The 57671-nt window shown below is 43.9% G+C and carries 59 protein-coding genes, 1 pseudogene and 1 other annotated feature (1 of these 61 running past the window's edge); of the genes and pseudogenes, 5 read left to right on the forward strand and 55 right to left on the reverse strand.

Annotated features, from left to right (window positions below):
• From ACI35L_RS16890 to ACI35L_RS17095, 42 genes and pseudogenes are all read right to left on the reverse strand, one after another.
• Positions 1-486: SdpI family protein (locus ACI35L_RS16890; protein ID WP_439803404.1), on the reverse strand; the 486-nt coding region annotated here is incomplete at its 3' end.
• A 15-nt stretch (positions 487-501) separates the two neighbouring features.
• The gene (locus ACI35L_RS16895) at positions 502-771 is read right to left on the reverse strand and encodes an autorepressor SdpR family transcription factor (protein WP_439803405.1); all 270 of its coding nucleotides are present in this window, start codon (positions 769-771) and stop codon (positions 502-504) included.
• A 145-nt stretch (positions 772-916) separates the two neighbouring features.
• Entirely contained in the window at positions 917-1543 is a 627-nt protein-coding gene (gene pyrE, locus ACI35L_RS16900; RefSeq protein ID WP_049671485.1) for an orotate phosphoribosyltransferase, read from the reverse strand.
• Positions 1540-2253, reverse strand: a complete 714-nt coding sequence (gene pyrF, locus ACI35L_RS16905) for an orotidine-5'-phosphate decarboxylase (protein ID WP_439803423.1) — start codon at positions 2251-2253, stop codon at positions 1540-1542. The genes pyrE and pyrF overlap by 4 nt, the downstream gene beginning before the upstream one ends.
• On the reverse strand, positions 2225-3169 hold the full coding sequence (locus ACI35L_RS16910) for a dihydroorotate dehydrogenase (protein ID WP_049671487.1): 945 nt from the start codon (positions 3167-3169) through the stop codon (positions 2225-2227). Before ACI35L_RS16910 ends, pyrF begins: the two co-directional genes overlap by 29 nt.
• Positions 3169-3927 carry a dihydroorotate dehydrogenase electron transfer subunit gene (locus tag ACI35L_RS16915; RefSeq protein ID WP_269431804.1) on the reverse strand — a complete coding sequence of 253 codons (759 nt, stop codon included), beginning with the start codon at positions 3925-3927 and terminating at the stop codon, positions 3169-3171. The genes ACI35L_RS16910 and ACI35L_RS16915 overlap by 1 nt, the downstream gene beginning before the upstream one ends.
• Positions 3927-7139, reverse strand: a complete 3213-nt coding sequence (carB, locus tag ACI35L_RS16920) for a carbamoyl-phosphate synthase large subunit (RefSeq protein ID WP_439803406.1) — start codon at positions 7137-7139, stop codon at positions 3927-3929. The genes ACI35L_RS16915 and carB overlap by 1 nt, the downstream gene beginning before the upstream one ends.
• A complete protein-coding gene (locus ACI35L_RS16925; RefSeq protein ID WP_049671490.1) occupies positions 7136-8227 on the reverse strand; it encodes a carbamoyl phosphate synthase small subunit in 1092 nt (363 codons plus the stop codon). The genes carB and ACI35L_RS16925 overlap by 4 nt, the downstream gene beginning before the upstream one ends.
• Positions 8224-9510 (reverse strand): dihydroorotase, encoded by a 1287-nt coding sequence (locus ACI35L_RS16930; protein WP_439803407.1) that lies wholly within the window; start codon positions 9508-9510, stop codon positions 8224-8226. Before ACI35L_RS16930 ends, ACI35L_RS16925 begins: the two co-directional genes overlap by 4 nt.
• Positions 9473-10411, reverse strand: coding sequence for an aspartate carbamoyltransferase catalytic subunit (locus tag ACI35L_RS16935; RefSeq protein ID WP_049671492.1), 939 nt, complete (start codon positions 10409-10411; stop codon positions 9473-9475). Before ACI35L_RS16935 ends, ACI35L_RS16930 begins: the two co-directional genes overlap by 38 nt.
• A 195-nt stretch (positions 10412-10606) precedes the next feature.
• On the reverse strand, positions 10607-11914 hold the full coding sequence (uraA, locus tag ACI35L_RS16940; protein WP_439803408.1) for a uracil permease: 1308 nt from the start codon (positions 11912-11914) through the stop codon (positions 10607-10609).
• Between the two features lie 123 nt (positions 11915-12037).
• Positions 12038-12577, reverse strand: coding sequence for a bifunctional pyr operon transcriptional regulator/uracil phosphoribosyltransferase PyrR (pyrR, locus tag ACI35L_RS16945; RefSeq protein ID WP_049671494.1), 540 nt, complete (start codon positions 12575-12577; stop codon positions 12038-12040).
• 188 nt (positions 12578-12765) lie between these two features.
• Positions 12766-13680, reverse strand: a complete 915-nt coding sequence (locus ACI35L_RS16950) for an RluA family pseudouridine synthase (protein WP_049671495.1) — start codon at positions 13678-13680, stop codon at positions 12766-12768.
• Positions 13655-14143 carry a signal peptidase II gene (gene lspA, locus ACI35L_RS16955; protein WP_439803424.1) on the reverse strand — a complete coding sequence of 163 codons (489 nt, stop codon included), beginning with the start codon at positions 14141-14143 and terminating at the stop codon, positions 13655-13657. Before lspA ends, ACI35L_RS16950 begins: the two co-directional genes overlap by 26 nt.
• Positions 14144-14285: 142 nt before the next feature.
• Positions 14286-17060, reverse strand: a complete 2775-nt coding sequence (gene ileS / locus ACI35L_RS16960; protein ID WP_049671496.1) for an isoleucine--tRNA ligase — start codon at positions 17058-17060, stop codon at positions 14286-14288.
• Between the two features lie 72 nt (positions 17061-17132).
• Positions 17133-17377: a binding site (T-box leader), on the reverse strand.
• Positions 17378-17439: 62 nt separating this feature from the next.
• Positions 17440-17949 (reverse strand): DivIVA domain-containing protein, encoded by a 510-nt coding sequence (locus ACI35L_RS16965; protein WP_049671497.1) that lies wholly within the window; start codon positions 17947-17949, stop codon positions 17440-17442.
• 86 nt (positions 17950-18035) lie between these two features.
• A complete protein-coding gene (locus tag ACI35L_RS16970) occupies positions 18036-18809 on the reverse strand; it encodes an RNA-binding protein (protein ID WP_049671498.1) in 774 nt (257 codons plus the stop codon).
• 61 nt (positions 18810-18870) lie between these two features.
• Positions 18871-19131, reverse strand: a complete 261-nt coding sequence (locus tag ACI35L_RS16975; protein WP_049671499.1) for a YggT family protein — start codon at positions 19129-19131, stop codon at positions 18871-18873.
• Between the two features lie 8 nt (positions 19132-19139).
• Positions 19140-19595: a cell division protein SepF gene (locus ACI35L_RS16980; protein WP_049671500.1), complete on the reverse strand. Its 456-nt coding sequence runs from the start codon at positions 19593-19595 to the stop codon at positions 19140-19142.
• A 16-nt stretch (positions 19596-19611) separates the two neighbouring features.
• The gene (locus ACI35L_RS16985) at positions 19612-20286 is read right to left on the reverse strand and encodes a YggS family pyridoxal phosphate-dependent enzyme (protein ID WP_049671501.1); all 675 of its coding nucleotides are present in this window, start codon (positions 20284-20286) and stop codon (positions 19612-19614) included.
• A 5-nt stretch (positions 20287-20291) separates the two neighbouring features.
• A complete protein-coding gene (gene pgeF, locus ACI35L_RS16990) occupies positions 20292-21113 on the reverse strand; it encodes a peptidoglycan editing factor PgeF (RefSeq protein ID WP_053103762.1) in 822 nt (273 codons plus the stop codon).
• A gap of 73 nt (positions 21114-21186) precedes the next feature.
• On the reverse strand, positions 21187-21420 hold the full coding sequence (locus tag ACI35L_RS16995) for a YlmC/YmxH family sporulation protein (protein WP_049671502.1): 234 nt from the start codon (positions 21418-21420) through the stop codon (positions 21187-21189).
• A gap of 451 nt (positions 21421-21871) precedes the next feature.
• Positions 21872-22645, reverse strand: coding sequence for an RNA polymerase sporulation sigma factor SigG (gene sigG / locus ACI35L_RS17000; protein WP_049671503.1), 774 nt, complete (start codon positions 22643-22645; stop codon positions 21872-21874).
• A gap of 208 nt (positions 22646-22853) precedes the next feature.
• Positions 22854-23573, reverse strand: a complete 720-nt coding sequence (gene sigE, locus ACI35L_RS17005; RefSeq protein ID WP_049671504.1) for an RNA polymerase sporulation sigma factor SigE — start codon at positions 23571-23573, stop codon at positions 22854-22856.
• A 34-nt stretch (positions 23574-23607) separates the two neighbouring features.
• Entirely contained in the window at positions 23608-24537 is a 930-nt protein-coding gene (gene spoIIGA, locus ACI35L_RS17010; RefSeq protein WP_049671505.1) for a sigma-E processing peptidase SpoIIGA, read from the reverse strand.
• Positions 24538-24759: 222 nt separating this feature from the next.
• A complete protein-coding gene (gene ftsZ, locus ACI35L_RS17015) occupies positions 24760-25923 on the reverse strand; it encodes a cell division protein FtsZ (protein WP_049671506.1) in 1164 nt (387 codons plus the stop codon).
• 36 nt (positions 25924-25959) lie between these two features.
• On the reverse strand, positions 25960-27249 hold the full coding sequence (ftsA, locus tag ACI35L_RS17020) for a cell division protein FtsA (RefSeq protein WP_439803409.1): 1290 nt from the start codon (positions 27247-27249) through the stop codon (positions 25960-25962).
• Between the two features lie 325 nt (positions 27250-27574).
• A pseudogene (locus ACI35L_RS17025) lies at positions 27575-27658 on the reverse strand (small basic protein); the annotation flags it as partial.
• 155 nt (positions 27659-27813) lie between these two features.
• Entirely contained in the window at positions 27814-28605 is a 792-nt protein-coding gene (locus ACI35L_RS17030) for a cell division protein FtsQ/DivIB (protein WP_231589529.1), read from the reverse strand.
• Positions 28606-29170: 565 nt separating this feature from the next.
• Positions 29171-30262 carry an undecaprenyldiphospho-muramoylpentapeptide beta-N-acetylglucosaminyltransferase gene (gene murG / locus ACI35L_RS17035; RefSeq protein ID WP_049671509.1) on the reverse strand — a complete coding sequence of 364 codons (1092 nt, stop codon included), beginning with the start codon at positions 30260-30262 and terminating at the stop codon, positions 29171-29173.
• A 220-nt stretch (positions 30263-30482) separates the two neighbouring features.
• Positions 30483-31583 (reverse strand): stage V sporulation protein E, encoded by a 1101-nt coding sequence (gene spoVE / locus ACI35L_RS17040; RefSeq protein ID WP_439803410.1) that lies wholly within the window; start codon positions 31581-31583, stop codon positions 30483-30485.
• Between the two features lie 133 nt (positions 31584-31716).
• On the reverse strand, positions 31717-33069 hold the full coding sequence (murD, locus tag ACI35L_RS17045) for a UDP-N-acetylmuramoyl-L-alanine--D-glutamate ligase (RefSeq protein ID WP_439803411.1): 1353 nt from the start codon (positions 33067-33069) through the stop codon (positions 31717-31719).
• Between the two features lies 1 nt (position 33070).
• A complete protein-coding gene (gene mraY / locus ACI35L_RS17050) occupies positions 33071-34045 on the reverse strand; it encodes a phospho-N-acetylmuramoyl-pentapeptide-transferase (protein WP_049671512.1) in 975 nt (324 codons plus the stop codon).
• Between the two features lie 4 nt (positions 34046-34049).
• Positions 34050-35540, reverse strand: coding sequence for a UDP-N-acetylmuramoyl-L-alanyl-D-glutamate--2,6-diaminopimelate ligase (locus ACI35L_RS17055; protein WP_439803412.1), 1491 nt, complete (start codon positions 35538-35540; stop codon positions 34050-34052).
• Positions 35541-35702: 162 nt separating this feature from the next.
• Positions 35703-37622: a stage V sporulation protein D gene (locus tag ACI35L_RS17060; protein ID WP_049671514.1), complete on the reverse strand. Its 1920-nt coding sequence runs from the start codon at positions 37620-37622 to the stop codon at positions 35703-35705.
• Positions 37623-37820: 198 nt separating this feature from the next.
• A complete protein-coding gene (locus tag ACI35L_RS17065; protein ID WP_439803413.1) occupies positions 37821-40019 on the reverse strand; it encodes a penicillin-binding protein in 2199 nt (732 codons plus the stop codon).
• A complete protein-coding gene (gene ftsL / locus ACI35L_RS17070; RefSeq protein ID WP_049671516.1) occupies positions 40019-40369 on the reverse strand; it encodes a cell division protein FtsL in 351 nt (116 codons plus the stop codon). The genes ACI35L_RS17065 and ftsL overlap by 1 nt, the downstream gene beginning before the upstream one ends.
• Before the next feature lie 27 nt (positions 40370-40396).
• Positions 40397-41332: a 16S rRNA (cytosine(1402)-N(4))-methyltransferase RsmH gene (gene rsmH / locus ACI35L_RS17075; RefSeq protein ID WP_049671517.1), complete on the reverse strand. Its 936-nt coding sequence runs from the start codon at positions 41330-41332 to the stop codon at positions 40397-40399.
• A 35-nt stretch (positions 41333-41367) separates the two neighbouring features.
• A complete protein-coding gene (gene mraZ / locus ACI35L_RS17080; protein ID WP_049672961.1) occupies positions 41368-41799 on the reverse strand; it encodes a division/cell wall cluster transcriptional repressor MraZ in 432 nt (143 codons plus the stop codon).
• Positions 41800-42046: 247 nt separating this feature from the next.
• A complete protein-coding gene (gene bshC / locus ACI35L_RS17085; RefSeq protein WP_439803414.1) occupies positions 42047-43675 on the reverse strand; it encodes a bacillithiol biosynthesis cysteine-adding enzyme BshC in 1629 nt (542 codons plus the stop codon).
• Between the two features lie 142 nt (positions 43676-43817).
• Positions 43818-44207, reverse strand: coding sequence for a DUF3397 domain-containing protein (locus tag ACI35L_RS17090; protein WP_049671519.1), 390 nt, complete (start codon positions 44205-44207; stop codon positions 43818-43820).
• Entirely contained in the window at positions 44208-45101 is an 894-nt protein-coding gene (locus ACI35L_RS17095) for a 2-dehydropantoate 2-reductase (RefSeq protein ID WP_049671520.1), read from the reverse strand.
• Between the two features lie 175 nt (positions 45102-45276).
• On the opposite strand from ACI35L_RS17095, the gene ACI35L_RS17100 reads away from it, so the two are divergent.
• Entirely contained in the window at positions 45277-45750 is a 474-nt protein-coding gene (locus ACI35L_RS17100) for an N-acetyltransferase (RefSeq protein ID WP_049671521.1), read from the forward strand.
• Between the two features lie 66 nt (positions 45751-45816).
• Here the strand turns inward: ACI35L_RS17100 and ACI35L_RS17105 are convergent, their stop codons facing one another.
• From ACI35L_RS17105 to ACI35L_RS17120, 4 genes are all read right to left on the reverse strand, one after another.
• Positions 45817-46371 (reverse strand): RsfA family transcriptional regulator, encoded by a 555-nt coding sequence (locus ACI35L_RS17105; RefSeq protein ID WP_049672962.1) that lies wholly within the window; start codon positions 46369-46371, stop codon positions 45817-45819.
• A gap of 96 nt (positions 46372-46467) precedes the next feature.
• The gene (locus tag ACI35L_RS17110; protein ID WP_231589530.1) at positions 46468-47184 is read right to left on the reverse strand and encodes an enoyl-CoA hydratase/isomerase family protein; all 717 of its coding nucleotides are present in this window, start codon (positions 47182-47184) and stop codon (positions 46468-46470) included.
• A 125-nt stretch (positions 47185-47309) separates the two neighbouring features.
• On the reverse strand, positions 47310-47483 hold the full coding sequence (rpmF, locus tag ACI35L_RS17115; protein WP_049671523.1) for a 50S ribosomal protein L32: 174 nt from the start codon (positions 47481-47483) through the stop codon (positions 47310-47312).
• A 53-nt stretch (positions 47484-47536) separates the two neighbouring features.
• Positions 47537-48070 (reverse strand): YceD family protein, encoded by a 534-nt coding sequence (locus ACI35L_RS17120; RefSeq protein WP_049671524.1) that lies wholly within the window; start codon positions 48068-48070, stop codon positions 47537-47539.
• Positions 48071-48312: 242 nt separating this feature from the next.
• On the opposite strand from ACI35L_RS17120, the gene ACI35L_RS17125 reads away from it, so the two are divergent.
• Positions 48313-49521, forward strand: a complete 1209-nt coding sequence (locus ACI35L_RS17125; protein WP_439803415.1) for a nucleotidyltransferase — start codon at positions 48313-48315, stop codon at positions 49519-49521.
• A 46-nt stretch (positions 49522-49567) separates the two neighbouring features.
• Here the strand turns inward: ACI35L_RS17125 and ACI35L_RS17130 are convergent, their stop codons facing one another.
• Both ACI35L_RS17130 and ACI35L_RS17135 read right to left on the reverse strand, forming a co-directional pair.
• The gene (locus ACI35L_RS17130; RefSeq protein WP_439803416.1) at positions 49568-50587 is read right to left on the reverse strand and encodes a SepM family pheromone-processing serine protease; all 1020 of its coding nucleotides are present in this window, start codon (positions 50585-50587) and stop codon (positions 49568-49570) included.
• Entirely contained in the window at positions 50588-51373 is a 786-nt protein-coding gene (locus tag ACI35L_RS17135; RefSeq protein WP_049672964.1) for a patatin-like phospholipase family protein, read from the reverse strand.
• 170 nt (positions 51374-51543) lie between these two features.
• Here ACI35L_RS17135 and ylbJ point away from each other — a divergent pair, with 170 nt between their 5' ends.
• Entirely contained in the window at positions 51544-52773 is a 1230-nt protein-coding gene (ylbJ, locus tag ACI35L_RS17140; RefSeq protein WP_049672965.1) for a sporulation integral membrane protein YlbJ, read from the forward strand.
• A gap of 44 nt (positions 52774-52817) precedes the next feature.
• On the opposite strand, the gene coaD is transcribed toward ylbJ, so the two are convergent.
• A complete protein-coding gene (gene coaD, locus ACI35L_RS17145) occupies positions 52818-53300 on the reverse strand; it encodes a pantetheine-phosphate adenylyltransferase (RefSeq protein ID WP_049671526.1) in 483 nt (160 codons plus the stop codon).
• Between the two features lie 30 nt (positions 53301-53330).
• Positions 53331-53894, reverse strand: a complete 564-nt coding sequence (gene rsmD, locus ACI35L_RS17150; RefSeq protein WP_049672966.1) for a 16S rRNA (guanine(966)-N(2))-methyltransferase RsmD — start codon at positions 53892-53894, stop codon at positions 53331-53333.
• Between the two features lie 334 nt (positions 53895-54228).
• On the opposite strand from rsmD, the gene ACI35L_RS17155 reads away from it, so the two are divergent.
• Entirely contained in the window at positions 54229-54621 is a 393-nt protein-coding gene (locus tag ACI35L_RS17155) for a DUF7147 family protein (protein ID WP_049671527.1), read from the forward strand.
• A 32-nt stretch (positions 54622-54653) separates the two neighbouring features.
• On the opposite strand, the gene ACI35L_RS17160 is transcribed toward ACI35L_RS17155, so the two are convergent.
• On the reverse strand, positions 54654-54926 hold the full coding sequence (locus ACI35L_RS17160) for a YlbG family protein (RefSeq protein ID WP_049671528.1): 273 nt from the start codon (positions 54924-54926) through the stop codon (positions 54654-54656).
• Between the two features lie 88 nt (positions 54927-55014).
• On the opposite strand from ACI35L_RS17160, the gene ACI35L_RS17165 reads away from it, so the two are divergent.
• The gene (locus tag ACI35L_RS17165) at positions 55015-55353 is read left to right on the forward strand and encodes a hypothetical protein (protein ID WP_231589531.1); all 339 of its coding nucleotides are present in this window, start codon (positions 55015-55017) and stop codon (positions 55351-55353) included.
• A gap of 55 nt (positions 55354-55408) precedes the next feature.
• Here ACI35L_RS17165 and ACI35L_RS17170 read toward each other — a convergent pair whose 3' ends face one another.
• From ACI35L_RS17170 to ACI35L_RS17185, 4 genes are all read right to left on the reverse strand, one after another.
• Complete coding sequence (locus ACI35L_RS17170; protein WP_049671529.1) at positions 55409-55846, reverse strand: YlbF family regulator; 438 nt, start codon at positions 55844-55846, stop codon at positions 55409-55411.
• Between the two features lie 159 nt (positions 55847-56005).
• Complete coding sequence (locus ACI35L_RS17175) at positions 56006-56209, reverse strand: YlbE-like family protein (RefSeq protein ID WP_439803417.1); 204 nt, start codon at positions 56207-56209, stop codon at positions 56006-56008.
• A gap of 60 nt (positions 56210-56269) precedes the next feature.
• Positions 56270-56689: a YlbD family protein gene (locus ACI35L_RS17180; protein WP_049671531.1), complete on the reverse strand. Its 420-nt coding sequence runs from the start codon at positions 56687-56689 to the stop codon at positions 56270-56272.
• A 142-nt stretch (positions 56690-56831) separates the two neighbouring features.
• Positions 56832-57671, reverse strand: partial view of a CAP domain-containing protein gene (locus ACI35L_RS17185; RefSeq protein WP_231589532.1) — the 3' portion only. The gene runs 201 nt beyond the window's last position; the window shows 840 of its 1041 coding nt (coding positions 202-1041); the start codon falls outside the window, past its right edge — the gene reads right to left on this strand; its stop codon occupies positions 56832-56834.

A 57671-nucleotide genomic window follows, 5' to 3' on the forward strand; every position in this document is an offset into this window, starting at 1 on the left:
CCTCCCGCCGAGACGGTGTGTTTTTCTCCAATTGGTTTCATCCATTAATGCCCACGGTGTACGGATGCCGAAGAAGAAGTTTTGCTTTGCCTGCTGCATATAATTACCGATGACTAGAAAGAGCAGGCCAACGAGCAGCACAGCCAAGCTTTTCATTGGGATGTCATACCCAAGAGAGGTTAGAAGAATCAGCATATTAATGATAAAGAATAAAATAACGATACTGAGGTTTGTCACATAGTAAGCTTTGGAAAAATACTTGTAATTCTTTTTCTTCGGGTCAATCTTCGGAATGGCTGTCATAAAGAGGTAGATGCCGATCATAAGTGCATGCAGGGTGAAGAAGGCCATAGCTTTTGGCTGATAGCCGTCTGCTCCATCTGCTCCCCAGTGAACCGGTACCTGCTCTGGCAAGGATGGGAAACAGACCAGCCATGTCGCTGCCGAGATGGCAATCAGGATGATGGATAGTAGATGTTTTTTCATAGTATCCCCTTTCTCTTAGTCTTTCTTCTCTGAGCCGGTAATATCGTAAACCCACGAAATCAGTTCCTGCAAAACGGTTGTGTTCAGCGAGTAATAGACATATTGGCCTTTTTTAATGTCATGGACAAGGCCCGCTCCTTTTAAGATCTTCAAATGCTGGGAGATACTTGGCTTTGACATGTCAAAATGCTGGTGAATCTCTCCGGCGGTTAAGTCCTCGTCTTTCAATAGGTCCAAAATTTTTCTTCTGGTTGGGTCTGATAATGCTTTAAAGGTATCGTTCATCTTGATCCCCGCTTTTAATTTACTTATAAAAAATAAGTATTTAAGTAATTACTTAAATACTACTAAATAAATCTCCTGCTGTAAAGGGACAATTGGAAGAAAATAAAAACCGGTGCGCCCTTTTTGGCTCACCGGTTTCGGTCTCTTATTTCCCCCACTCAGCAGGGTTGGCTTTCCATTTCCTTAAGCTTTCCAGTTCATCTTCTGAGATGGACTGTTTTTCTTTGGCCGCATCAGTCAGTGTAGTGAAATCTGTTAGCGAGAAATAAGGGATATCTGCTTCCTTAAATGCAGCCGTTGCTTTTTCCAGCTCGTATGTAAAGATTGAGACGACTCCTTCAACATGGCATCCGGCATCTCGCAATGCTTGCACACATGTAATAGAGCTTCCGCCAGTGGAAATCAAATCTTCGACAACGACCACCTTATCGCCTTCTTTTACTATTCCTTCAATCTGGTTTCCTTTCCCATGGCCTTTTGCGCTGGAGCGTACATAGACCATTGGAAGGTTAAGGATTTCGCTTACCCATGCGGCATGCGGGATTCCAGCTGTTGCTGTACCTGCAACAACCTTTGCTTGCGGGAATTTTGTCTGAATCAGCTCTGCTAGGCCTTGAGCAATCTCTTTGCGCACTGCGGGATAAGATAGGGTGAGACGGTTATCGCAATAAATGGGAGATTTTAACCCGGAAGACCAAGTAAACGGATCATTCGGCTTTAAGGAAACAGCCTTGATGTTTAATAAATGTTCAGCGATTGTTTGTTTGTTCATTTGTTTCTCTCCCATTCCTTTAAGATTGTATGGTAGGCTTCAAGCGGATTTTCAGCCGCTGTGATTGATCTTCCAACAACGATGAAGTCGCTCGTTTGTCTTCTAGCCTCTGCTGGTGTTGCAATTCGCTTCTGATCACCTTTTTGATCATTTGCCAGACGAATTCCCGGGGTTACTGTCAGGAAATCCGTCCCTATATGTTTATGTATGTCCATCGCTTCATGCACGGAGCAAACAACCCCGTCCAAATTGGCTGCCTTTGCCAGCTGGCCGTAGTGCAGCACACTCTCTGTCAATGACTCCTTGATTAATTGTTCTTTTTGCATCTGAAACTCTGTCGTGCTCGTCAGTTGGGTAACCGCAATGCATAATGGACGGCATTTCCCAGCGGAAGTCCCCTTATCAAGTCCTTCCAAGGCGGCCTCCATCATCGCCTGACCTCCTGCTGCGTGGACATTGACCATATCAGCTCCGAGAACAGCAAGACGCTCCATCGCCTTTTTGACCGTATTTGGAATATCGTGCAGCTTCAGATCCAGAAATACATCATGGCCCATTTCCTTTATGGCGGTCACGATTGATGGACCCTCTGCATAATAAAGCTCCATCCCAATCTTCACCGCTAACTTCTCATCAGGGAACCTTTTTAATAATTGCAGTGCCTCTTCCTTTCCGGCAAAATCAAGCGCGATAACCGGTGTATTGTTCATGCCGCTTCCAGCTCCTTCCCGTGCATTCTGATATATGCTCATACCCGAGTTCTTCTACTAATTCAGGCAAAGCGTCAATGATTTCCGGGCAGACAAATGGGTTGACGAAGTTTGCTGTCCCAACCGCTACAGCACTTGCTCCTGCGAGGAAGAATTCCACGACATCCTCTGCGGTCGAGATTCCGCCCATTCCGATGATTGGGATGGATACATTCTGTGAAACATCATGAATCATGCGGATAGCCACAGGCTTAATGGCTGGGCCGGACAACCCACCTGTCTTATTCGCTAACACTGGTTTCGCTGTCTTTAAATCAATGCGCATGCCGACCAATGTATTAATCATTGTCAAACCATCCGCTCCCCCGTCCTCAACCGCCTTCGCAATCGATACGATGTCACTGACATTCGGTGATAATTTCACATAGACAGGTACGTCTGATACCCCTTTGACCGCTTTCGTCAATTCCTTTGCAGTCTCTGGATCTGTTCCAAATTGAATGCCGCCGCATTTCACATTCGGACAGGAAATATTGAGTTCGAGTGCATGTACGTTGGGCGCTTGGCTGATCTCCTTTGCGGTCTCCACATAATCCTCCATGGCCGTACCGGCTACATTGGCAATGATGGGGACATCAAATGATTGAAGCCATGGCAGCTCCTCATCCATTACCTTTTGCAATCCTGGATTCTGCAGCCCAATTGCGTTCAGCATGCCGGCATTGGTTTCCGCTACACGAGGAGTCGGGTTTCCAAAGCGCGGTTCGAGGGTGGTTGATTTAATCATGATGGCACCGAGCTTGCTCAAATCATAAAGATTTGCGAATTCCCGGCCAAATCCAAAGCATCCAGACGCCGGCATGATTGGGTTCTTCAACTTCAGTCCGGGCAGTTCAATCGTTAATGGGCTTGTCATTAAATCAATACCTCCTCTGAACGGAATACAGGTCCATCACTGCAAATCTTCTTATATCCACCATCAGGTGTCTTGCACACACAGGCAAAGCATGCGCCAATTCCGCAGCCCATGCGCTCCTCTAGAGAAATGAATACCTTTTTCCCTGCATACTTTTGCATAACCGCTTTTAGCATGGGAGTTGGGCCGCATGTATAAATCGCATCATATTCTTCCAACAGGTCTACACTTGTCACAAAACCCTTAATTCCTTTCGATCCATCCTCCGTCGTAATAACCGTATCACCCAGCTCCTTGAACGTTTCTTCATAAAAAACATCCACAGCCGTGCGGAGACCAAGTATATGGGTTACCTTGACTCCATTCGCACCCAGCTCTCTTGAAAGCTGGAGGAGGGGAGGAATTCCAATGCCTCCGCCGATTAATAAAGCCTTGCCTCCCGGCTCCACCTCTTCCGGTGAAAAACCATTACCAAGCGGCCCGAGTACATCCACTTTCTCACCGGCTTTCTTCTCAGCTAAGCGCTTTGTTCCTTTTCCTTCCGCCCGGTATACAACCGTGAACCGGGATGATTCTTGATCAATCTGGCAAATGCTGATAGGTCTTCTCAACAATGGGTCATATGAGTCGGATACTTTAATATGGACGAATTGTCCGGGCATTGTCATGGAGGAGACAAGTGTCCCCTCCATCGTCAATTCATAAATATTCGGAGCAAGTAAGGTCTGGCTGATGACCGTCATCTGCTGCTGCCCAATCATAGATTTACTGCCTCCCGCGTTTTTTCCATTTGGTTCATAGGCGAGCTTGAGAATGTCATGGATTCAAGCACAGTAAGAATGGCATTGGCTGTATCAAGTGAGGTCAAGCATGGGATTCCATTCTCAACAGATTCACGGCGAATTCTGAACCCGTCACGCTCCGGCTGCTTGCCTTTTGTCAATGTATTGATGACCAATTGTGCATTTCCATCCTGAATAATGTTCAATAGATTCGGTTCAGGGCCGCCTATTTTGCCGACTACGGAGCATGGGATGCCTGCATCTGCCAGCACTTGAGCAGTTCCGCTCGTTGCAAGCAAACGATATCCGATTTCATGGAATCGGCTGGCTAGTTTAACCGCTTCTTTCTTATCCTTATCAGCAACTGTGAGGAGGACTGAGCCATGCTGCTTAATATGGATGCCTGAGGCAACCAAGGCTTTATACAGTGCTTTTTGGAGTGTATCATCTTTGCCCATGACTTCGCCTGTAGACTTCATTTCAGGTCCAAGCGTTATTTCAACCTGGCGCAGCTTTGCAAATGAGAAGACCGGTGCTTTTACGTATACACCTGCTTTTTCTTCAACCATGCCGTTTTCAAAGCCATAATCAGCAAGCTTTTGTCCAAGGATGACTTTCGTCGCCAAGTTGGCCATCGGCACATTCGTGATCTTACTCAAGAAAGGCACCGTCCGGCTTGAACGCGGGTTGACTTCGATGACATACACTTCATTATTGGATACAACATATTGAATATTGAACAATCCAATGATGTTCAGCCCTTTAGCAAGCTTGATCGTGTAATCCACAATGCGGTCCTTGATAGCTTTCGTTATGCTTTGCGGCGGATAGACAGCGATGGAGTCTCCAGAGTGTACCCCTGCTCTTTCGATATGCTCCATAATGCCTGGAATGACGACTGTTTCGCCGTCTGAAATGGCATCAACTTCAATCTCTTTTCCTGTTAGGTACCGATCAATCAAGACCGGATGCTTCGGATTGACCTTAACGGCGTTCTTCATGTAATGAAGCAATTCTTCCTTATGGTCGACAATCTCCATCGCCCTTCCGCCAAGTACATAGGATGGACGCACAAGGATTGGATAGCCGATTGACTCAGCGACCGCGACGGCTTCTTCAACAGACATCGCCGTTTTCCCAAGCGGCTGCGGAATATGAAGCTCAGACAGGGCATGCTCGAACATATCCCGGTTTTCTGAGCGGTCAACATCCTCTAAAGATGTTCCAAGAATCTTGATGCCGCGTTCAACTAAGGCAGAAGCAAGATTAATCGCTGTCTGTCCGCCAAATTGGACGATGACACCCTCTGGCTTCTCTAAATCTATGACATTCATAACGTCCTCAATTGTGAGCGGCTCAAAGTATAATTTATCGGAGATACTGAAGTCAGTCGAAACCGTCTCAGGGTTGCTGTTAATGATAATGGCCTCATATCCGGCTTCTTTAATGGCCCAGACAGAATGAACGGTTGCATAGTCAAACTCTACCCCTTGGCCGATGCGAATTGGGCCGGACCCAAGCACGACCACACTCTTCTTGTCTGTCACAAGAGATTCGTTTTCTTCCTCATAGGTGGAATAGAAGTATGGTGTCTCTGACTCAAATTCTGCCGCACATGTATCAACCATTTTGTAAACCGGGCGAATTTCCTTTTCTTTTCTCCAATTGTAAACGTCCAGCTCCGTACAGCCCCAAAGATTCGCCAAGGCAAAATCGGAGAAGCCGATTTTCTTCGCCTCTCGGCAAACCTCTTGATTGAACGGAGATTCCTTCAGCCTGCTTTCCATTTGAACGATTTTTTGGAATTTGTAAAGGAAGAACAGGTCAATTTTGCACCAGTCATGAATGGTCTCAATGGATAAACCTCGCTTCAATCCTTCTGCAAGGTAGAACAAGCGTTCATCTGTCGCTACCTTGATTTGCTTCTCTATTTCCTCATCGCTTACCATACTTCCGCCCGGCAGCTCAAAGTGCAGGATTCCAACTTCGAGAGAACGGATCGCTTTAAGGAGAGATTCCTCAAGATTGCGCCCAATAGCCATGACTTCTCCCGTTGCTTTCATTTGCGTGCCAAGGATACGATTTCCTTCTTCAAATTTATCAAATGGCCATCTTGGAATTTTCGTGACCACATAATCAAGGGCTGGTTCAAAGCTGGCATAAGTTTTGCCTGTAACGGGGTTGATCATCTCATCCAGCGTTAAGCCGACAGCAATTTTAGCTGCAAGCTTAGCAATTGGGTATCCAGTTGCTTTTGATGCTAGAGCAGAAGAACGACTTACGCGCGGATTAACCTCTATGATGTAGTAGTTAAAGCTATGCGGGTCAAGCGCCAACTGAACATTACAGCCTCCTTCAATCTTTAGGGCACGAATAATTTTCAATGAGGCATTTCTAAGCAGCTGGTATTCACGGTCGCTTAAGGTTTGGCTAGGTGCGACAACAATGGAATCTCCCGTATGGATGCCAACCGGGTCGATATTTTCCATATTACATACGACAATTGCGTTATCATTGGAATCGCGCATGACCTCGTATTCAATTTCCTTGAATCCGGCAATGCTCTTCTCAAGCAAGCATTGAGTTACAGGACTGCTTTTAAGGCCATTTGCTACGATTTCACGCAGCTCTGTTTCATTTGTACAGATACCGCCTCCCGTACCGCCAAGCGTATAGGCAGGACGAACGATGACTGGGTATCCGACTATTTCAACAAATGCCAGTGCTTCCTCCAATGTATGAATAATTTCACTGTCTGGTACAGGTTCACCAAGTTCATTCATGAGACTTCTAAACAAGTCCCTGTCTTCAGCCTGTTCAATGGCAGAAAGCTTCGTGCCAAGAATCTCGACGCCGCACTCTTCAAGCACACCTGATTTCGCCAGTTCAACAGCGAGGTTTAAGCCTGTTTGGCCGCCAAGCGTCGGAACAAGAGCATCCGGTCTTTCCTTGCGGATAATCTTGCTGACAAACTCTAACGTCAAGGGTTCTATGTAGACGGCATCGGCAATTTCCGTATCAGTCATAATCGTAGCCGGATTGGAATTGACCAGGATGACTCGGTATCCTTCTTCTTTCAGTGCGAGGCAGGCCTGGGTCCCAGCATAATCAAATTCAGCTGCCTGCCCAATAACGATTGGACCGGAACCGATGACTAGGATGGATTTGATATCTGTACGTTTACTCATAGTGCTGCTGCCTCCTTCAATTTAGCCTGTTCAATCATCGTGATAAATTGGTCGAACAAGTAATTCGCATCCTCTGGTCCTGGAGATGCTTCAGGGTGATATTGAACGGTAAAAGCATCAAACTCTTTATGCTTCAGTCCCTCAACTGTTCCATCGTTTAAGGCAATATGAGTGATTTCCATTTCCGTTCCGATGACAGAATCAGGGTTAACGGTATAGCCATGATTTTGGGAGGTGAGTGCAACCTTTCCTGTACGAAGATCCTTAACAGGGTGATTGGAGCCCCTATGTCCAAATTTCATTTTTTCCGTCTCTGCCCCGCAGGCAAGAGCGAATAATTGATGCCCTAAACAAATTCCGAACAAAGGCACCTTTCCAAGGACTTCCTTAATCATTTCGATAGCCTCTGGAACATTTTCCGGGTCTCCAGGTCCATTTGTGAGCATAATGCCGTCTGGACATAAGGTCATGATTTCTTCAGCAGTTGTGTTATGCGGTACAACAATCACATCACAGCCGCGGTTATTTAATTCCCGAAGGATGCCATGCTTCATGCCAAAGTCAACAACTACGACACGATGGCCGCGACCTGGGCTTGGATAAGGCTTCTTCGTAGAAACTTTTTGTACTTGGTTTTTCGGAAGTACGGTTGCTCTTACTTGATGAAGCATCATTTCAGGGTCCTTCGTAATCGAGCAAATAACCCCTTTTACCGTTCCTCTTTCCCGAATCATTCGTGTCAATTTACGTGTATCAATCCCAGAGATTCCGGGAATATTCTTGATTTTCATATATTCATCCAATGAGAAGCCGCTTCTCCAATTGGAAGGAAAGTCAGCAACCTCTTTGACAATCAAGCCCGCCAAACTAGGCATGATGGATTCAAAATCATCGCGATTAATTCCGTAATTCCCAATCAGCGGATAGGTCATTGTAATGATTTGTCCGCAATAGGATGGATCGGATAGAATTTCTTGATAGCCAGTCATTCCCGTGTTAAAAACGACTTCGCCAATTTTATCTATTTCTCCGCCGAATGCCTCACCAATCATGATGGTGCCGTCTTCTAGGATTAATTGTCTTTTCATACTAGCATTCTTCCTTTCTGCCAAACCACTTTTCCTTCGACCATCGTCATTACCGGCCATCCTTGGCATTTCCAGCCTGCAAACGGGGTGTTTTTACCTTTAGAGAGGAATTCCTCCGGATTGATTTCATGCTCGCTTTCCAAATCCAGCAAGACAAGATCAGCCGGTGCTCCCTTTTCTAATTTTCCATATGTAAGATTAAACGCTTCTGCAGGTTTAATGGTTAAGAAATCAATTAATTGCTGCAGAGTCAGCACGCCTTTTTTCACTAGATTTGTATAGAGAAGAGGGAACGCTGTTTCAAGTCCCACAATCCCAAATGGCGAAAGCTTCATTCCTTGCGCTTTCTCCTCCTCAGTATGGGGAGCGTGATCGGTTGCAATGAAGTCAATCGTTCCATCAAGCAGTCCTTCTATTAAAGCTTGCTGGTCATCAGCCCCTCTGAGCGGCGGATTCATTTTATAATTGGTGTCCTCCCCGGCAATATCATTCTCTGAGAGCAAGAGATGATGGGGAGTTACTTCAGCTGTTACATGAATGCCCGCTCTCTTCGCATCACGTACGCTTCTGACGGATTCCTTCGTACTGATATGGCACACATGATAATGGCAGCGGGCCGCTTCTGCCAGCAGACAATCACGAGCGATTTGCACCGATTCACATATAGAAGGGATGCCCGGCAGGTTATGTTTAGCAGAATACGTTCCCTCATGGACACATCCGCCATGGATGAGCGTATTCTCCTCGCAATGAGCTACAATCGGCATGTCGATCGCCGCTGCCTTTTTCATCGCTTGAAGCATCATATCTGCAGACTGGACACCGACACCGTCATCTGTGAAAGCAAAGGCTCCAGCTTCCTTCAGCCCTTCAAAGTCAGTTAGCTCCTGCCCAAGTTCTCGAATGGTGATAGAGGCATAGGGGAGAACACGTACTGCTGCTTTATCTTTGATTCTATTAGTCAGCCAATTCATTTGTGTCGGTGTATCTGGAACAGGACGAGTATTCGGCATAGCCGCGACAGTCGTGAATCCGCCCTTGGCAGCTGCCATCGTGCCAGTCTCAATCGTCTCCTTCTTCTCTCCGCCGGGTTCACGCAAATGGACATGCAAGTCCACGAACCCTGGTGAAAGGAGACAGCCATTAGCATCCATATATTCAGCACCCTCTGCGTCCACATTACTCCCTATTTCTTGGATAATGCCGTCCTCTATAACAATATTGGTTTTGACGAGGGTTTGATCCTCAGCCAACAATTTGGCATTTCGTATACATAGTTTCATTTAGACCTGCTCCTTCCTTATGCTCGATGCTGTTTTTTAACGCTGCCATTCTTGCGTATACACCGTTCTCCATCTGTTTGAAGATTCTTGATCTTTTACATTCAACAAGGGCGCTGTCAATCTCCACTCCCCTATTCACTGGTGCAGGGTGCATAATTATGCAATTTTGTTTCATTTGGCTTTCTCTTTCAAATGTTAGTCCATAGTGGTCCAGATATTCTTCCTTTGTCAATGGCATTTCAACTGAATGGCGTTCGTGCTGGATTCTGAGCAGCATGAACACATCCGCTGTTTTTACAGCTCTGTCAATTGGTTCGTACGGAATATCGGAGCCATTAATCGTTGCCCAGTTTTCTGGACCTGAGAAGACAACTTCTGCACCGAGCCTCCTTAATGTTTCTGCATTGGAGCGCGCTACCCGGCTATGTCTGATATCACCTGTAATAGCGACCTTCAGTCCTTTGAATTGGCCAAATTCCTGTTTAATTGTCAGTAGATCCAATAAACACTGTGTGGGATGGTGACCACATCCATCACCAGCATTCATTATGGATAAATATACACCATCTTGTATTAATTTGGCAAAGTAATTATCTTCAGTATGTCGAATAACGACTGAATCAACTCCGATTGACTCTAACGTTTTGACTGTATCGTAGAGGGTCTCACCCTTTAAAACACTAGATGTATGGGCTTCAAAAGGAATGATTTCCAAGCCTAATTTTCTTTCAGCCATTTCAAAGCTTGATTTCGTTCTTGTACTCGGTTCAAAGAAAAGGTTGGATATGAAGTATGGTCTCTTTGGCTGCCATGTTTCACCTTTTGCAAATTGCTCCGCGTCTGACAGTAGCTGCATAATCTCTTCGATTGATAAATCATTCATCGTCAACAAATGTTTCATCTTTCTCATCCTTCCCACTCTTATCTATTTTCTTACTATTGTCGATAGATTTTTTGCCAATGAATCTTTTCAAAAAAAGGCCCTCATTCGAATTAATACGAATCAGGGCCTTTGATAAGGTACAAATCCTCCTGCATCATTGGATTTGTCTTACCTTAATCTTTATCCCTGCTTTTTGAAAATGCTCAATCTGCTCTATTGTTCAGTTGACGTTTTCTCTCTTCCAGGCAATATAAGATTTAGTATGACACCGACGATGGCAGCAAGAGCCATGCCGGAGATGGAAGCATTCTCCGTTAGTTTGAGGAATGCTCCACCGACACCAATGATTAAGATGACGGATGATATGACCAAATTTCTGTTGACAGACAAATCAACTTTGCTGTCAATCAACATTCTCAGCCCGCTTGAAGCGATAATTCCGAATAGCAAGATGGATACTCCGCCCATAACCGCAGAAGGAATAGAGTGGATCAGTGCTGAAATTTTGCCGATGAACCCGAAGGCGATGGCGAATACAGCCGCTCCTCCAATGACATAAACACTGAAGACGCGAGTCAGAGCCATAACCCCGATATTTTCACCATATGTGGTATTCGGCGGTCCTCCAAGACATGAGGCAATCATAATGGAGATACCGTCACCGAATAAAGAACGGTGCAAACCAGGTTTTTCAACAAAATTCTTTCCAGCAATCTTGCTAAGCACCAATTGGTCTCCGATATGCTCCGAGATTGGAACAATCGCAATCGGTACCATAATCAGAATAATCTCCCAAGTTAAATGTGGAGTGTAATCCACAAACGGGACTGTGAAATTTGGTATTTGGAACCAAGGGGCATCGATTACCTTTTGGAAATCAACGATTCCAAAGAATAAGGATGCGATGTACCCGCCGACAATCCCCAGCAATACAGGGATGAGCGACAGAAAGTTTTTAAAAGCAACTGAGCAGAAAAGGGTAATGCCCAGTGTAATTAGTGCAATCGTAAAGTGCTTTGAACTATAAACCAGCACTTTTGCTGTTGAGTCCTCATACATAGCCATATTCACGGCTGTTGAAGCAAGACCAAGTCCAATGACCATAATAACCGGTCCGACTACGATAGGCGGAAGGAATTTCAGAATCGTTCCCGGACCTACAGCCTTGACCAGTAAGGCAACAAGTGCGTAGATAATCCCAATCAAGAACCCGCCGACGAGTGCCGAGCCTACCCCGCTGTTCTCATTTAAGAGCACAATCGGAGCAATAAAGGCAAACGATGAACCAAGATAAGCGGGAATTTGTCCTTTCGTGATCAAGAGGTATGCGAGTGTACCGATACCACTTGTTAATAAGGCGATTCCCGGATCAAGTCCTGTCAAAATGGGAACAAGCACGGTTGAGCCGAACATTGCAAATAAATGTTGCAAACTCAAGGTAAGCCATTGTCTTGGTGTTGGTTTTTCCTGGACATCAAGCCGGATGTTCGCAGGTTTTTGGACTGTTTCATTCGATTCCATTTGTAATCCTCCTCTGAATTAAGAAAAAACAAGTTGTTTCGAGGAGAAGAATTCAAGCATCATTTAATTTTTACTGAACTCTCCTCTTTGCAAGCCTCTCTGGACTGCAATTAAAAAGGATGTTTATTCATAAATGGCAACCTGTTCGCCGCCATCCATTTCTTTAAGTTTTACAACGATTTTTTCATTCTTGGCAGTAGGAATATTCTTACCTACATAATCTGCACGAATAGGCAATTCCCGGTGGCCTCTGTCAACCAATACGGCCAATTGTATTTGGCTCGGCCGCCCTAGGTCAACAAGCGCATCGAGTGCGGCCCGGACCGTTCGTCCCGTGTAGAGTACGTCATCCACAAGGATGACTTTTTTATCCTCAATCGAGAAGGATACATCGCTTCCTTTTACTTCAGGTTCTCCGCTTTCCGTGTTCTTCGTTAAGTCATCACGATAAAGCGTAATATCCAGTTCCCCGACAGGAATCTTTGTTCCTTCGATTTCTGCAATTCGCTGTTCAAGCCGTTTCGCAAGGAAAATGCCGCGTGTCTTGATTCCAATAAGCACACAATCCTGCACGCCCTTGTTCCTCTCAATAATCTCGTGGGCAATCCTCGTTAACGATCTCGCAATAGCCTTGTCATCAAGCAATGTTGCTTTTTCTATCATACGAAGCATCCTTTCTGAGAAAATAAAAAATCCTTTTGCCAGAGGCAAAAGGATTCAGATCGCAATCATCATAGAAAAATACAGTATTTCTCCATGTTCAAGTATCATCACGTACCTTTTCAGCCTCTCTGGACTGTATTAAAGGACTTATTCAATTAGGTATATCATACCCTCATACGTTGTACTTGTCAACGATCTATTCGTAAAGTATCCAAAAATTCGACAAAGTATTCAGGCAGAGGGGCTTCAAATTCTAAATACTCCTCTGTCCGCGGATGGACAAATCCAAGCACACCTGCATGAAGAGCCTGTCCATTTAAATCAACTGTTTTTCTTGGTCCATACTTCGGATCGCCTGCAAGCGGGTAACCAATATATTTCATATGGACACGGATTTGGTGCGTTCTTCCCGTTTCAAGCTGACATTCCACAAACGTGAAATCACGGAACCGCTCAAGCACATGGAAATGAGTGACTGCATGACGGGAGTTTTCATCCGTTACGGTCATGCTTTGACGATCGCGTTTATCACGTCCGATAGGAGCGTCAATCGTACCGGCATCATGAGGAATGACTCCATGAACAAGCGCCTTATACTTTCTGGTCACTGTTTTCTCTTGGAGCTGTTTGACCAATTTCTCATGGGCCATATCATTCTTCGCGACCATTAATAGGCCTGATGTATCCTTGTCAATCCGGTGAACGATACCTGGGCGCATTACCCCATTAATGCCTGATAAATCCTTGCAATGGTACATCAGCGCATTCACAAGCGTACCGCCTGTGTGACCCGGCGCAGGATGCACGACCATTCCTTTCGGCTTATTCACAACGATGACATCTGCATCCTCATAGTAAATATCAAGCGGGATATCTTCAGCCACAATATCAAGCTCTTCCGGCTCCTCAATCGTTACCTCAATCTCATCGCCCTCCTGGCATTTATAATTCGCCTTAGAGGAAGCCCCATTTACCGTTACATTTCCGGACTTGATCCATTGCTGCACCTGTGAGCGGGACCATTCTTCATTGATAAGGGAAAGGATCTTATCAAGCCTTTGCCCTTTTTGTTCTTCATTAATTTTGATCTTTTGATTGTCCATTCGTTAACTCCTTAGCTCTTCTTTCTTCCATAAACATCGCGATAATCAATAAGACGACACCTACACATAAGGATGCATCTGCCACATTGAATACCGGGAAGCTGTATGAAAAAATATACACGTGGAAAAAGTCCACTACCTCTTGCCTGAACAAGCGGTCGATGAAGTTCCCGACAGCGCCTCCTAATATGAGACCAAGGGATACCCCTGTCAGCTTATCACCAGCATATTTCTTGATATAATAGATAATCCCAACGATGACAACAGCTGTCACGATATAAAAGAACCACATCTGCCCTTGCAGGATGCCCCACGCCGCTCCCCGGTTGCGATGCGATGTAATGTAGAAGATGTTCTCAATGACAGGGATGCTTTCCCCGTACTCCATATATTTCACAATCATCCATTTCGTTACTTGATCGACCAGTATGATTGCCAAGGCTATTCCGTAATATAAACGCAACACCTTACAAACGCCCCCCTGCCTGCTTATAATGTCCTGACTACGCATAAAAATTGTAGCATACCCTTCCATAAAAAACGAACCTGGACAAACAGATAGGCCCTTTCCGCATAAAGAAAAGGGCCTAAATGTTTCTACATCCTTATCCTAATTCCGGATATTCAGCATCTACCACAGTTGCGCATCTCTCACATAACGTTGGATGCTTCTCAACTTTGCCAACCAATCCACTGATATTCCAGCAGCGTTCACATGTTTCGCCTTCCGCTTTTTCAATCAGAATTGCGGCATGCTCCAATTTAAGAGCATTTTCTGGTGCCTCATATACAGAGCCGGCAAGCTCCACTTTCGAAACGATGAATAACTGCTCAAGACTTTCATGAATGTCAGCGAGCAATTCTTTCATTTCTTCGCCAAGGTAGAGCGTCACTTTCGCATTGAGTGACTTACCGATTACTTTTGCATTACGCGCTTCTTCTAATGCCTTCAGGACATCATCACGAAGATCCATGAAACGATCCCATTTCTCTTCAATAGCCTGAGCATTCTCATAGGTTTCAACAGATGGCATATCTGTCAATTGTACGCTTTTTTCTGCTGCATCATCGATGAATGCCCATACCTCATCAGCTGTATGCGGAAGAATTGGGGCAATCATTTTCACAAGCTTAATTAAGCATTCGTGCAGAACCGTTTGGATGGCTCTTCTGCCAGTGCTTGCTTCAGCATCACAATAGAGGATATCTTTCGCATAATCCAGGTAGAAGGAGCTTAAGTCCTGCGTACAGAAATTATTGATTCCGTGATAGACATCAGCAAATTGATAACGATCATAGCCGTTTTGTACTTGCTCCACTAAACGGTTTAGCTTGATCAGCATATATTGATCCACTTCACGAAGGTTTTCATAGCTTACTGCATCACTAGCAGCATTGAATCCATTCAAGTTTCCTAATAGGAAGCGGAATGTATTTCTGATTTTGCGGTACACTTCAGAAACTTGCTTCAAGATATTATCAGACACACGCACATCTGCTTGATAATCAACAGATGCTACCCATAGACGGAGGATATCTGCCCCCATTTGCTGGATAACTTTCAATGGATCGATTGTATTACCAAGTGATTTACTCATCTTACGGCCTTCTCCATCAAGTGTGAACCCGTGGGATAGAATGCCTTTGTACGGCGCCTTTCCTGTAACAGCTACAGCCGTCGTCAAGGAAGAGTTGAACCAGCCGCGGTATTGGTCAGAGCCTTCAAGGTATAAATCAGCTGGTCTGACGAGATCTTCTCTTGCCTCTAGGACTGATTGATGAGAAGAACCGGAGTCAAACCAAACATCCATGATATCCGTTTCTTTTGTAAATTTACCGTTCGGGCTGCCCTCATGAGTGAAGCCTTCAGGAAGAAGATCCTTCGCCTCTCTTTCGAACCAGACAGTAGACCCGTGCTCTTTGAATAATTGGGCTACATGCTCAATCGTTTCATCTGTAATAATCGCATCCCCGTTTTCTGCATAGAAGACCGGAATCGGAACGCCCCATGCACGCTGACGGGAAATACACCAGTCACCGCGGTCGCGTACCATATTGAATAGACGCGTTTCGCCCCATGCTGGAACAAATTTCGTTGCCTTGATTTGGTCAAGCAGCTGCTCCCTGATTTGATCAATTGAAGCAAACCATTGATCCGTAGCACGGAAGATGGTCGGTTTTTTCGTTCTCCAGTCATGCGGGTAGGAGTGTGTGATGAAATCTAGTTTTAGCAATGCGCCATTTTCAGCCAGCTTATCAGTGATTGCTTTATTTGCTTTATCATAGAACAAGCCTTCAAACCCTGGAGCTTCAGCTGTCATATGACCTTTCTCATCCACTGGAGCAAGTACGCCTAGATTGTATTTCTGACCGATCATAAAGTCATCTTCCCCGTGGCCTGGAGCGGTGTGTACGCAGCCAGTACCAGCATCAGTCGTAACATGCTCTCCGTTCATAACGAGGGAATCACGGTCATATAAAGGATGCTTAGCAACCGTGTATTCAAGCTCGCTTCCTTTAACGGTTTTCTCTACCTCAGCTGTTTCCCAGCCTAACGTTTCCTTCACAGAAGGCAATAGGGCTTCTGCCACAATATAGCGAGTCCCTTCTACGTTTACAACCACATAGTTTAAGCGAGGGTGTACGGAGATACCAAGGTTCGCCGGAATGGTCCAAGGGGTTGTTGTCCAGATGATGTATTTTGCATCCTCAGGCACCACGCCTTTTCCATCCTTTACATCAAAGGCTACATAGATGGATGCTGATTTCTTATCATGATATTCAATTTCTGCCTCAGCAAGTGCAGATTCACTTGACGGGGACCAATATACCGGCTTAAGGCCTTTATAAATATAGCCTTTCTTCGCCATATCACCGAATACCTTGATTTGCTCAGCCTCATATTCAGGCTTTAAGGTAATATAAGGATTTTCCCAATCCCCTCTAACGCCAAGGCGCTTGAATTGTTCACGCTGATTATGGATTTGTGTGTAGGCATATTCCTCACAAAGCTTACGGAATTCAGCAATAGACATTTCCTTGCGGTTCACTTTTTTATTTTTAGTTAGGGCCGTTTCAATTGGAAGACCATGTGTGTCCCAGCCAGGTACATATGGGGCATTAAAGCCGCTCATAGACTTATAGCGGACGATGAAGTCTTTCAGAATTTTGTTCATTGCATGCCCAATATGGATATTCCCATTTGCATATGGAGGGCCATCATGAAGGACAAACTTTGGAAGGTCTTTCGTGCGTTCCTGCACTTGTTTGTAGATATCTTCTTCATTCCATTTTTCTTGCATTTGAGGTTCTCTGTTTGGCAGATTCCCGCGCATTGGGAATTCTGTCTTCGGCATTAATAACGTGTCTTTTAATTCCATTCCATTCACTCCAGTCGAGATTCTACAATCTGTTAGAATCTTTTTAAAATACAAAAAGCCCTTCCATCCCGGTAAAGGGACGAAAAGGCTTGAATTTCCGCGGTACCACCCTTATAGAATACCATTCTGGTCAGAATAATATTCCGCTTGGAATTCGTAACGTGAATGACTCGCCTCATCCTACTCACCTAATCAAGAAAGGGTTTCGAAAGAGGACTCGGGGATGATCTTCCATGCAGCGTCTTTTACCAGGCTCCCACCCTTCCCGGCTCGCTAAAAAAGATTGGCTGATGTACTGTTCCCGTCTTCGTTTTGTGATATTTTCAATTGATTCGTTAAGGTATTATATTCAATTATGACCTCAAAAGTCAAGAGGTCCTTACATTTCTTCTTCTAAATTAATATTAAGCTCCGTTGCATCGACATCATATTTCAAAAGCTTATCCCAATCCTCGCTGTTTAAGAGGTCAAGCTGAGCCTCAACGAGCATTTTAAAGCGCATTCTGAATACTTTTGATTGCTTTTTCAAATCTTCAATCTCAATAGCAATCTTTCTTGCTTTAGAGAGAGCTTCATTTACAATACGGTCAGCGTTCTTTTCGGCTTCCTTCATGATGAGCTTCGCTTCTTTTTGAGAGTTGCGTTTAACATCCTCTCCTGCTTCCTGTGCAATCACGATGGATTTATTCAAAGTCTCCTCAATGGTCGAGAAGTGCTCAAGGCGCTGTTCCAATTCTACAACTTTGTCTTCGAGTTCCTTCTTTTCTCTAATGACCAATTCATAATCCTTAATAATCTGGTCGAGGAATTCATTTACTTCGTCTTCATCGTAACCGCGGAATCCTCTGCCGAATTCCTTATTATGTATGTCTAGCGGTGATAATGGCATATACTGCACCTCCGAATACTAAGTCTTATCTATATTATTATACTATGCTTTCGACACGAATGGTGATAATCCTGTGAATTTCTCAATTATTTTTGTAATCCTATGACAACTTTCCATTTATCCTTTTTTGTTTTCCCCTCAATAGAAAGAAGTTTCATCCGGCCTGTTCCTCTTATGGAAAGAATATCACCTTGCTTCAATTCGTAGGAGGGGGATTCAATCTGACGATGGTTCACCTTGACACGGCCTTGCCCGATCAACAGCTGGCTTTTTTGACGGGAGAATGAGGCCGCATTTGCGATAATAGTATCTAAACGCAGTGATGATGACGTGATCGCCGCCTCCCTCCAAGTCTCCGTTACGTCAATGATTTTCTCATGGTTGATTGATTCACATTTCACACCTACATTGCCGACCTTTGTCAAATTAGCTTCCATATAAGGCGACACTGTCTTCGCGACCGCAAATTGAACCGTTTCTCCCTCAACCCATATATCACCATACATTTCCCTCTTTAACCCAAGTGACATCAGCGTCCCTAGTACTTGGCGATGATCAATCGTCGTGAATTTGGATGGATAGGACAACTGATAGAAAGCAATCTCATAGTCTTCCTCCTCCGGTGTATAATAGTCCGGATAAATCATCGCGCGCTTCCTTTCCGCATGAGGTGCCCCTCCGAAAAAGGAAACGAGTACATCTCCCCCTTTTCCAATGAGCATACGAATGATTTCTGCCTCACGCGGATTCAGGAAATCAGTCAATTTAGGTGCATATTGTTCCCTTACCTGATCAGCCCAGCCGAGCACTTGATCGATAAAGTCCTTCTCCTCTGGACGAAAATGCTGATAAATATCCATATTGGTCCTCCTTGCCGAAAAACAAAAGCTCCCAAGCCTTTTTCAGCGGGAGCTTACAGTTTTAGAAATAAAATTGTAAAGCGTAAATTCCTTGGCCTGCCAAATTTAAAACGATAATAGCCACTAATGGAGATAAATCAATCATGCCAAGCGGCGGAACAATCCTTCTAAATGGCTCAAGGAACGGCTCACAAATACGGGCAAGGAATGAGCCAATGCTCGACTCCCGTGCACCTGGGAACCAAGACATTAAAATATAAATAATTAATGCCCAGCTGTATATTTCTATTAAAGAACCTAGAATATTAATAATTAGACTCATTTATTTAACTACCACCTTACATCCTCCAGCTCATCCTCTTGCGCATAGCCGGAAATCGAACCAGAAACATCAACATTCTCAGGAGTACATAAAAAGATATTAGAGCCGATTCGCTGAATATCCCCAGCAATTGCATAGACGGTACCGCTTAAAAAGTCTACGATACGGCGAGCCTGATCAGGAGAAATCCGTTGCAGGTTAACAACAACCCCGCGGCGGTTCTTGAGATGGTCGGCAATCTCCTGAGCATCGGCATACGCCCGAGGCTCAAGCAGAACTAATTTCGATGATTTCTGGATGCTTTGTAAACTTACGACATTTTGCTGTTTATGCGCTTGGTTCACTGCTTTATTTGTTGTTTTCATTGGAGTTGCTTCTTCTTTTTCTTGCACATATTCTTCTTCATATTCATATTCTTCATCATCAAGAGCAAAAAAAGTTTTCACTTTAGATACGATTGACATATTTTACACCTCTCTTTTATTCATTCCCTACCAGAGCAGTTCCAATTCTGACCATGGTTGAACCTTCTTCAACGGCAATCTCAAAATCATTTGACATTCCCATCGACAATTCGTGGCAAGGGGCATATGGCAACAATAAATTTTGTATTTGGACCTGCAGTTCTTTCAAATCTCTGAAACATTGTCGTATTTCAGCTTTATTATCGGTTAACGGAGCCATTGTCATTAATCCTATTACCCTGATTTTATCAAAACTTGCAAGTTGTTTAACAAATTCTATTGTTTCTTGAGGGGTTATTCCATGTTTAGTATCTTCTCCGCTGACATTGACCTGTACGAGACAATCGACAGGCTTCTCTGCCCTTTTTTGAATCTCTTCAGCAAGGGAGATACGGTCAAGCGAATGAATCACATTTACTTTATCGATGATGCTTTTGACCTTTCTTGATTGAAGCGAGCCGATGAAATGCCATACTGGCTGTTCGTCAAAAGAATCGCGTTTAGCGAGTATACCCTCAGAGCGGTTTTCCCCAAGATGATGGATTCCTGCTTCATACGCTTCTTTGGCACGTTCGGCTGTGACGTATTTCGTCACGGCAATGATCTTCACCTCTTTGGGATTACGTCCTGCCCGTGCCGCCGCCTCATTGATGCGCTTTTCAATATTATGTAGATTGCTTGCTACATCCATTGCGTCTATTCCTCCTTAAAGCCAATAAAGCCCATCATTCGCCCAGTTTTCCCTTTATCCCTGCGATGGGAGAAAAAGAGCTGTTCGTCGCAGCTTGTACAGAACCTTGTTGTGATGATGTTCTCTTTTAAGATACCGGATTTACGAAGAATTAACGCGTTGGCCTTTTTTAAATCAAGCGCGAATTGTGTGTCTGTAATTTGATTATAAGCGGTTTTTGTCTCTTCTTCTAGTATTAGCTCCAATAAGTCAATTATTTTTTTGTCGACCATGTAACATTTTGGGCAAATAGAAGGTCCGATTGCGACAAATATATCTTCAACAGGCACTCCCTCCACCTTTGTCCATTTTTCGACCATGGCAGCAGAGATTCCTCCTACGGTTCCTTTCCAGCCGGCATGTGCTGCGCCGACTAGGTGATGCTTAGGGGCGAAAAAGAACACCGGTACACAATCAGCAAATAAAAGCGTCAATAAAATGCCGGATTCACTAGTATACATGCCATCTGTCCGCTTTAGTGCCGTATCATAGTCCAAAGCGCCCAACCCGGCTTCTTCAGCCGTTATTTTAGCAATATTCGTTTCATGTGTCTGTTCAGCTCCTGCCCAGCGCTCAGCGGGCATATGTATGCTATTTGCCACTATTTTTCGATTCCTTACAACATCATCGGCTAAATCATGAACATGAAAAGCCGGATTCATTGAATGAAAAGGCCCTTTGCTGACTCCCCCGTGCTTCGTCGTAAATCCTGCCGTAAGTGAGGGACAATCAGCAATCCAAGGTGTAATGGACAAAATTGATTCAGATGTTTGTACAAACGGTTCCACTGGTAAACTCCTTGACTTTTTCTTTTATTTTATCATAAACCGTCGTTTTGCGCTCTATTACCCAAGGTTTTTCCTATTGTCGGAATTCCACCAATATGACATCCTCCCCGATCATTTTAATCTTATTCCACGGGATGATGACTTCCTCTTCTTTATTCAAAAAGGATAGCATTTTTCCTGTTCCCACCGTGATGCTGTCAATTTTTCCGGTATGAAGGTTAATATCGATATCCTCTACATTTCCGAGCCTTTTTCCATCAAGAGTATTCACAATATCCTTCACTTGAAAATCTGATATTTTAATCATGCTCATCCCATCCTATTCCCATAAAGAGATTTAGGACAGTATATGCCATTAGGGCAGTTTACAGAACCTCATGCTTTGACAAGGGCTTACCTATTCTATATTCCCCAGCCTGGCTGCTTGAAAACAACTTGCCTGTATATAAAATGGCTTGGTTAATTGATAGTCGTATACCGCCCATCACGTATCAGGCAGTTGACCTCTGGGGGAATTAACGCACAGGGGAGACTGAGCAGATGCCTGGGAACACCTCAAAGAGGCTCCCCGCCCCTTGTTTTCCTGCCGACTGCAGCGAAAATCAACACATAAGCGTAACAAGCCCATAAAAAAAGGAAGGGAGCAAACGCTCTCTTCCATTAAATAATGATGAGAATTGTCCATATTGTCCGCCAATATAAAAGAACGAGGTATTAGCTGCTTGTCCCATCCTTTTTTGGCCTTCGGCAATAGGGCATTATATATTTTTATTCATTTGTCGAATGGCTGCCTTTTCAAGTCTTGACACTTGCGCTTGAGAGATTCCAATTTCCTCTGCCACTTCCATTTGAGTTTTCCCTTGGAAGAAACGCTTTTTCAGTATCATTTTTTCTCGTTCATTCAACCGTCTCATACCATCCTTTAGAGCAATTTCATTGATCCAAGTATTGTCCTTGCTTTTCTCATCACTCAGCTGATCCATCACATAAATAGGGTCTCCCCCATCATTGTAGATAGGCTCAAACAGGGATACAGGATCTTGAATAGCATCAAGGGCAAAGACAATTTCCTCATACGTAACATTCAGTTCTTTGGCGATTTCCTCTGAAGTTGGTTCTCTAGACGTTTCACTCGTCAATCTTTCCCTTACTTGAAGAGCCTTGTAAGCAATATCCCGGAGTGATCTGGAAACCCTGATAGGATTATTATCGCGTAAATACCTGCGAATCTCTCCAATAATCATCGGTACAGCATACGTTGAGAATTTAACATTCTGGCTTAAATCGAAGTTATCAATGGACTTCATCAGCCCGATGCAGCCGACCTGAAATAGATCATCGACGAATTCACCGCGGTTATTGAAACGCTGAATAACACTTAGAACTAGTCTCAGGTTTCCATTAACGAGCTTTTCTCTGGCGCTTCTCTCACCAGCCTGCATCTCCTTAAACAATTCCCGCATTTCTTCATTTTTCAATACTGGTAATTTGGATGTATCCACACCGCATATCTCTACTTTGTTTCGAGTCAATCCATTCCCTCCTAGCAGGAACTGATATACAAAGTAAAGTATCTCCCTGAGGAGAAATTATATTCATATAAAAAATGAAGAAACGGTATGTGATGCTTCTGCAGGCTCATGAATACTGGCACAAACGGAAAAAGACAATGGCAAACTTTTTCTTCTCTTTTCAGCGAGTCTGTTTAATTGCCTGAGGCAAAAAAATAAAATGGTTTGATTAAACCATTTTATTAAACTCTTTGCGAAGGCGCTTAATGATTCTCTTTTCTAGTCTTGAAATATACGATTGTGAAATCCCAAGCAGATCCGCCACATCCTTTTGCGTTTTTTCTTCTCCGCCGACGAGTCCGAATCTTAGCTCCATAATTTGTTTCTCCCGGTCATTCAATTGATCGAGTGCTTTCGATAAGAGCTTCTTGTCAATAGAGGATTCCAGATTTTTTGTGATGATATCATCATCTGTCCCAAGAACATCTGAAAGCAGCAATTCATTTCCATCCCAATCAATGTTCAACGGTTCATCAAAAGAGACCTCCGAGCGTGTTTTGCTGTTGCGGCGTAAGTACATTAAAATCTCATTCTCTATGCAGCGTGATGCATATGTTGCCAGTTTGATTTTCTTTTCTGGATTAAAGGTGTTTACTGCCTTAATCAGTCCAATCGTTCCAATACTGATGAGATCCTCAATATTTATGCCTGTGTTCTCAAATTTCCTCGCTATGTAAACGACCAGTCTGAGATTTCGTTCAATCAGTATCGCTCTTGCCGTTTCATCCCCTTTTGGGAGTTTATGAATGAGAATCTCTTCCTCTTCCTTACTGAGCGGAGGAGGCAGCGCCTCACTTCCTCCAATATAATAGACCTCTTTTGACTTGATTCTTAACTTCACCAGGATTTTTGTCCAATAGTATGATATCTTGAATCGGATATTTTTCATTTACAGGACCGCCCTTTCCCCTTTTTTGGCATCCTTATGAGGCATGGACCGTCGTTGCTTCCGGCACAAGCTTCGGATGTATAATGGCGTCAAAATTTCCATCAGATGACAACTGCTGCTTCGTAAAAGAAATCACACATTTGGAGGCTTCCTTGTATTCACCTGAAACTTCAATATAGAGTGCATCCGGCTTAAATCCTATTAGGAGCTGGTTATCCTCGCCGACAACCCTACAAGGGATGATTCTCATTTTCCCCTGCCACCCATCAGGAAGTTCCTTGCTTTCCATGCTCATGTTCTCTACGCCCTTTTCAATCACCGCTACGACTTCTTTTGGAAGAAGCTTTTCTTTCCCGTGGATTGAAATGATGCAAACCGGACTGCCGGTAAGAGGGTCCATCAGTTGATTCCCTGTATCTACAAGCCCCTTCGCCTCAAAGGTCAGGCCGTTTAAAGCAATACGCAGCAGGACAGATTGTTTATCACTCCAATTGGCAAGCTCAAGCACTTGGATATGCTTCTTCGTAAAGTGCCAGGCAAGCGGGAATCCAATGATGACAAATATCCAGCTGACAGGATCACCAAAACTTCCAGATCCGCTCGCGAATCCATTAAGATAGCCTGCCGCCTTAAAATTGAAAAAATAATAGCATCCTAGCAGAATACCGCCTGACATGAAAGTCACGGCATATAAGGTCAACAACCGCTTCAAAAAGATACCTGGCGCCCGGAATCCAAAAGAGACAAGAACCATAACGAATGAAAATGAGCCCTTCAGCCATATTTGATCTGCTAAATACGCATAAGGTGTGATATACAGCCATATAATCATGGAACCTGCCAATCCTCCGCCAAAGATCCTCATCCAGTTAACCTTTTCTCTCAAAAGCAAAGCTGACCAAACGAGGAGCAGAGAATCAAAGACAACATTCAGGAGCCAGATGGCATCAATATAGATTTCCATGCACCCATCCCCCATAAGCGTAATGCAGAATATACTAGAAATTATACAGCCCCTCCTCCTAAAAGGTTGTCACTTTCTGTAAAGAGGACAGGCTCTTTTTATTTGTAATTTCAACGGTATTTGTCGAGGCGGATGAGAAATGTCACAAAGTAAAAAAAGACTGCTCCACATTGTCATTTAATAGACAACATGAAGCAGCCTTCTTCAGCTGCATCTATTTACTTATCTGCGGCGGTTGCGGTTTCTCAAGAATGTTGGAATGTCTAGAGCCTCATCCTGATTACCTTGGTTTGACGTTTGATTGCTTCTGCTAGGCTCCTGTGCATACGTTTCTCTCTCTTCCCGTTTCGGCGCTTCTCTCTTCACAGGATTAGGGTTTGCAGCAGGTCTGCTTTGACCAAAATTCGGCCTTGCCGCCGGACGTGCCTGCTCTACCTCACTGAAGCCAGTAGCAATGACTGTCACGACAATTTCATCCTTTAGATTCTCATTAATAACGGAACCAAAGATCATGTTTACTTCCTGGTCGGAGGCTGATGCGACAATGTCTGCTGCTTCCTGTACTTCAAACAAGCTCAAGTTCGTTCCGCCTGTAATGTTCATCAAAACACCCTGAGCACCGTCAATGGATGTTTCAAGAAGCGGACTGGAAATGGCTTTTTTAGCTGCCTCAGCTGCTCGGCTTTCACCAGATGCTACCCCAATACCCATTAAAGCAGATCCTTTATTGGACATGATTGTCTTCACATCGGCAAAGTCCAAGTTGATAAGTCCAGGAACGGCAATCAAGTCAGAGATCCCTTGAACACCTTGTCTAAGGACATTATCTGCCTCACGGAATGCTTCAAGCATCGGTGTGCTCTTATCAACAATCTCAAGTAATCGATCATTCGGGATGACAATCAAGGTATCAACGGATTCCTTCATAGAAGCAATACCGCCTTGGGCCTGTGTGGAACGCTTGCGGCCTTCAAACGTAAACGGTCTTGTTACGACACCGACCGTTAGAGCCCCAAGTTCGCGGGCAATCTGTGCGACAACCGGTGCAGCACCAGTTCCAGTTCCGCCGCCCATCCCGGCTGTGACGAACACCATGTCTGCTCCTTCTAGAGCCTGCTCAATTTGTTCTTTACTTTCTTCAGCTGCTTTTTTTCCGACTTCCGGATTTGCTCCAGCTCCAAGACCGCGTGTCAGCTTTCCGCCGATTTGCATCTTTACTTCTGCCTTAGAGAGGTTAAGCGCTTGAGCATCTGTATTCACGGCAATGAATTCGACCCCTTGCAAGCCGTGTTCAATCATTCGGTTAACGGCATTATTACCGCCGCCACCTACTCCGATTACCTTTATAGTTGCTAACGAATCAATATTTGTATCAAATTCTAGCATGGATAGTCCTCCTATTTTTTCAGTTAAATATATCCGCTATTCAAAAAACACTCCAAAGAATTTCTTCATCTTGTTGCTCATTTTATCTTCTGGGTTTTTCGGTGCTTTTTCTTTTTGTGGCGCTTTTTGAGATGGTCTCTTTTCAGCAGGCTCACTAGCAGCAGCTACCGTATGCGCTCCTAATTGCAGCCCTTGTGATCTCGCTTTTCTGCATGCATATGTAATGAGGCCGACAGAGGTGGTGTATTGCGGCTCCCTTACACCGATATAATTCGGTTCTGCTCCTCGGACACGATTTTGGAAAACATGCTGCGCCAAATCGAGCACTCCCGGTGTTTTGACAACACCGCCAGTCAAGACATAGCCGCCTAAAAGCTCTTTTACTCCCATTTTGGCAATCTCATCTTCTACCATTTCAAAGATTTCAATGAGTCTTGCCTCCATAATATCAGAAACAACGAATTGATTACACTTCTGCATTTTATCGCTGCCAATCACAGGAATAGTGAACATCTCTTCTTCAGCATCATCATCAATGAATGCATGCCCATATCGAATCTTTATCTTCTCCGATTCCTCTGTTGGCGTCTTAAGCACAATGCTGATATCCTTCGTAATGGCATCGCCGCCAAGCGGGATAACAGAAGCCCCTTTCAGCTCGCCATCCTCGAATACAGCGACAGAAGTAGAGCCCCCTCCAATATCAACCAGGGCTATTCCTAGATTTCTTTCATCCTTGGACAAAACTAGTGAACCGGCTGCCATAGGCTGCAAAGCAATATCGGTTATTTCTAAACCTGCCCGTTCAACCGCGCGCAGAGTATTATGTAAAATGGTTCTGAGTCCGGTTATTAAAACACCTTTCATTTCCAAACGAACACCGGTCATACCTTTTGGATCGCTTATATCTTCAATTTCATCAACTTTATAGCTTACTGGAATGCAGTCGATAATTTCTCTGTCAGAAGGAATCGTCACAAGCTCTGCTTGTTCCTTCACTCGAAGCTTATCTGCTTCCGTAATTTCCTTGTTTTCATTTGATACAGCTACAACCCCATGGCAAGGCTGTAAGCGTACATGATTTGCACTGATGCCAACAATTACGCGCTGTATTGTCATACCTACCATTCTTTCAGCCTGCTCAACTGCTTTTCGAATCGACTTGACCGTTTCATCGATGTCAACGATCTGTCCTTTTTTCAAGCCTTCAGATGCAACATTCCCCACGCCGATAATGTTTAAGGAGTTGTTTTCCATCTCTCCTATAATCACTTTCACAGTGGATGTACCGATGTCCAAACTCACATAATATTCATTGTTGTGCACCCTTTGGCACCTCCTTTTAATATAGCTATTCTCTATTTATTATCAGGTTTATGCCGGACGCTTGTCCCTCTCTAATCTTGGTCTGCGTACAAGACACGGGTGTTGCCGCTTCTGCTTATCTACTCATGTCCTATATTGATTTACAGATATGATTAGTCAGAAAAGCAAAATGTCTGACATAGCCTATATGTCACATTTTTTGTCTTAAGAATACTATTCGCCAAAAATTTATGATATCCTGTTTTCATTTTGGCATTTACTTGCAATTTATAAGGTATTTGGTTTCAATTTGCACTATTTCACAAAAGTAATTCCATTATGCTAAAAATACCCTTGATAAATACAAGTCTACACTAAGATGAACGCCTAGAAAAGCCATATTTACAGCGAAAATGATATTACAAAAGAATCTTCATTAAAATTTATTTAATTTTATTACTTTTTTTGCATTTTGATGATTTTCCATTGACAAAAGGTCTATCTTCTCGTCTTAAATGTCATAACCAAGACAAATGAACTACAGCTAAAGTCCTAGGGAGATTTAAGAGAAAAACGGAGTTCATCTTACCCTTCTTCTTCTTCAGATGCTCCCTCTTCTTCTATATCGGTATCATATGCTCTAAAATAAGAGCCTACCTCTAAATCAATGACACCTCTATCCTCTTCACCAAGCTGACTGATAATGGCAGGATAGTGAACCATTTTTTTGGCGAGCGTTTCTCCGCTCGCTGTTACTTCATAGCCGTCATTCATGTAGAGGATAATTCTATAAGGATCTGTTTCACGCGGACTATAATGAACCTCGGAGATAGAATTCATGATTTCCGGTGAAAGATTATCCAGCTGTTCGATCACTTTTTGAAGCGCCTTTCCCTCCTTAAAGGAGACAAGCAGCGGACCAGAATCCGGAATAGACTCTACTTTTTTCTTTAAGATTGTCCCGTTCGTTAAAACTGGATAATAATCCTTGCCTTTTTGTACATATGCGCTGTAATCATATTCATTCACCGTGATGACAATAGTATTAGGAAGCTGCCTCGACACCTCGGCGGAATTAACCTCTTGATTCTTCTCAATAGCGGTAACGGCTGCCTCTTTTTTCACTTCCCAGAAGTTTTCATTTAATTGGATGCCGCTCGCCTCAACAATTTCCTTATCGGTCAAATATGAATTACCTTCAACCTTTATAGCTTTAATTCTGCTTAATGGCGATTGAAAATAGATAATGCTGAATATGAGCAAAAAGAAAATGGTCAATAAGGTAATCAATCTTCTATTCGCTTTCTTCTTCCGCATTTGCTTTAATTTTGGAATTCTATCTTCTATAGATACAATATTTTTTTCCAACCCATACACCTCTACTTCATCACGTGTTAATACCTGCTCAGCCTAAAGAAGTAATAACCGGCCTATTAAACTCTGCTGAAACACTCAAGAATCCAAGCGGCAACAATAGCACTGATGAAATTGTACACCCATGGTTGGTATATTTTCTTTATCAAATTACCCATTTCCCCTGTAAAAGGTCAAGTGGTTCTTGGTTATTATCTGTCCTGTTGCGGCAGTTTGCTGAGATGAACACCCATGAAAAAGCATGGAGCGAACATTTCAGCCAAATACTTTCATTATTCTTTTGGCCTTTATAAAGACCAAAAGAAAAGGCACAAATGATGCCTAATTATGAGAAAATTATAACATATCGCACCCTATATTTTTCTATTTTTTTCATTTCATGCACAAATGATTTTCAGGGGCTGAAATACAGCTTAGCAAGCTGGTGATTCCGGGTTGTTTAACAACCTTAAAAGGGAATTTTGTTCCATTATGGAAAAGAAAAGGATGAATGCAGATACTGCCAAATTGGCGATTCTTACACCCAACCTTTTCCCGGTTCCATCCTCATCGGTTTCAGCTTAAAGCCTCATTTCTGCAAATCTTTAATGATTTGAAGCAGACGTTCAGCTGAATCCGGCATGCCTTTTCGCTTGGCAGCCTCTTTCATCATTGTATTCTTATCTTCATCAAGCATGATGTCATCAATGGTCTTGAGCAAGGTGTTTCCATTCAGCTCATTTTCTTTGATCATCATCGCGGCTCCGTCAGCAACAAGTGCCTGCGCATTCTTCTCTTGATGGTTATTGGTGACATATGGGCTCGGAATAAGGATACTGGCAATACCAAGGGCCGTCAGCTCTGCAATGGTTGTTGCTCCAGCTCTTGAAACGACCAGATCAACCGCCGGCAGGATTTCCGGCATATTATGGATGAACGGTTTCACAATAATATTCGGCGGTGTACCTACAAGATCCAACTCATCCTTCACAGATTGATAATGAACCTCACCCGTTATATAAATCACCTGATATGGTTTATCCTTCAAGGCTTCAATATTCTTTAAGACAGCTTCATTTATCGCCTTCGCACCGCGGCTGCCGCCAAAGATCAGCACAACTGGTTTCGTTGGATCGACACCGAGAGATTCAATTTCTTTCGATCCAATATGAGAGACAACCTCTGATCCGCGGGGATTACCTGTTAAGATGACTTTATCTTTTGGGAAGAATTGAGCAGATTCCTCGAAACTGATGGCAACCTTGCTCACATAGCGGCTCAAGAATTTATTGGTTAAACCAGGCACACTGTTTTGTTCATGGATAATGGTAGGGACTTTCAAGCGGGAGGCTGCATAGACTACAGGACCACACACATAACCGCCTGTTCCAATTACGACATCAGGCTTGTATTCCTTTAAGAGCTTCTTGCTCTTCGAAACACCTGTGAGGAATCTCGTGATGGTCTTAATATTCTCAAAGCTTAGGGAGCGTTTGAACCCTGTAATCTCGATTGCTTCAAATGGAATTCCTTCTCTTCTGACCAAATCACTTTCCAACCCTTTTTCAGTACCTATGTATAAAAAGCTTGCTTCTGGATTTAATTTCTTAATTTCTCTCGCCAAGGCAAGTGCCGGATAAATATGTCCTCCGGTGCCACCGCCGCTTAATACAATTTTCATTTATATTCACCTTTCAATGCTAATATAGCAACTCTACTGTTTACCCATATTCTACTACACTATAAACGTCGTTTACATAGTATCTTTTACATATTATTCATCTTTACACCAACTGCTAATCAGAGCCCATCTAACCTGATGACATATGAATGGCATCTGGCTGCAAGTGTAGACAAAATATAAAATAACATAAAAAAAGGGACTTATCCAAGCAGTCCCCTTAATAATTTGAATATCGGCTGATATTTAAAAGCACCCCTACCGCCATCAGCATTAAAGTGAGAGAAGAGCCTCCATAGCTGAGAAATGGCAAAGTGATTCCCGTTACCGGCATCAGGCCAGTCACCACCCCGATATTGATCATAACTTGAATCGCAATCATCACAATGATTCCAACCGCAAGGAAGGTACCGAACAAATCAGGGGCACCAAGGGCAATCCGTATCCCTCTCCAAAGGAGCAGCGCAAACAGGAAGATGACTAGTGACCCTCCAATAAAACCAAGCTCCTCAGACAGAATCGCGAAGATAAAATCCGTTTGCGGCTCAGGCAAGTAGAAGAACTTCTGCCGGCTTTGCCCAAGACCAAGCCCGAACAAACCGCCCGGTCCAATAGCATACAGTGACTGGATGATTTGAAAGCCGCTTCCGAGCGGATCCTGCCATGGATCAAGAAATGAGGTAATCCGCTGCATCCGGTACGGGGCTGAAACCACCAGCCCGATAAAGCCTATGACCCCAATCATCGCAAGGCCGGCAAAATGGCTGATTCTTGCTCCAGCGATAAAAATCATCGCTATGCATGTCCCTACCATTACGGTTCCTGTCCCAAGGTCAGGCTGAAGCATAATGAGTGCAAAGGCAATGAACACAAGACCGAGCGATGGAACAAGTCCATTTTTGAAGGAGGTTATGTATTTTTGCCGCTCCGACAGAAACTTAGACAGGAACACAATCATCGCCAGCTTCATGAACTCTGATGGCTGGATGGAAAAGGCTCCTACCCCAATCCAGCTCCTTGAGCCATTCCGAACCGTCCCTATCCCCGGAATCAGTACTACTAAAAGCAAGATGAAACAGAGAATGATGATTGGCTTGGCCCATCTGCGCCAATTCCAATAATCGATATTCATTATGACAAACATTGCAGCAATTCCCACACCCGCAAATAACAGCTGCCTCTTCGCAAAGAAGAAGGTATCGTCAAATTTATACGTCGCCCATATAGCACTGGCACTGTAAACCATGATTAGACCAATTGACAATAAGCTCAGCATGGCGATGATTAGGATAAAATCAGGTGTCGTTTTCTTAGCAGGCACTTGGCATGCACCTCACGCATTCTAAATTAGGGATGAACCGGCTAGTAACAAAAAGAGACGATTATTCCTCGTAATCGTCTCTTTTTCTGCATTCGCAAGCAAAGAACATACATCCTTGCTTTGGAACAAGCCCCTATTTTAGCTTATGCACGGCATCCATAAACATGTCACCGCGGACCTCAAAAGTTTTGTATTGGTCCCAGCTTGCGCATGCAGGAGAAAGCAAAATAGTATCCCCGCTCTCGGATAGCTCGTATGCTTCACGAGCGGCTATTCCTACATTATCGACATGTTTAATGATGGATATTCCTGCTTTTTTCGCTGTATCTGTAAGTTTTCCCGCTGTTTCGCCAAAGACGACCATTGCTTTCACATTCTGAAGCAATGGGATAAGCTCATCAAATCCATTTCCACGGTCAAGACCTCCAGCAAGAAGGATCAGCGGACCGTCAAAGGATGAGATGGCTGCACTGGCAGCAAGGATATTAGTTGCTTTAGAATCATTGTAAAATCTGCGTCCATTCAGCTCGCGGACAAATTGAGTACGGTGCTTAACACCCTCAAAGGTCGTCAAAACCTTCCTAATAGCTTCATTGGTTACACCGTATAATTTAACTGCTGCGACAGCGGATAATATATTCTCAAGATTATGCCTTCCTGGAAGAACAATGTCTACGATCGGCATAATCTGTTCCTCACGGAAGCATATGTACCCATTTTCTGCATAGGCACCGTCTCTTTGAATCGTGTCCGTGCTAAATGGCACGGAAACAGCAGAAGACCCCCGAGAAACAGCCGTTGTCACCTCTTGGTCGGCATTATAGATAAAGTAATCTTCATTTGTTTGGTTAGCGGTTATACGCGCCTTTGCTTTTCCGTATTCTTCCTTTGAACCATGATAATCCAAATGGGCATCATACAGATTTAAGAATACGGCTATATGAGGACGGAATTCCTGAATCCCCATCAATTGGAAGGAGGATAATTCGATAACGATCACATTGTCTTTTGTCGCTTCTTGAGCCACTCCGCTCGCTACTGTCCCGATATTTCCGGCGATCAGTGGATTTTTGCCGCCCTCTTTCAGCATTTCATAAATCAACGTGGTTGTCGTCGTCTTGCCGTTTGTTCCCGTAATACCGATAAACGGCGCCTCTGAAATCTTATAGGCAAGCTCAACCTCCGTGATAACCGGTATGTTTTTCTCCATGGCAGCTTGAATCATTGGATTCGTGTAAGGGATACCTGGATTTTTGACAATCAGCTCAAATCCGTCATCTAACAGCTCAATTGGATGTGAGCCGCAGATTACCTTAATCCCCTCCTCCAAAAGACCCTGTGCCTCCGGATTCTCGTCAAACGGCTTAAAATCATTTACCGTAACAAATGCACCGAGCTTGTGCAGCAAGGTTGCTGCACTCACTCCGCTTTTAGCTAAACCTAATACCAATACTTTCTTGCGAAGATAGTCATTAATAGGTTTCATTTTATAACCACACCTCTATATAAATTCCAAGAATGGATAACAACAGGCCAACAGACCAGAACGTGACAACAACACGCCACTCTGACCAGCCGCTTAATTCATAATGGTGATGCAGCGGACTCATCTTAAAGATCCGTTTACCGGTCGTTTTAAAGGAAGCCACCTGCAAAATGACGGATAATGTTTCAATAACAAACACGCCGCCGATAATGACGAGCAATAATTCAAGCTTTAATAAAATAGCCACAGTTGCAAGGGCCCCACCAAGAGCAAGGGAACCAGTATCCCCCATAAACACCTTCGCGGGGTGGGCATTAAACACAAGGAAACCTAATACCGCTCCGACAACTGCCACACAGAAAAGGGCAACCTCATAGTTTTGCTGGTTCCACGCAAGTACCGCAAAAGCACCGAATGCAATGGCTGAAGTACCAGAAACCAGTCCATCCAATCCATCTGTCAAATTGACTGCATTTGAGAACCCAACAAGCCAGAAGATGACAATAAATACATAGAACCAACCAAAATCAAGCTCATAATTGGTAAATGGAATCTCAATGGCCGTAGACATATTGCTTTGGCGGCAAATGAGATAAAAAATAACCGAGATCACAACCTGGCCCAAGAACTTTTGTTTGGATGTTAAACCAAGATTACGCTTCATGGCAATCTTGATAAAATCATCTAAAAAGCCCAGAAGACCGAAGCCAATCGTCACAAATAACAGCAAATAGGTTTCTTCACTTACATCTGTGAATTTCCCTGTCATAACCAAGGTTGTCACAAGAATAGCAAGAAGGAAGACAACGCCTCCCATCGTCGGTGTCCCCGTTTTCTTCTGATGTGATTTAGGCCCTTCTTCCCTTATGCTTTGCCCAAATTTGAGCCTCCTAAGAAACGGGATAAATATAGGAGAGAGCAGAACCGTAATTAAAAATGATACGAGTATCGTAAAAAATAAAACTTGTTCAAGCATTGTCTTAAACCCTCTCTTCTTTCTGCTGACTATTCAATTTTTCTTGGATTGCTTCCATCGCGACCTCTCTGTCATCAAAGTGGATGACTTCCTTGCCGATAATTTGATAATCCTCATGCCCTTTGCCGGCAATCAAGATGACATCCTTTGGCTGAGCCTGCCGGATTGCTTCATAAATGGCTTCCTTCCGGTCAGTAATTCTCTCGTAGCTCATGCCGGGCACGCCATCTGTCATATCATCAAGAATGGCCTCTGGGTCTTCGCTGCGCGGATTATCAGATGTAAAGATTGGGTTCGTGCTATATTCACAGGCCACCTGAGCCATGAGAGGACGCTTCGTCTTATCTCTGTCTCCCCCGCATCCAACAATGGCATAGACCTTATTCTCTGCAAATTCATTAATGGTTTTCAAGGCATTCTCAAGACTGTCTGGTGTATGGGAATAATCAACGAGCACGGTGAAATCCTGTCCGCCGTATACTCTTTCAAATCTTCCTGAAACACCCTTGATTTCCTTGAGAGACTGAATAATCTCATGAAGCGGTATATTCGATACTAATCCGACAGCAATGGCTGCAAGACAGTTATAAATATTAAATTTCCCGACCAGCGGCAGAGTGACCTCTACGCTCTCATTAGGCGTTATCAGCTTAAAGGACGACCCTTGAGCGGTAATCTGGATATTCTCCGCTTTAATATCTGCTGCTTGGTGAATCCCATATGTAACGACATTCGCAGAAGTTGCCTTTTCATACATAAGGGATGCCTGATCATCGGCATTCAATATGGCGTATTTCGGTTTTCCGTCTGTATAGGTATTACCTAAACGAGAGAAGAGGAGGCCTTTCGCATACTGGTAGTTCTCCATCGTCCCATGGTAATCCAAATGATCCTGGGTCAGATTTGAAAATACAGCGATATCATAATCACACCCAAAGACACGGCCCATATCAAGGGCATGAGAGGAGACCTCCATGACCGCTGTCTCGACACTTGCTTCCACCATCTGATGGAAGGTCTTTTGGAGTGTAAGACTATCAGGAGTTGTATTTTTTGTTTCAAAAATTTCTTTACCTATCTTTGTATACATGGTTCCAATTAACCCGGTCGTTTGGTTCTTATCGTTGAACAGCTTCTCAATAAGATGACTGATTGTTGTTTTGCCATTCGTACCGGTAATCCCTATTAAGGTTAGCTTTTGTGTAGGATGCCCGTAAAACTGATCCGCTACTTGCGCCATAACCTTAGACGTATTCTTTACAATCACAACGGGAACATCCACATTCAGCGGCTTCTCGGAAATGATCGCTGCGGCCCCATTCTTAACGGCATCGGGTGCCAGGTCATGCCCATCAACGGTATACCCTTTAATACAGATGAACAAGCTGCCTTCTTTCACTTTACGGTGATCATTTTCAACAGATGACAGGAGGGGGTTCCCTTCACCCTGTTTCTGCTTAAACGGTATTATACTGATTAAATCATCGAGTCTCATAAAACAGGTTCCTTTCTTTTTAAAGCAATCTTCCTTATTGTATCGTAATTTAATGCTATTAGAAATAAGAAAGTATATATTCAAGCTTTAAAAAATTGACAGCTTGCCGTGCAGAAAAAAATGGCGGCCGATAAAATCAGCCGCCAAAGCTCAGAATCTCTGTCACTCATCCTCATCCAGATAAATGCGAATGGTTGAACCCTCCTTTAACTTAACACCTGGTTTTGGCGACTGCTGGACTATCCGGCTCCCCTTGCCGGAAGTGACGATTTTAAACCTTGAATATTGCTCACTTAGATCCCTTAATGTCAGCCCGACTAAATCAGGTACCTCCTCCTCCACGGGATCAAGATATGTTTTTTCCTTTTCCACCTGATCTTTCCTCGGCTTGATGCCAAGGGCCGGCAAGCTATCCTTCATGATTCTGCCTACAATCGGCGCGGCAACGACACCGCCGAATTGTACGGTCCCTTTTGGATTATCGATTGCAATGTAGACAACAATTTGAGGATCATCCGCTGGAGCGAAGCCGATAAAGGAAACGATGAAATTGTTTTCTAGATAGCGGCCGTTTTGTGCTTTCTGGGCAGTCCCTGTCTTACCGCCCACACGATAGCCATCCACAAACGCACCCTTCCCGGACCCCTTTGCCACAACCGTCTCAAGAGCTCTCCTTATTTCCTTCGATGTCTCCTTTGAAATAACCTGCCTTTTCGCCTTCGGACTCTTTTTCATGATGGTTTCTCCTGTCGCGGGATCCTTTATTTCCTTTGCGATATAGGGAGTATATAATGTCCCGCCGTTCACGGCAGCCGATACAGCCATCACCTGCTGAATTGGTGTTACAGAGACACCTTGGCCAAATGCCGTCGTTGCCTGCTCAACTGGACCGACCCTGTCCACATTAAAGAGAATCCCTTTTCCCTCCCCTTGTAAGTCAATTCCCGTTTTCTCCCCAAATCCGAAATCATGTATATAATTAAAAAGCTTATCTTTTCCAAGTCTCTCCCCAAGCTCAACAAAACCAGGGTTGCATGAATTCTGAACTACCTCTAGAAAACTCTCTGAACCATGTCCGCCCCTTTTCCAGCACCTAAGATTGGCTCCGCCTACCTTGACATATCCACCATCATAGAATCGGTCATTTTGAAGGTCCACCTTCTTCTCTTCAAGCGCAGCAGCAAGCGTAATGATCTTAAAGGTTGAACCAGGCTCATACGTACTCCAGACAGGCAGGTTCCGATTGTAAATTTCCGGTGCGACATTGCGGAAATTAGCCGGGTCAAACGTCGGCCTGCTGGACATGGCCAGAATCTCTCCTGTGTTCGGGTTGACGGCAACACCGACAATTCCATCAGGGTTATAGGTTTCCTGAGCAATATCCATCTCTCTTTCAATAATGGTTTGGATGCGGTTGTCCACCGTCAGGGTTAAGTCATACCCGTTCAGCGGAGATTTATAGTCATCCGCCATATTCTCCATCCGCTTGCCCTTAGCATCCGCATAAAATTTCACATACCCTTTGTTCCCCTTTAATTCATCTTCATAGGCAAGCTCAAGGCCCATAAGCCCCTGATTATCGATTCCGGCAAATCCGAGAACATGGGCAAGCGCCGAGCCTTTCGGATAATAGCGAATCGAATCCTCGGCAATATATACACCAGAGAGGTCCAGGTTGCGAACAGCCTTCGCTTTGCCATGACTGATTTTCCTTCCTTCAGGAATCTTGACGATTGAGGTGTTCGTAGTGATTAACTTATACGCCTTTTCCGTCTGCATATTCAACACGGCTGCAAGCTGCTTAGCTGTTTCTGCCGGGTCCTTTACCTGCCTCGGCACTACCCATACGGTCGGGGCCGATTTATTCGTCGCATACACCACACCGTTTCGGTCCTTAATTTCTCCTCTTTTCGGCTCAAACGGGATGTTACGACTCCACGAATCCTTTGCGAGGTCCGTCAAGTAATTCCCCATATAAATCTGTACATATCCAAGCCGCAGGTCAATGACTAAGAAGACGCCTAACCCAATTAACAAAGCCGCAATCAATCGTTTGCGAACCGTATGATTTGATGCCCTCACTATTTATCCCTCCAATACAAGCACATTCCACTTTATGCTTGTACGAGCAGAAATAGAACTGAACCGAAATCCCTTTTGCACACACACCCATCTAAAGCAAAAAAAGAATCCAGCTGTTGCTCCTTTGCATCAGCTGGATTCCTAATTAACCTATTACTCTTACGGCTTGCTTCTATTTCAGATTTAGCGGCGGACTCATCATCCGCCTTCCTCTTCTACTTCTTCATCATCCGCTTTTGCTTTTGATTTCTCAAAAATGGTTTCCGGATCTTCAAATTGCACAACGATTGATTGGTTTGATTTTAGAGCCGTGCCTGCTTTCGGCTTTTGGCTTGAAGCATATCCCGATCCGGATGTATTTAAATCAACCCCCATTAGAGAGGCTGCTTTCATGACATCCCTTACTGACCAGCCCGTAAAGTCCGGCATGGTCAGCTCACCATCAGTCAACAGGAGAACTTTCTCTCCTTCTATAACCGATGTACCGCTCGGCGACTGCTCCTTAATTCTCGTCCCGCTGCCAATGACTACCGGGGTCAAACCTGCTTTTTCTACCTGTGTCTTGGCAAGCTCTTTATTTGTTCCTGTTACATCAGGTATCTCAACGGATGTTTTCGTATCCGTTTCCTCTGATTCGATATTTAAATACTTCAATGTATTTTCCATGACACTATTGAATACCTTTGAAACAGGCGCCGAGCCTGATTCATTCGGCTTCAGCTGAGGCTGCTGTACAGCAATATAGACAATCACTTCCGGGTCATCCTTAGGTGCCATTCCCAGGAATGAGAATATATAGTTATTCTGACCTGTCAAATAACTGCCTTTTTCACTTGAATAAATAGAGGCTGTACCTGTTTTGCCGATAACATCATATCCATCAATCTTATAGGGTTTACCTGTTCCTTTTTCTGAGGTGACAACCGTCTCTAAAATGTTTCTTACCTCACCGGCTGTTTCGCTTGATACAGGCTTGGCCACCACAGTCGGCTTCGTTTCCTTAATGGTTTTCCCTGTCGCTGCATTCGTGATTTTCTCTACGACATACGGTTTCATCATTTTACCGTCATTAGCAATGGCTGTCGCTGCCTGAATCAACTGAATAGGGGTAACGGTTGTACCTTGTCCATAGGCAGTCGTCACTTTCTCAGACTCCCATTTATAGGCGAACGCCCCTGTTGTTTCAGCCGGAAGATCAATTCCGGTTTTCTTGCCAAACCCGAATTCCTCCAAATATTCAAGTAAGGTATCTGACCCAATTTTCTCGACGGCCAGTTTTGCAAAGGCTACATTGGAGGAGCGCTGCACACCTTCTAAATACGTAATGGCACCCCAGCCTCTTTTTCCATTGTGGTCGCCAATTGTCGTCGATTTGTCAATTTTATAGGTGCCTGATTGATAGGTTTCATTTGCATTCCAGACCCCTTCTTCAATCGCGGTTGCAAGCGTGAATACCTTCATTGTTGAACCAGGCTCATAGGATTCTTCTACCGCAAGGTTCTGCCATGTGTTTTCAAGACCTTGCCTTGTATTTAAATCATAGGTTGGACGCTGGGACATGGCAAGTATCTTTCCTGTGTCCGGATCTGCCACGATTCCAATCATCTTCGCAGGGCTGTATTCCTCATTGACCTGAGACATCGCGTCCTCTAGGAAAATTTGAATCTTGCTGTCCAACGTCAATTGAATAGTAGCCCCATCTGATGGCTCCACAACCTCCGTTTGCTTATTCGGCAGAATATTACGCCATAAATCCCCTTGGAAGGTAATAGATCCATCCTCTTCCTGCAAATATTTATCCAGCATCTTTTCGACACCAAGCGCTCCAGTTACCTTGCCTGTATCCTCATTTTCTTCCACAAATCCGATTACATGAGAGGCAAAGATCCCATTTGGGTAAAATCTTTTCGAATCTTTAATAAAGGTGATTCCCGGAAGCTCCAGTTCTTCTATAGCCAGCTTTGTCTGATGGGACAGGTCGCGGCCTGCAGAGCCAAATTCTGTTTGGTAAACATTCTTCTTTTGAAGCTTAGCAAGAATCTCACTTTCATCCATATCAATATGTTCCGCAAGGATTCTCGCCGTTTCCTCTTTATCAACCACATGCTGAGGATTATCCTCATCCTCTGTCATGGAATCATCCAGGATGGCGATTAATTTATATGAAGAGGTATCACGTGCGAGTACCTCTCCGTTTGTATCTACAATCGACCCCCGCTGTGCAGTCAGGGTTCTGCTAACCTGATACTTATCCTGCGCCTTTGCAGCCAATTCCTCCCCGCCGGCAACCCCGGTATATTGGATGATCAGGAATCGTACAAATACTACACAAAAAAACAGCCCAAATATCATGAATAAGAAGGCTGCCCCTTTGTTCCGGCTCTTTTTATTGTTCATCAATCTTCCACGACCTTAACATTTTGATCTTTCAGAGTAAGCCCAAGCTTTTTGGCCTTTTCCCAAATTCGATCATACGTTTTCAATTCACTGACTTGGTCGGTTAAATCTTTATTCTCTTTCGTTTGATTCTCTATTTTCGATTCAACAGACACGATGTCGCGGTTAACGGCATAAATATCAGCCTGTGTTGAGATAATTTTGACAGCAAAGAAAGCGATAAACAAAGCAAAGCTTATGTACAGAACCTTCTCTCCTAATGTAATTCCATTAGGTATGATCACTTTCTTCGTCTTGACTTCGGTGCGTTTATTTTGTTCCTGTTGAAGTTTTCTCGCTAAACTGCTCATGTTTATCCCCTCCTAATAAAATCTGTTCTATTTAATCTTTTCAGCTACTCTGAGCTTGGCAGACCTGGCACGGTTATTAACGGCCAATTCTTCCTCACTCGGTATAATCGGCTTTCTCGTAATTAATTTAAGCTCTGGCTCAAATTCTTTCGGGATAACCGGCAAGCCGTGCGGCATTGGCGGCAATTCAGACTTTTCCTTAAAGAAGCTCTTACAAATCCGGTCTTCGAGTGAATGGAAGGTAATTACAGAAATTCTTCCGCCTTTATTCAGCATAGGAAGGGCCTTTTCTAAAGAAACCTCAAATACTCTTAGTTCATCATTGACCGCTATGCGGATTGCCTGGAATATACGTTTGGCAGGATGTCCGCCTTTTCGGCGGGCTGGAGCCGGAATTCCTTCTTTAATCAGCTCCACTAGCTCAAATGTTGTTTCAATCGGCTTGTTTTCTCTCGCCTGCTCAATCTTCCTCGCAATTTGCTTGGAGAACTTCTCTTCTCCATATTTAAAGAACACCTTGACTAATTCTTCATAAGACCACTCATTGACAACGTGATAGGCACTTAGCGGAGCTGATTGGTCCATCCTCATATCAAGAGGAGCGTCATAATTATAACTAAATCCTCTTTCTGGCGTATCAAACTGTGGAGATGAAACACCAAGGTCATAGAGGATTCCATCAATCTTCTCAATGCCCAGCTCTTTCAGTCTTTCATCGAAGTGGACAAAATTGCTGTTCACCAAGGTAACCCGATCCATATAGGCTCCAAGCTTCTGCTTGGCATTTTCGAGTGCTGTAATATCTTGATCAAAAGCAATTAACCTGCCCTTTTCAGATAAAGCTTTCGCTATCAGTTCACTATGCCCTGCCCCGCCAAGCGTGCAATCCACATAGATTCCGTCAGGCTTTATATTTAGTCCATCGACAGCTTCATGTAACAGTACAGTAGTATGATTAAACATTTCTTTCTTCACCTTCCTGAAAGGAAGTATGCGCATTAAATATCAAAACCAATCATGTTTTCAGCAATCTCTGAGAAAGAATCCTCTGACTCAGCGAAATACTCTTCCCAAATGGACTTGCTCCAAATTTCTATACGGTTTGATACACCTAAAACAACGCATTCTTTTTCCAATTTTCCATAGTTTAAAAGCGAACTTGGGATATTCACTCGCCCTTGCTTATCAAGCTCACATTCCGTTGCACCGGAAAAGAAGAAACGGGTGAATGCCCTCGCATCCTTCTTCGTAAGCGGGAGACCTTTCAGCTTCTCTTCAAGCTCGGACCATTCATTCATGGGATACCCGAACAAACATTGATCAAGGCCGCGTGTAAGCACAAACGTCTCCCCTAAAGTCTCACGGAATTTAGAGGGGATAATGATGCGTCCCTTATTATCAATAGAATGATGGTATTCACCCAAAAACATGTCCTTCACCCCACTTCTCCACCTTAATGTACCACATCCCCCCACTTTTCACCACCATTTCACCAAAAAAACTTTGGTATCCGGGTAAAGTATCTAAATATTCAATTTAAACTAGTTATTCATTGCTAATACACACACAATTTACCATCTAAGTGTGCAAAGTAAACCTAGAGTTCACATTTTCTCTGCCACTTCAATTGAAGCCACAAAAAAAGACCTTCTTGAAAAAGAAGGTCCTAAGTCCTATCTATAAATAAATGACATAATGGGAACCATCAAAGGCCAAATCTTCCTGAAGAAGTGCCTCAATCCATGAAGAACCGTAATGGTTAAGGAAATAAAACGGATTCCAAATCCGTTCCTGCAAGCCCCCTTGTGGATGCAAGCTGTTTTCGACACGGTTATATTTACCTATTGTATCAGCATTCTTCCTAGCCAGATGTTCTTCTACCTTTTTCTGCATAAACAGCAGTTGGTTCACGAGAATCTGACGGTTTTTTTCGAATAGAGGTTCTAAGCCGGCATCAAGTGGAGCGGTTTCCTCCTGCCATTTTAAATGATCACTTTCCAACGTTTTTATTATCGCAGCATATGTATTTGGTACATTTTTGCGAAGCTCCTCCAGATACGCCTCCTTTTCTGCAGAACAGCCATTGACGAGCACATTCTCTAGGGATAAGTTCAATTCCTTCAGCAATCGATCAATCGCACCTTCAAGGAGCGTGAAGGATAAACGAGGCCAGATCGGCGGCATCTGTTCACCGAGCATTTGAAAGACCGGCATAATTTCACTCCAGTAGGCAATCTCACCTGGACCGCCGATAAAGCCTAACACAGGGAATATTTTCTCCTGCAGCAATGGTCTTGTCACAACATTTGTACTGAAGTTCTCTGGCGTTTTGGAGAGAAGGCGGTCTAATTCCGCTTCCGTAAAGGCAATATTGGCCCCTTTTCCGACAAACTCATCTGTTCCAGGCTTTCTCTCCAGCAAGATTCGATTTTGTGTAGACGGCTCATAATAGAAAAGGTTGCAGCATGCATCATCAATCTCAATGATTGGTTTATAGCCAGACTCTCTAAGGCTTGCTTGCTGCTTGAGCACTTCACTGCTTATCCCGCTTCCTTCAAAGGCAATCTGATGGTAATAAGGAGCCGCAAGCCTTCTAAACCTTGGATCACCGGAATCAACCAACAGAAGACCCGTATCATGAAACAAATCATTGATTAAGAAGGCAAAGAAATCAGTGAAGGTTTCTGAGCGGCTGATGACATCCTCCACCCAATCCAATAGCATGTAAGTCCGGTCTGTTTCACCAAGCTCAGCAAATACAGCCTCTGCCCACTCCATTGCTGTTTCTTTTTCAAGCTTAATATCGGATACCATCCTTTTCCCAGTTGGCGGGCCTGGATATGTCAGCTTCTGCATGGTGCTTTCTGTATCTACGTATACATGATTGACCTCGTTGTAATCATGGTCTTCACCAGCAATCCAGAACACAGGAATAACCGTTTTCTTTAATTTAGCGCTTTGCTCCTTCGCTAATTTAATAATTGAGATGACCTTATGGATGGAATAGAGCGGTCCAGTCAAAAGACCTGCCTGCTGCCCCCCAATGACAACCAGGGCATCTTTACGCAAAGCATCAATATTCATCTTGGAACGTTCTGATATTCCAAATCTCTCCATATACGATTCTATATAGGAGGCTGCTTCCTCGCGCGGAAACGATTTTGAATCAAGCCATTCTGCTCGCTTGGCAACGTCACTCTCCATCCGCCAATCGTATTGAAAGAAGTCTCCCTTCTTCAATTTGCCATTCATATAATCTGTGGCAAAGCGATTTAACGCCGGCAGATTCATTTTTATGTAATCCATCAAGGTTGTCTCCTTTTACACAATTTCATATTATCATTCAGTATAGCATTTACCTATAAAACCATGAAATCACATGCTTCATAAAATAAAGAAGAATGGACTCATATTGAAAGAATCCATCCATCATTTTTCGCTGATTAATTTATATAAACGCTTTTATCACTCTTCCGGCTATCCCAGCCAGACAAAGGATGAAGTAGGCTGCTGCAAACAACAAAAACGTCATCCTCCAAAATCCTTTCACAAACCGGGGGAGGTCGACCTCGTCCTTCTTTTTGTATTGCACAATCAAGACAACGGATGCTGTCAAGGCAAGAATTATGAATATCAGCCAAATATACGATTCTCCAAGCATTGCCTGTACGGCAAAATGCACGGCCAATATAAGAAAGAATGTTGTCACATCAACCGAAAGCTTTGCTGCTCTTCTGTTATTTCCGTATGCCGATTTCGCAATGGTGTATACAATTATATAAACGAATGCCGGTACAATCACACATACAGCAATCAGACCTGCAACCAAGTTTCCCATTCACTTCCCCCCGCTTTCTTCCAGTCCTTTTACCATCATATATAAAGAAGAGACCATACCCACCTTTTCCTTGCGTTTTTCCGCTTCCTCCAGGCAAAAGCCAAGAATGGACTCGATCTCTGTTTTTCTTTGCAGCTCCATATCACGAAGCATGGATGATTTATTGTCAGCTGTTCGCTCACATATAAGGAGGACCTTTTCCTGATAATCACGATGCTCCCCTTCCTCAATACCGAGACCGCGGCACACCTCCTTGCATATCTCACACAGCAATCGCCGGAAATATGAATTAGTGATTAATTCGCCATTCTTCACACCAAGGACAGCTGTCAACGGATTAATGCAAGCATTAACAACAAGCTTTTCTATTAATCTCGGGTAAATATCGGAGACGATCTCGATAGGGAATTCATGATGAATGGCATCAAAGATATCATCCCTTCTTTCTCCTTTATATAAACCTATTCGTACGGAACCTAAGCCTGTATGAATGGTCTCTGTCTCATGATTGCGGAGGGCCCCATGCTCCGTAATCCCAACATAGACAGAGGCACTATGTAAGCTATCTAATTTCTTTAAATGGCTCATCCCATTTTGCAAGAAAACAATCGGAGATTTCAGATGATGAATGGAAGGCAGAACCGCCTCAATCGCTCCTTGCTTCACTGTAACAATCAGAAGCTCTTGATCACCAACCGTACTCGATGGAGAAAGGGTCTCTGCCTTGCACTCAGTGAAGACTGGATGAATGCCTTTAATGTTAATTCCTCCGGCACAATTTATTGCATCAGCTTGACTCTCCGTACGCGTGAACACGGTAACCTTATGTCCCCTGCCCAATCTCCCTGCCAAGAGTAAGCCGATGGAACCTCCGCCAATAATTCCGATCCTCATATATACCTCCATCAGCCCTTTTGTCATAATTGTAACAAAACCTTTGTATCATGGAAAGATAGCCAATCAACGTTCATAGCTGAAATGCCCCCCTTGACTAAACAATATGAATTTTCCTTCATTTTATATATAATGGAAGCATAAGGGTGAGATACAAACAAGGGGAGGACATGGGATGAGTGTAAATGTTGAGAGATTACTGGTAAATTATCGTACATTAGAGGAATTCAAGAAATTCAAGGAATACGGACTGCAGGAATTATCCATGCTTGAAGACTTGCAGGCAAACCTTATCGAGGATGACAGTGAGTCACCTTTCTATGGCATCTATTACGGAGACAAACTAGTGGCACGCATGAGCCTTTACAAAATCGAATCACGCTTTGATAAATATTTCAATCCCCCGCATGATTACTATGAAATTTGGAAGCTCGAAGTACTGCCAGATTACCAGGGCAAGGGGTACGGGACCTTGCTTGTTGATTTCGCCAAATCTTTCGGTCTTCCAATCAAGACAAATCCAAGGGTTCACTCAAGAACCTTCTGGGAAAAGCAAGGGTTTGAATCCGTCTCATATGATGTAGAGAGAGACCTTGGAGAGAATCCACTCATCTGGCGCCCAGAAGGAATCAATCTGCTTGAAAAATAAAAATAACGGATAAATCAAGAACAAACCGCTAAAAAGAGCACATCATCAGCATGTGCTCTTTTTCTACTATTTCCCCGCAGAGAATCTTCTAGCCTTCTCAAGCACTTCCAATAGTCCGTAATACTCTGATTCAATCAACGCATAACGCTCCTCAAGCCTTTTCTTTTCCTCCATTAATACATCAGCATGCCTTTTCAGCAGTTCATGGGCCTTTTGCAGCTCTTTATAGGATTCAACCGAATACTGTTCCAGCATCCCTGCCAGCTCGGCTAAATAAGCAATAACCTCCTGAAGCGTTAGGTCTCTTCTTTCTTCAGCCGCCTCAGCTTCTGCCGTCCGCCCTTCTGGCATAGCCAAAGGAACACCAACGCTGTCATCCACCGAAGCCGGCGTCTTCATGCCCTTGCGAATTTTCTTAGCTTCTTCAATCTCACTCTTGAACTGCTTTCTGACAAATGAATTCCATCTGAATCCGCAAGCAGCTGCGGTTCTTGATACTCCCTTGCCCACTTCTTCGAATGCTTTAAGCTGCGTGCTCCCTTCCTTGATATGTCTTAGCACCACTTCTGCCAAATAGGCATCTTCATCTTCTGTCCAGCCATCCTGCCTCGACCCTGACATCTATTCTCCTCCCATCCCTTGCATGGTTATATATTCATGCTTATGCGGTTGGTAGGATAGATAGAATGAAGAAAGATTCTACCAAATAAGGATTTCTTATTTGGATATAAAACGATTGACCGCCTCTAAGTGGGCAGGTTTTTCCCATAAAAGGGCACACCGCTCCACCTCCTGCTCCATTCTCTCAGCAAGACCGGTTTCTCTCCATTTGCGGATAAGCATTTCTTTGTATGCCATCACGGCTGTTCCTTCATGCTGCATATATGGCTCAAGCTTGTTCATCATGTCATCCTTTTCCATCGTGTCCATAGAGGAGAGGATAAAACGAGATTCAACCCCTTCCTCGACCGAAATAATCCGGCCGCTCATGAGCCAATCAAGCGCTCTTTGGGAATCAAGCTTCTCAAGCAGCAGACTCCCTCCTCCCCAGCCTGTGGTAATCGCCTGGCGAACCTGAATAAACCCAAGTCGGGCCCCCTTTTTGACAAATCGAAAATCACATGCAGTCGCTAGCTCCAGACCTCCGCCGACTGCTGCTCCATTCACGAAACAAAAGGATGGCTTCGGCAGGAAAGCCAGCTGCCTTAACACATTAGACATCTTGAAGAGCATTCTATGGGCATCCTGGAAGGTATGCAGCTGATGAAATTCACGCAAGTCTCCTCCCGAGCAAAAGGCATCCTCGCCCGCTCCGGTTAAAACAAAGGCTTTAACTCCTTCATCCTCCGAAGCAAGCTGAATGGCAGCAGCCAGTTGGTCCATCATTTCGAAATTAACGGCATTGCGTACCTCCGGCCTGTTCAAAACCGCCACTAAACATCCATCTAAACGCTCAATTTCAACTGCACTCAGAACAATCTCCCCCTTTTGTCAAATCCATGCTTTCCCTATCCATAACAACAAAAAAACACAGGTCTCCCTGTGTTTTCCTGAGTTGATTATTTATTTACAACTTCTTTTCCTTTGTATGTTCCACATGCTTTACAGATACGGTGAGCCAATTTCATTTCACCGCAGTTTGGGCATTCAACCATACCAGGGACTTGAAGTTTGAAATGCGTACGACGCAATCTCTTTCTAGTTTTAGAAGTTCTTCTAAAAGGTACAGCCATGTTTTACACCTCCTTAAAAAACGATGGTTCTATGGAAGACTGTATGTAGTCTTTCATTTGTCTTTGTCATGATCATGGTTGTCAAAAAGCTGGGCTAGCTTTGCAAGTCTTGGATCCACCTTTTTGACCTGCTGATCTTCAGAGATTACTTCCCAATCATCACCTGATTGCGGAGCTCCGTTCACAGGATTATCTGAATCACAGAAAATCTGCATTGGAATCTCTGTAAGGATAATCTCTTGAATGACCGGCGTCAAATCCACTACATCACCTTCTGCTAAATGGAACTCCCCGTCTTCATCCTCCATGCCGTCCAATCGGTTATACAAATATGTTTCTGTTGTCTGTACATCGATTGGGAATGGAACGTCAACCAAAGTTCTTGAGCAAGGCAATGTTAATGTACCTGATATTTTCAAATGAAAAGTTACTCGGTTAGAGCCAAGATCAGCTTTGCCAAATACTCGTATTGGTGAAATGCGGCGTATTTGCGGGTCAATTTTCATTAACTCCGACATATCAGCCGTTTCATCAATTGTAAATCCATTATCGCGGAATTTTTGCAGTTGTGGAATTGTCCATTTCAAATCCTATCACCTCTAAGGCAACAAAGGTAATTATAGCTTTGGTAAACTCATTTGTCAATGTTTTTTCTTTACAGCCATAAGTGATACCCTTATCCATATTTTAAGCGCTTGTCTTGTTATTTTACCCGAATCTGAGCGTTTTGAAAACAAGGGATTTTCCCCGATCAGTCTGACCGTTTGCAACCAGTGTTTCTCGTCATATACTATTAAGACACAAAGAACTTGTAAGGAGGTACATTATTTTGAAAGCAGCAGGACTTGTCGTTGAATACAATCCGTTTCATAATGGGCATCTTTATCATCTTGCCCAATCCCTCAAACATACGAAAGCCGACCTGGCGATAGGTGTCATGAGCGGTAATTTCCTCCAAAGAGGCGAGCCCGCCATTGTTAATAAATGGGCAAGAGCTAAAATGGCCTTGCTGGCGGGGGTAGACCTAATTGTCGAGCTGCCTTTCGTCCACGCTGTCCAAAAAGCAGAATATTTCTCTGAAGCAGCTGTCCTTCTGCTCGAGGAGCTCCAATGCGAATGGGTATGCTTCGGCAGTGAACAAGGTACGATTGAGCCTTTTATCAATACATATACATTATTAGAGAAAAATGCTCATTTTATTGATGATTATGCAAAACGATTCATGGCTGAGGGATATAGTTACCCAAAAGCAATGGCCCTCTCATATGGAGAACTAAAAAAAAGTCACCCCGATATGCTGACCTTGGACCAGCCAAATAATATCCTGGGCTTTCATTACGTATCAGCTGTATTAAAGAATCATCTATCCATTAAGCCGACGACCATTCAACGAACAGGAGCCGGTTATCACGACCCCTCGCTGCCGAAGGATGCCATTGCAAGTGCGACAGCCATAAGAAAAGAATTAACCGCAAACGGAAGATTAGTGGATGTGGCGCAGTACATGCCAGATTCTTCATTTAAAGTTCTTTGCGAGTATGAGCAAGAAATGAAAATATGGCACACATGGGATCAGTATTGGCCATTCGTAAAGCTGAAGCTCCTAACAACCCCGCCCTCTGCCCTCAAGGAAATATACGAAATGAAGGAGGGGCTTGAAAACCGATTGGTGAGTGCAGCCCAGACTTCAACAACCTTCCTTGAATTTATGAATAAGATAAAGACGAAAAGGTATACATGGACAAGGCTGCAGCGCCTCCTCACCTACCTGCTCATGAATCTCATAAAGGAGGAAGTGCCAACGGAGCTTAAACCAAGCTACATCCGAGTTCTCGGCTTTTCCCCAAAAGGCAGAGAATATATGCAGTCACTAAAGAAAGAGAAAGGGCATTTATTCCTCACCCGCCCAGCTGCTTCCAACGATCCTGTCTTAGCTATTGAACAGCGTGCAGCTAATGTTCATGCCTCCATTCTTCCTCCCCAGCTGTGGCAGCAGGTGCAAAAAAGGGAATATCAGCCGCCTGTTATGCTGTCTTAAGAAAACAAAAAGGCAATGAGGTGCACTACACACCCATTGCCTCTGTTTATTTCAGTTGTTCAAGATAGGTAATAGCATCATCAAATGTATCAACAGGAACGATGACCATATCTGAGTCAATGTCCTTGGCTGTTTTAAGGGCTGTTTGATAATCAGAATCCTCCGCCCCCTCTTCATTTGGCGCAAAGAAAATTTCTGCTCCCTCCTCATCTGCTGCAACTATTTTCTGGTCGATGCCTCCGATTGGTCCTACTTTCCCATCCTCCGAAATGGTTCCTGTACCGGCGATTTTTTTACCGTCCGTATAATCCTCATCCGTTAATTGGTTGTAGATCTCAAGGCTGAACATGAGACCAGCAGAGGGACCTCCAATTGTTTCTGTATTGAATTTCACCTCTGGATCCGCTTCAACACTTCTATCCTCAACGAGCGATATCCCCATTCCAATCTTGCCCGTTTCCTTTAATCGCTCAAGAGTAAGAGTTTTCTCCATCGTTTCATCCTCACGCTCTACCTTCACCTTAACTTCATCACCGGCTTCTTTCCCTGATACGTAATCAACAAAGAATTGCTGTGAAGCAATCGTTTTACCGTCTATCTCGAGAATTCGATCTCCTGCCTTTAGACTCCCCTCAGCAGGAGTCCCTTTTCCGACATGCAATATGTAAATACCATTTGTTCTGACCTTCGCTTCATAACCGGCTTTCTTATAAGCGTTCAGGATAGCCGTGATTTGGCTTTCATCCATCATCTTTAATTGCCGTACAGCATATTCCTCATCCGTCTCTTCCTCAGAACGCACCTCATTAAGCCTATAGATTTTATGATAATCTGCCACTTTCGCCCATAGATAGGAATAGATATTAGCCCGGCCCATCCGAACGGTCGTAAACATGAATTCCCCATCTGAATTGTTTCCATCCTCAACTTCTACATAATCGCTGATCACTTCAGCTGAGCCTGGTGCCGATACATAATAAGGCAGTTTATAAAATGCTGCCAACACAATCATTGCCAAAAGGATAATCCAAATCTTTCCTGAAAATAACCGACGTTTCTTATTCAATCATTTTTGCTCCTTCCATTGCTGTATCACATCTCTAATTTCAGGCATTCTTCTCCTCGCCTCTTCCTCACCAGCTTCAATAATCTCTGAGATATTGGTGAATGCCATAGAATTATACATTTTAACCGCTGGGTCAAGTGTTACATCTGCCTTGATTCCCCTTGCCTTCACCACTTCCATTTGCAGAATATCCAAGCTTTTCATAATAACATCATAAATCGATTGTATCTCTGTTTCTTCATAGGAGCTTGATACATCACAAGCAATGACGATATCAGCCCCCATTTCCTGTGCAACCGATACAGGGACCCTATCAACCACTCCGCCGTCAACGAGTAATCTGCCGCCAATTCGTTTTGGCACAAAGATTCCAGGAACCGCGATGCTCGCTCGGACAGCTTCATAAACAGGTCCTTCTCTGAACACCACCTTCTCTCCTTTTTCAATATCAGTCGCAATAACTGCAAGTGGAATGGAGAGATCTTCAATCCTTTTATTCTTCGTGAACAGCCTTATGTATTCTTCTATTTTCTTTCCCGCCACGAATCCCATCTTTGGAACCGTCCAATCAAGGAAATATTTCCGTTTGAATTGGAGGGACACCTTCTCTAATAATTCCAAATCACTTCCGCTGGCATAGAAGCAGCCCATCAGCGCGCCCATACTGCTCCCGGCAATATAATCAACCTGAATACCCTCTTTGTCCAGCTCTTTGAGCAGGCCTATATGCGCAAATCCTCGTGCTCCTCCAGAACCGAGCGCAAGGCCGATTTTAGGATTTCTCATTTCCAGCCTTCCCTTCATCCTAAAGTAAGTTTCCTGAGTTCTAAAAGCATGATGCATAAGCATATTTTCAAGTATAGAGGACAAACTCCCGCCAATAAAAGACGGATATTCATCATCTATTGTAGCACCTCATTCAGTAAGGTTAAACCAGATAAGGGAAGGGATCTATGTTGAATAAATCGGTTTTTAAATCCATCACCCTGGCAGGTGCCGCTGTCTTAATGGCCTCTGCTCTTATTATCATGCCCGAGGAATCCTTTGAAGCTTCCGTGCGCGGTCTTGATATTTGGCTTGAAATTGTCTTTCCTTCCTTATTGCCATTTCTCATCATATCAGAAATGCTGATTGCCTTTGGCGTGGTCAAATTCCTCGGGGTTTTTCTCGAGCCCTTCATGCGTCCTTTATTCAAGGTACCAGGTGCCGGCGGTTTCGTCTGGGCTATGGGCCTTGCCTCAGGCAACCCCTCCGGCGCCAAGCTAACTGCACGCCTCAGACAGGATGGTCAGCTGACAAGGGTAGAAGCGGAACGCTTAGTTTCCTTCACGAGCTCTTCTAACCCCTTGTTTATTTTTGGCGCTGTTTCGGTAGGTTTTTTTCTTAATCCCGAGCTCGGCATTCTACTTGCGATCTCTCATTATGCCAGCAATATTGGCGTTGGACTGATGATGCGGTTCTATGGCCGCAATGAGGAAAAGAAACAGCTTGAAGAAGAAGGGAGCAAAAAGCCTTTTTCTATTTTAGAGGCCTTCAAAATCATGCATCGTACGCGTTTGGATGATAAGCGCCCTTTTGGGAAAATTCTTGGAGAAGCCGTTAATTCCTCTGTCCAGACGCTCTTAATGATCGGTGGATTTATCATTATTTTCTCTGTCATTAATAAAGTTTTATTCCATTTACATATCACTGCTTTTGCTGCCAGCCTATTTTCCAGTATTTTTGTCTTTTTGGACTTGCCGCAAACGTTAAGTATTCCCTTTGTCTCAGGTCTTTTTGAAATCACCCTGGGCAGCCAGCTCACCAGTCAGGTCGAAAATGTCACACTTATGCAGCAGGCTGTCATTACAAGCGCCCTGTTGGCCTTTGGCGGCTTCAGTATCCAGGCACAGGTGGCCAGTATCCTCGCTGAAACAGACATCCGCTTTAAGCCTTTCTTCCTGGCAAGGCTGCTTCATACCCTTTTATCCGGCTTAATAACCTGGCTGTTATTTAACCCCATCTACGTGGGTCTTAGAAACCGAAGTCAAAATTCCAACGTTGAGGAGACCTTTGCAGCCTCCCATGGAAAGGCCGAAGAGATTCTTAGCTTCCTTGCCCAAAGTGGTCCTTTAATAACCCTGCTCACCCTGCTGGCTTATTGTCTATTATTGCTGCATGCCCACAGGCAGGCTCACCTCAAATAAAAGAAGGATTCCGTACAAATGGAATCCTTCTTTTATTAATTAAGTCAAGCCTGCATTTTCCTGGACAGCGCTAGTTGAACCGGCTCCGGCACAAGCTCCGTTATATCTCCGCCGTATTTCGCTACTTCTTTAACGATAGAAGAGCTTAGGAAGGAGTACTGATTATTGGTCATGATGAAGAACGTCTCGACATCCTCATTTAATACACGATTCATGGAGGTAATTTGCATTTCATATTCGAAATCCGTTACAGCCCTCAGTCCCCTTATCATCGCACATGCATTTTTGCTCTTAGCATAATCAACCGTCAATCCCTGAAAACTTTCCACTTTCACATTGGGGATATGTGCCGCCGCCTCTTCAATCAACCTTACTCTCTCTTCTAAAGTAAACAGCGACTTTTTAGCCGAATTATGCAGTACTCCTACATAGACTTCATCAAAGATCTTTGCGCCTCGCTGAATGATATCCAAATGACCGTATGTAATCGGATCAAAGCTCCCCGGACATATCGCAATTTTTTTCAACCTATTTCCCTCCCCGCAACATTCTCTCTTCTATGCTTCATCCTGATGTCGATAAAATGAAATAGCCGTAATTCCGTACCTCTCTTGGCGGTATTTAACGAAAACACCGACCTCCTCAGGCAGGTCCAGCTCCTCACCATGCTCACATATAATCAATCCATCCTTCGTTAATAGATGATTTTCCTCAATTTCGTTCAGGATGGCCGGAATCGTATTAGCCACTTTGTATGGAGGGTCCATTAAAATCAAACTGAATTGAATCCCCCTCGCACCAAGCGTCTTTACAGAACGGAGCGCATCGCTTCTAAGCACCTCTGATTCCTCTTCCATTCGGCAGGCTTGGATATTGGCTTTGATTACCTGCAGGGCTTTCGGGTCTTTCTCTACAAAGATCCCTTTCTCCATCCCTCTGCTCAAAGCTTCCAGGCCTAGTGAACCGCTGCCTGAGAATAAATCCAGCACTTCTCCGCCTTCAAAGTAAGGGCCTATAATATTAAATAATGATTCCTTCACTTTATCTGTCGTAGGTCTCGTTGTCATGCCTGGGACAGCCTTTAACGGCCTTCCTTTGCATACACCTGAAATGACTCTCATGATTTTGTCACCAAATTTCTTCAATATTCAACTTCTCAAATATCCTACCACAAAATTTCCCGCTTTCACAATTCAGATGGGGAAATTTACGCTATCCATGAATAGCCCTGATTTTTATGGTCATACTGTTAGTAACAGCATCTCTAACTGATGTTGTTGCCAACCGCGGAGAAGACTTACGTTTCCCCATAAGTTCTTCCTCCGGTTTCTCCTCTCCCTTTGCCTTCTGCCCTCCAACGCTTGGAGGAATATAGAAGGACCCTGCGAATTCCGATTCGCAGGGCTTTTTTTATGGTACACTGTTGGTGTAGGAATCCGAGGAGGAGGTTTAATAATGAATCAACGTTTTATTGAGCTGGGACAAGGCTTTTCAGACCTGTATGAGCTGCTCGAGCTCGCCAAGTCAAATGCATACAGGACTAATTACTTCTTATGCTTAGAGGCCGTATCTTCTACAGGCAAAAAAAGCATGTCCTTTGTGCTTATTCTGAAGAAATCCTCTTTTGGCGATTTCATTCCTTTATATATTTGCCGGGAAGGCATTCCCGTGCTTGAAGGGAAACTCACCAAGCGATATGAGTTATTTGAGCAGGCCGCCAAAGAGCAAAGCAAGACCGTTATACATATGGAGGTACGCCATTCCGATACATTTGCCGACCGGGAGCTTTATTATCAATACTTAATCGGTATTTTAAGAATGAACCGCTACCTGCCGCCATTGCAATAACAAAAGAACCGGACAAGACTTGTCCGGTTTCTTTATATGCCTATCTTATATTCATCTTTCTCTTTTTCATGCTTCTTGCTTTCAAACTCAGTCTTAATGAACGGCTTCTGCGAAAGATCCACCCGTTTGACAAACGAATAAGAGGATAATTTCTGCGAGACTGCCTCAATATCGTCCATATTTACATATAATACAGCATATTTTAATTTGCGCGAAACATAATGGAGGTTCCCAATTTTACGCAGCGTTTTCACCTGTTTTAAACTATGCAGCCATACTACCAGGCTTTGTCTTTCTACAAACATATTCATTCCCCTTTAAGCTGCCATTTATGTTAAGTGTACCACAAGTTTAAAATGGGTATCAATACTTACAAATTGTTTAGGGGAAAGGATGACAATCATGGACCTTGACGTCATTTGGCTCAGCTTTCTCACCAGTCTCGAACAATCTGCTTCCATCTTAGAAGCAAAGCGAATGACCTACGCAGGCATTCCATTTCTATATATTACCACCAAGAACGATCAAGTATCCAGAAGTGAGCTTGAAAGAACAATCTCTCTTTGCGCAGGAAGGGTCATGAAGGGGAAACAGCTTCATTCTAAAACCCAGTTCGTTCGCAATGAAGCATCCCTCTATGTCTTCAAGCATCGATTTCTTGTCCCGCAGCGGAAAATGTTTTGCTGCGGAAATGGATGCATCGATTGCATCCGCCTTCTCCCCCCATCATAGAAAAAGGCAATCCTGTCTAAAATCAGGATTGCCTTTTTCCGCCGTAAGATAGACGTTATGAGCAGCCGCAGCTGCCGCCGCTTCCGCAGCCTCCTCCACAGGAAGACTCGAAGAAAGGATTGCCCGTCGGCACCTTAATATGCGGAGATACAGAATGCCCGATCAGCACACTAACCTCATCAAGCAATTGCTGCAAATGATTCTCAGCTTGTTTATATTCTATAATGGATGGATGTAAATCCATTTCTCTTTTTGCCTCGCGAATGGCCTTCGTCACCGTTCTGTAATCCGGATGATATCTTCCAAAACGCTGAACCTCTTCATAGGAATCCTTCATGGAATTGAAGGTTCGTATTTTTTCTTGTGCAGCCTGATCCAGTCTCATCTTCTTGAGGCTGTCTAAGTAATGAAGTCCAACCTCTGACTGGATAATTTCCTGTGCTAGTCTTTCCGCATGATCCATTATTTCTACGGTTTCAATAGTTGCAAGCATAAAATACTCACCTCCCGCCTTATTTTAACATGTATTTATGACAGATGCGAATCTTCCTGACATATCGTTCCAGCCTCTGTCCCACTTGCAGAAAGATTAGCGGGCAAATAAAAAAAAGCAGCGAGGGATGTCCTCCCTTCAACTGCTGAGATAGGCGGTTCAAGAACCGCTGTTCATAGACATGGACTGGAACATTGAAACCATCATGGAGGCCATTTGAACGCTGTTCGACAGCTGCAAGACTCGGTCTGGGATAGATTTCTTAAAAAAATATTTTGCCTCCGTTTCAAAGACGGCTAAATCCTGAGGATTCCTGGACAATCGTTTATACCACATCGGCTGCTGTCTCAAAAAATTCTGCAAATCCTCGTTTCCTTGAATCTGTTCATACACATCCTGCCTCAGAGGTACTCACCCCTTCTTTTAGTCTTGACGAAAACTGAATGGATTCTTGCTTACCGGTGCGGATGAAGGCTGCTCATTCTTCCCTGGAGAGGATTGAAACTGGGAAATAACACCTTGAATGGCCCCTAGCGCTTGGCTGATATTCGATATTTGCTTTTGTATTTGATCAGGGTCCATATTCTTCAACTGGCTAAACAGCTGCGATATCAATTCAACCTTCTCTCCTTTTGGCGGGCTCTCCTCAACAGCTTTTGGCGCTTTGACATCATCATCCATATATTCTGTCCATCGCTCATCCTTTTCCCCAAGCAAGGACCAGTCCTCATAAAGATCCTGCCATGTCTTTTTGCCAAGCCTCACATCTTTGACTATTTTGGGGTTATCCTTTAAAAATTGTTTGAATTCCCTCACGGAAGGATGCAGCTTAGAGTCATCCATTTCCCTCACCTCATCACAAGACATTCGCCTATGCCACAGTATATGTTGTGATGTGCCAATGTGTGTATCTCCCCTGCTCGTTCCTGCTCGATAACTAAAAATAGAGCTTACAAGGAAATCCCTTATAAGCTCTATTCATTCATCAACGAATGCCGATAAAATTCTGTGTATAATATTTATGATAGACACCCACGCCTAGTTGCGTATAATCCTTATTCAGGATATTTTCACGATGCCCCTTGCTGTTAAGCCATCCCTCAACGGCAGCAACAGCATCCGAATAGTTGGCTGCTATATTTTCGCCAGCTGTCGTGTAGGAGACATCACCATCCTTCAGCCGGTCGGCTAATGTACTTCCATCTAAGGATTCATGAGAGAAATAATCATTTTCCATCATATCCTCACTATGCAAATAGGCTACTTCAGCGGCCCCTTTATCCGAATCTAAAGGTGACAGACCCGCACGTACACGAATAATATTAGTCAAATCCAGCACTTGGGCTTCACTGCCAGACTCAATCTGCCTCCACTCATTCTCACTCGGTTCAGGTGCCTCGTGCAGCTTGCCCCGATAGGTCAATTCATATGGACGGTGAAGAACGAGCGTTTCTTTATCCAAATATCTAACGCCGGATATTTCCCCCAAGAATTTATCCAAATACACCTGTGCATAAATATCCCCTAATTTCACAAGAGGACGATAATGCAGGTCTTCTTCAGATAATTCAAAGCGATAGGTTGTGCCGCTGTATTCAACCTCCACAAAGCTGCTCATATTCAGCTTCTTATAAAGGCTATCCACTTCCTGACCTATATAAAACGGGTAGAGATTCACTTCTTCTGCTGAACTGAAAAGCGTGACAATCTTATTATCTTCATCTACCCCGAATTGCACATAGCTGCTGAGTGATTCATTATAAACCCACCATTCATACCCATAGGCAGATAAATCGACACGATCCGGCTCTCCTATATCCTCAAT

This window comes from Pradoshia sp., from assembly GCF_051873915.1.
Taxonomy (GTDB): Bacteria; Bacillota; Bacilli; order Bacillales; family Pradoshiaceae; genus Pradoshia.

Coding starts and splice junctions, on each gene's coding strand:
- ACI35L_RS16895 (WP_439803405.1), bottom strand. CDS start 771: ATGAACGATACCTTTAAAGCATTATCAGACCCAACCAGAAGAAAAATT.
- pyrE (WP_049671485.1), bottom strand. CDS start 1,543: ATGAACAAACAAACAATCGCTGAACATTTATTAAACATCAAGGCTGTT.
- pyrF (WP_439803423.1), bottom strand. CDS start 2,253: ATGAACAATACACCGGTTATCGCGCTTGATTTTGCCGGAAAGGAAGAG.
- ACI35L_RS16910 (WP_049671487.1), bottom strand. CDS start 3,169: ATGACAAGCCCATTAACGATTGAACTGCCCGGACTGAAGTTGAAGAAC.
- carB (WP_439803406.1), bottom strand. CDS start 7,139: ATGAGTAAACGTACAGATATCAAATCCATCCTAGTCATCGGTTCCGGT.
- ACI35L_RS16925 (WP_049671490.1), bottom strand. CDS start 8,227: ATGAAAAGACAATTAATCCTAGAAGACGGCACCATCATGATTGGTGAG.
- ACI35L_RS16930 (WP_439803407.1), bottom strand. CDS start 9,510: ATGAAACTATGTATACGAAATGCCAAATTGTTGGCTGAGGATCAAACC.
- ACI35L_RS16935 (WP_049671492.1), bottom strand. CDS start 10,411: ATGAAACATTTGTTGACGATGAATGATTTATCAATCGAAGAGATTATG.
- uraA (WP_439803408.1), bottom strand. CDS start 11,914: ATGGAATCGAATGAAACAGTCCAAAAACCTGCGAACATCCGGCTTGAT.
- pyrR (WP_049671494.1), bottom strand. CDS start 12,577: ATGATAGAAAAAGCAACATTGCTTGATGACAAGGCTATTGCGAGATCG.
- ACI35L_RS16950 (WP_049671495.1), bottom strand. CDS start 13,680: ATGGACAATCAAAAGATCAAAATTAATGAAGAACAAAAAGGGCAAAGG.
- ileS (WP_049671496.1), bottom strand. CDS start 17,060: ATGGAATTAAAAGACACGTTATTAATGCCGAAGACAGAATTCCCAATG.
- ACI35L_RS16965 (WP_049671497.1), bottom strand. CDS start 17,949: ATGCCATTATCACCGCTAGACATACATAATAAGGAATTCGGCAGAGGA.
- ACI35L_RS16970 (WP_049671498.1), bottom strand. CDS start 18,809: ATGGATATTTATCAGCATTTTCGTCCAGAGGAGAAGGACTTTATCGAT.
- ACI35L_RS16975 (WP_049671499.1), bottom strand. CDS start 19,131: ATGAGTCTAATTATTAATATTCTAGGTTCTTTAATAGAAATATACAGC.
- ACI35L_RS16980 (WP_049671500.1), bottom strand. CDS start 19,595: ATGTCAATCGTATCTAAAGTGAAAACTTTTTTTGCTCTTGATGATGAA.
- ACI35L_RS16985 (WP_049671501.1), bottom strand. CDS start 20,286: ATGGATGTAGCAAGCAATCTACATAATATTGAAAAGCGCATCAATGAG.
- ACI35L_RS16995 (WP_049671502.1), bottom strand. CDS start 21,420: ATGATTAAAATATCAGATTTTCAAGTGAAGGATATTGTGAATACTCTT.
- sigE (WP_049671504.1), bottom strand. CDS start 23,573: ATGAAAAATATCCGATTCAAGATATCATACTATTGGACAAAAATCCTG.
- spoIIGA (WP_049671505.1), bottom strand. CDS start 24,537: ATGGAAATCTATATTGATGCCATCTGGCTCCTGAATGTTGTCTTTGAT.
- ftsZ (WP_049671506.1), bottom strand. CDS start 25,923: ATGCTAGAATTTGATACAAATATTGATTCGTTAGCAACTATAAAGGTA.
- murG (WP_049671509.1), bottom strand. CDS start 30,262: ATGAAAATTGTATTAAGCGGCGGTGGCACCGGAGGACATATTTATCCG.
- murD (WP_439803411.1), bottom strand. CDS start 33,069: ATGAAACCTATTAATGACTATCTTCGCAAGAAAGTATTGGTATTAGGT.
- mraY (WP_049671512.1), bottom strand. CDS start 34,045: ATGCTTGAACAAGTTTTATTTTTTACGATACTCGTATCATTTTTAATT.
- ACI35L_RS17055 (WP_439803412.1), bottom strand. CDS start 35,540: ATGAGACTCGATGATTTAATCAGTATAATACCGTTTAAGCAGAAACAG.
- ACI35L_RS17065 (WP_439803413.1), bottom strand. CDS start 40,019: ATGAACAATAAAAAGAGCCGGAACAAAGGGGCAGCCTTCTTATTCATG.
- ftsL (WP_049671516.1), bottom strand. CDS start 40,369: ATGAGCAGTTTAGCGAGAAAACTTCAACAGGAACAAAATAAACGCACC.
- rsmH (WP_049671517.1), bottom strand. CDS start 41,332: ATGTTTAATCATACTACTGTACTGTTACATGAAGCTGTCGATGGACTA.
- mraZ (WP_049672961.1), bottom strand. CDS start 41,799: ATGTTTTTGGGTGAATACCATCATTCTATTGATAATAAGGGACGCATC.
- bshC (WP_439803414.1), bottom strand. CDS start 43,675: ATGGATTACATAAAAATGAATCTGCCGGCGTTAAATCGCTTTGCCACA.
- ACI35L_RS17090 (WP_049671519.1), bottom strand. CDS start 44,207: ATGGGAAACTTGGTTGCAGGTCTGATTGCTGTATGTGTGATTGTACCG.
- ACI35L_RS17095 (WP_049671520.1), bottom strand. CDS start 45,101: ATGAGGATCGGAATTATTGGCGGAGGTTCCATCGGCTTACTCTTGGCA.
- ACI35L_RS17100 (WP_049671521.1), top strand. CDS start 45,277: ATGAGTGTAAATGTTGAGAGATTACTGGTAAATTATCGTACATTAGAG.
- ACI35L_RS17105 (WP_049672962.1), bottom strand. CDS start 46,371: ATGTCAGGGTCGAGGCAGGATGGCTGGACAGAAGATGAAGATGCCTAT.
- rpmF (WP_049671523.1), bottom strand. CDS start 47,483: ATGGCTGTACCTTTTAGAAGAACTTCTAAAACTAGAAAGAGATTGCGT.
- ACI35L_RS17135 (WP_049672964.1), bottom strand. CDS start 51,373: ATGAGAAATCCTAAAATCGGCCTTGCGCTCGGTTCTGGAGGAGCACGA.
- rsmD (WP_049672966.1), bottom strand. CDS start 53,894: ATGAGAGTCATTTCAGGTGTATGCAAAGGAAGGCCGTTAAAGGCTGTC.
- ACI35L_RS17155 (WP_049671527.1), top strand. CDS start 54,229: ATGAATCAACGTTTTATTGAGCTGGGACAAGGCTTTTCAGACCTGTAT.
- ACI35L_RS17160 (WP_049671528.1), bottom strand. CDS start 54,926: ATGTTTGTAGAAAGACAAAGCCTGGTAGTATGGCTGCATAGTTTAAAA.
- ACI35L_RS17165 (WP_231589531.1), top strand. CDS start 55,015: ATGACAATCATGGACCTTGACGTCATTTGGCTCAGCTTTCTCACCAGT.
- ACI35L_RS17170 (WP_049671529.1), bottom strand. CDS start 55,846: ATGCTTGCAACTATTGAAACCGTAGAAATAATGGATCATGCGGAAAGA.
- ACI35L_RS17180 (WP_049671531.1), bottom strand. CDS start 56,689: ATGGATGACTCTAAGCTGCATCCTTCCGTGAGGGAATTCAAACAATTT.